Raw genomic sequence first — 44,554 nt, forward strand, 5'->3', positions numbered from 1 at the left:
AGGCGCCCCAGGCGCGCGACTTCACGAACCAGCGCGTGCGCAAAGGCGGCGAGATCGACGAAGCCGAGCGCTCGAAGAATCGCAACAAGTCCAGGGTGCGCGCCCGCGTGGAGCACGTCTTCGCGGTGGTCAAGCGGCTATGGGGCTTCACCAAGGTGCGCTACCGCGGCTTGGCCAAGAACGCCACACGCTCGTTCGTCGCCCTGGGCCTGGCCAACATCTACCTGGCGCGCCAGCGCCTCATGGCATGAGTGCGCCCGCAACACCGGCCATGCGCGGGCGTGGGCCAGAAATGGTCGCAATCCGGCTCGCAATCGAGCCGCTGCGGCCTTCCCATCTCGGAGTTCCCGATCAACGCGACCGCGCCTCGCTGAAATCGACCGCTTGTTCAGCTTTGCCTTAGACGGTCTTTTTGGCCATAGAACTGTATGAATATCAGTTGTTTTCGGCCTATTTCCGCCCTCATCAGGTTCGATTCCTGTCGAGGGGACCAGGTGATGGCTCGGCCTCATCCATCCCGGAATCCCGTGCTATAATGCGTGGTTACCGAAACGCAAATCCAAAATAAGTATTTCGGTTGCCTGCGCAGGCAAAGCCGAATCTCACGGCGGCACGTCGAACATGAACTACCACGACGAGAAAAACAACAGGTAGCTCCCGCATGTGAATGTGCCGTAACGTGGGCCGCGTAAGAGCCCACGACCATCTTCCCGAAGCCCGCTGCACGCGGGCTTTCTTGCGTCTGGGCCTGGCCATCGTGTTCCGGGCGATCAGCCCACGGCGCGCAGGTCGAACTCCCGCAGCATCACCGGCGGGCGCGAGCCGCCGGCCATGCGGCGGTGCACGGCGGCTTCGATGTCCGCTGCCTGGGCGCGGTAGGTCTCCAGCGGGTCTTCGCCCTGCGCTTCGGGGCGGTAGTGGTAATGCAGGGCTTCCCTGCCGATGCTCGCGCCCACCAGTTGGCCATCGACGCGCACCCACAACCGCACGGTCCCGGAATCCTCATGGAACAGCGCGCAAGGATGGGCGGATACGGGTTCTTCGCTGGGAGCTGCGACGGCCCGCGCGTCCTGTGGCGACGGCGGATCGGGCGGCGTCCGTGTTCCGGTGATGGGGTTCATGGGGCCTGGATCCATAAAGTGATAGGGTGCATGGCGATACTCCTTTCCAAACACGGTGCGCCCATGCGGGACGCCTGTCTGTGCGCTGTCGCACCGATCCGATCCGCCGACCTGGAGACGCACATGGCCCCCACCTCCGACCCGCGTCAGAACCGCCTGCTCGGTGCGCTCCCCGAAGCCGAGTTGGCCCGCTGGCTGCCGCACCTGGAGGCGGTGGACATGCCGCTGGGCACGGTGCTCTGCGAGCCCGGCGCCAGGCTGGCTCACGCGTACTTTCCGGTGACGTCGGCAGTGTCCCTGCTCTGCGTGATGGAGGACGGCGCCTCGGCCGAAACCGCCGTGGTCGGGCGCGAAGGCATGCTGGGCGTTGCGCTGTACCTGGGGGGTGAATCGACTCCCAGCCGTGCCGTGGTGCAGGGCGCGGGCCATGGCTTTCGGCTGCGGTCCCGTCTGCTGCTCGACGCCTTCCATCAGGCCGGCCCGGCGCAGGCATTGCTGCTGCGCTACGCCCAGGCCCTGCTCACGCACATGGCGCAGATAGCCGTGTGCAACCGCCACCATTCCCTGGAGCAGCAGTTGTGCCGCTGGCTGCTGCAGCGCATGGATTGCCAGTCCTCCACGGAGATCACCATGACGCAGGAGCTGATCGCCAGCATGCTGGGCGTGCGCCGCGAAGGCGTCACGCAGGCCGCCGGCCGCCTGCAGGAGCTCGGCCTCATCCGCTACCACCGCGGGCACATCGCCCTCATCGACCGCGAGCGGCTGCAGCGCCATGCCTGCGAGTGCTACTGTGTGCTCCGAAAGGAATACGACAGGCTGCTGCCCCCCCGCCCGCAGGGGCCTCGGGCAGGCCGGCAGGCCGCGGCTGCGCGCTCCCTGAATGCGGCGTAGGACCGGAGCGCGGACACATGTCGTCCGTGCGGTAGCGCACAGACGGGACAGTAGGCCGCCGCTAGTTTTGCTCGCAAACCGTGACTGGGTCCGGCCGTGGATCGGTAGCCAGTCGAGTCAAGGAAACGCATGCCTCTCTTCACGCTGGAGCACAGCAAGTCCGCGTACCGTGCAGACTTCGCACTTTATGCAGGCGCCTCCACCGCGCTCTCGCTTTACCTCATCTTCGAGGCTCCCCATGCCCTGCGGCTGGAGCTTGCCGCCCTGGCCATGGCGGGGCTGGCAGGCTGGACCCTCGTGGAGTACGGGCTGCACAGGTTCGTACTGCATGGGCTGCCGCCTTTCAGCACCTGGCATGCCGAGCACCACCGCCGGCCGACCGCGCTCATCTGCACGCCCACGGTGCTCAGCGGCTCGCTGATCGTCCTGCTGGTGTTCCTGCCCGCGCTGCTGCTGAGCGATCTGTGGCGCGCCAGCGCCGTGACCTGCGGCATGCTGATCGGCTACCTCGGCTACACGATCACCCACCATGCCATCCACCACTGGCGCAGCGACAGTGCCTGGCTCCGCAAGCGCCGGATCTGGCACGCCCTGCACCACACGCCCAACGGCCCCGCCGGCCACTTTGGCGTGACCAGCGCCTTCTGGGACTACCTGCTGGGCAGCCGTCAGCGTGCGGAGGGCAGGCTCCGCTGGCCGGGCTCGGGCAAGTCCTAGGGTTCAGGGTACTGCTTGGGCAGCAGCACCCGGAAGACGGTTCCCTTCGCAGGATCGGATTCGACTTCCACGCTGGCGTCGAGCAGTTCCGCCAGCCGCTTGACGATGGACAGGCCGATCCCCTCGCCCGGCTCATGGCGCGTCAGGTCCCGTTCCGGGCGGGCCACGGGATCGGGCTCTGCGTGGGGCGTCTGCCCCTTGCGGGCCGCGTCATCGGATTTGCGCGACAGCTCGGTCGCCTCTTCGAGCGCTCCGGCCAGCGATGCGTCGTTTCCCGCCTGCAGGCCGGGCCCGGTGTCCTGCACGCAGAGCATCCAGCGCCTGCTGTCGTCCTCGGCACTGTCGCTCCAGCGCACGGTGACGCCACCGCGCCGGGTGTACTTGATGGCGTTGAGCACCAGGTTCTGCGCCAGCCGGCGCGTCTTGGTGGCGTCGGCCTGCACCCGCAGCGGCACCGGGCCGTCGAAGCGCAGGTACAGCGCCTGCTGCTCCGCATAGGGCTGCAGGTCTTCGCAGAACTCGCGCAGCAGCGTGCCGACGTCGGTATCCAACGCGTACCGCCGCTCCTTGCCGGCCTGCAGGCGGGCCAGTTGCATCACGTCGTCCAGCAGATGGCGCAGCGCGGCCACGTTGCGGTCCAGGATGCGCACGAAGTTGCTGCGCACCGGATCCGGGATGGCCGGCCGGTTGAGTCCCGCCGTGACGTTGGCCACCACGCCCAGGTTGCCGCGCAGGTCGTGCGCCACCTGGTGCCACAGCTCGCCGCGCTGCTTCTCCAGCTCCCGCACCCGGTCCATGGCAAGCTGCAGGTCGGCCATGTGGCCGGCGGCCTCCAGTTGCTGCAGGCGGAAGAACTGCGCCGTGCTTTCGCCGATGCCCACGCTGCAGAGCGCGGCCCAGTCGCCGCGCGCGGCGGCCATCACCTCGTGGCTCACCTCGGGATGCAGGCGCTGGTAGTCGTCGAGCTCGGCCACCATGCTTTCGTTGAGGCGCCCCAGTTCGCGCGACACCTCCAGCAGGTCGTAGCCCTGCTGCCAGCGGTGCAGGCCATGCGCGGCCGCCTGCTGCCCCTCCTCCGCCGCACGCGGCATGGCCGAGGGCCCGCCGGGCGGCGGGTCGAGCCGGGCCTCGAACGAGGCCAGCAGGGCGGGGATGTGGTCGTTGAGCTGTGCCCGGGGCAGCGAGGCGCCCGTGGTCAGGACCGGGTCTTGGTGCACCGCGCCGCGCCAGGCCTTGAGGATTTCCTCGCGCCGCGCGCGCAAATGCCTGCCTAGCGCGGCAAGTTCTGTATCCGAGATCGGCATGGAGTCCCTTTCCGGGAGTGCGCCCGGCATGTCATGCCGCCATTTTCGCGCGCTGGCGCAGACGCATCCCGTTACCGCCTGCCGACGCCCTAGAGCCCGAGAAAGTGGCGCAGCTCCGGCGCATCGCGCAGGGCGCCGGCATCGCCGCTGAGCACCGCGCGGCCCTTCTGCAGCACCAGCAGCCGGTCGGACTGCGCGGCGACGCGGCGGTAGTCGCGGTCCACCACGAGTGTGGCCAGGCCGGTGGCGCGGATCTGGGCGATCACGCGCCAGATCTCGTCCACGATCAGCGGCGCCAGGCCCTCGGTGGCCTCGTCGAGCACGATGGCCTCGGGGTTGGTCATGAGGGCGCGGCCGATGGAGAGCATCTGCTGCTCGCCGCCCGACAACTGGCCGCCGAGATGGCCCAGGCGCTCGGTCAGGCGCGGGAAGGTGGCCAGGATGCGCTCCCAGGTCCAGGCGCGCCGGCCATCGCGGCCGGGGCGCGCGGCCATCAGCAGGTTCTCGCGCACGGTGAGGTTGGGGAAGATGCCGCGGCCTTCGGGCACGTAGGCGATGCCGAGCCGGGCCGCCTCGTGCGGCCTGCCGCGCGAGAGGTCCCGGCCCTGCACCGTGATGGCGCCGCTGCGCTGCCGCACGTGGCCCAGCAAGGTGCGGATCAGGGTCGACTTGCCCATGCCGTTCTTGCCCAGCAGCCCGAGCGTCTCGCCGCAGTGCAGCGAGAAGTCGATGCCATGCAGGATGTGGCTGCTGCCGTACCAGGCGTGGAGATCGCGCGCTTCGATCAGGCTGCTCATGCATGGCCCCCGAGATAGGCCGCCTGCACCTGGGCGTCGGCACGCACCGCTTCGGGCGCGCCCGAGGCGATGACGCCGCCATCGACCATCACCGTGATGCGGTCGGCCACGGCGAACACCGCTTCCATGTCATGTTCCACCAGCAGCAGCGCATGCCCGGCGCGCAGGCTGCGCAGCAGCTCGAGCATGCGCGCCGACTCCTCCGGCCCCATGCCGGCCAGCGGCTCGTCCAGCAGCAGCACCGTGGGCGCGGTGGCCAAGCACATGGCCACCTCCAGCTGGCGCTTCTGCCCGTGCGACAGGTTGGCGGCCACGCGGCCGGCCAGCGCGGCCAGGCCGGCGCGCTCCAGCGCCTGGTCGGCGCGCTCGGTGCTGAAGCGGCAGCGCGCGGCGGGCTGCCAGAGTTTCCACGCCTGCTGCGCCTGCATCTGCGCGGCCAGGCGGCAGTTCTCGCGCACCGACAGCGGCAGGAAGATGTTGTTGCGCTGGTAGCTGCGGCCCAGGCCGGCGCGGGCGCGGCGCGGCTGCGACCAGTCGGTCACGTCGGCGCCCTCGAGCTGCACGCTGCCGGCGCTCAGCGCGATCTCGCCCGACAGCAGGTTGACCAGGGTGGACTTGCCGGCGCCGTTGGTGCCGATCAGCGCGTGGATCTCGCCGCGCCGCAGGTCCAGCGACACGTCGCGCACGGCGGCCAGGGCGCCGAAGCGGCGGGTGACGCCCGCGGCGCGCAGCGCAAACGGGGCGGCGCTCACGATGTGCGCTCCCGCGCGGCGGGAAGAGCCGCCGGCCGGGCCTGCCAGCGACCGCGCAGCCACGCGAAGCCGCCCGCGATGCCCTGCGGCAGCACGGCCACGGCGATGATGATGAAGCCGCCCATCAGCAGTTGCCAGTGCTTGGTCATGCCCTGGAACCACTCGGCCAGCAGCACGAAGGACAGCGCGCCCAGCACCGCCCCCGGCAGGCTGCCGATGCCGCCCAGGATCACCATCAGCAGCGCATTGCCCGACTGGTGCCAGCCCAGGATCTCGGGGTTGACGTAGCCGTGCTGCACCGCGTAGAGGAAGCCCGCCACGCCCGACAGCGCGCCGGCCAGCGTGAAGCTGGCCAGCTTGTAGGCCGTGGTGTTGCAGCCGGCCGCGCGCATGCGCTGCTCGTTGTGGCGGATGCCCACCAGCGCATGGCCGAGCCGCGCGCGCAGCACCAGCGCCAGCAGGCCCACGGTGGCGGCCATGAGCAGCAGCGCGAACCAGTAGAAGTGCGCGGTCTGCTCCAGGTCCAGCAGGCGGTGGCCGAACAGCGTGAATTCCGGCTTGATGTAGAGGTAGGTGCCGTCGCTGCCGCCGCCCAGGTCGGTGTCGTGGAACACGAAGTAGACCATCTGCGCGAAGGCGAGCGTGACCATGATGAAGTAGATGCCGCGCGTGCGCATCACCAGCAGGCCGATGACGAAGGCCAGCAGCGCCGCAGCGCCGACCGAGGCCGCCAGCAGCCACCAGCCGTTGCCGGCCTGCGACTGCGGCGCCAGCAGCGCCACGGTGTAGGCCGCGAAACCGAAGAAGGCCGCATGGCCCAGGCTGACCAGCCCGGTGTAGCCCACCAGCAGTTGCAGGCTCAGCGCGAAGATCGCCATGATCAGCACCTTGGCGCCCAGCTCCTGGTGGAAGGCCGAGCCGATGGGTGCCGGCAGCACCGGCAGCAGCGCCAGCAGTGCGAAGGCCGCGAGCCAGGCCCAGACGGCGATCGGAACGAGCTTGCGCATCGCTAGGTTCCCTGGCGGAACAGGCCCTGCGGCTTGCAGAGCAGGATCGCGGCCATCAGCACGTAGACCAGCACGCCGGCCGCCTGCTGCCACAGCACCTTGCCGAAGGTGTCGACGAAGCCGATCAGCAGCGCCGCCACCAGCGCGCCCTTGACCGAACCGATGCCGCCGATCACCACCACCACGAAGCAGACGATCAGCACCGAGCTGCCCATGCCCGGATAGACCGACGCCACGGGCGCGGCGATCATGCCGGCGAGCACGGCCAGCGCCATGCCCACGGCGAACACCACGCGGTAGAGCAGCGCGATGTCGATGCCCAGCGACTGCACCATCTCGCGGTTGGTCGAACCCGCGCGCACCATCATGCCCAGCCGGGTGTGGCGGATCAGCGCGTACATGCCCGCGGCCACCGCCAGGCAGACCGCCGACATGAAGAGCCGGTACACCGGGTAGGCCATGCCGTTGCCGATGGCGATGCTGCCGTCGAGCCAGGCCGGCACCGCCACGCCGTGCACGTCGTCGCCGACCAGGATGCTGCGCAGTTCCTCGAACACCAGGATCAGGCCGTAGGTCATGAGCACCTGCGACAGGTGCTCACGCTCGTACAGGAAGCTGAAGAAGCACCACTCCAGCAGGTAGCCCAGCACCACCGCCAGCACCACGCCCAGCAGCAGCGCCAGCGCGAAGTTGCCGACCAGGCTGCTGAGCGTGAAGGCCATGTAGGCCCCGATCATGTAGAAGCTGCCGTGCGCCAGGTTGATGACGCCCATGATCCCGAAGATCAGCGTCAGCCCGCTGGCCACCAGGAACAGCAGCAGCCCGTACTGCACGCTGTTGAGGCATTGGATGAGAAAGGTCGTCAGGTCCATGGCGCGGCGGCTTGTAAAGCCATTTTTCAGGTCAAAAAGGGCTGCAGCCCAGGTATCACCTTGGCCATATGCTATTAATAAAATAGCAAAAGAACACGCGAGCCGATGCGCCTCACATGCGGCAGCCGCGCGCCGGGTCGTCCAGGCTCCTGGCCGCCACGCTCACCAGTTGGTTGCTCTTGCCCACCACCTTGCGCAGGTAGATGTCCTGCACCGGGTTGTGCGCCCTGGACATGGTGAAGGGGCCGCGCGGGCTGTCGATGCGGGCCTGCTCCATGCCCTTGACCACCGCGTCGCGCTTGGAGATGTCGCCGCCCGCGGCCTTCAGGCCCGCGGCCAGCAGTTGCGCCGCGTCATAGCCCTGCACCGCATACACGTCGGGCTGCAGCTTGTAGGCCTTGGCATAGGCGGTGCGGAAGCTCTGGTCCTTGGGCACCTTCAGGTCGTCCGCGTAGTGCAGCGTGGTGAGCAGGCCGCTGGCGGCGTCGCCCTGCGCCTCCAGCGTGCCGTCGGTGAGGAAGCCCGCGCCGTACAGCGGGATCTTCTCCTTCAGGCCCGCGGCGGCGTAGTCCTTCACGAACTTGACCGCGCCGCCGCCGGCGAAGAAGACGTAGACCGCGTCCGGCTTCAGCGCCGCGATCTCGGTCAGCAGCGCCTGGAACTCGACGTTGGGGAAGGGCAGGTTCAGTTCCTTGAGCACCTTGCCGCCCTTGCCCTCGAAGCCTTCCTTGAAGGCCTTGACCGACTCGTCGCCGGCGGCGTACTTCCAGGCGAGCGTGACCGCCGTCTTGTGCTTGAGCTGCTCGGCCGCGACCAGCCCCATGGCATAGGCCGGCTGCCAGTTGCTGAACGAGCTGCGGAAGATGTTGGGCGCGCACAGCGGGCCGGTGACCGCGTCGGCGCCGGCGTTGGGCACGATCAGCAGCGCATTGTTGTCCTTGGCCACCTTGGCCATGCCCATGGCCACGCCCGAGTGCACGGTGCCCACCAGCACGTCGACCTGGTCGCGCTTGACCAGCTTGTTGGCGTTTTCCGGGGCCTTGGCCGGGTCGGACTCGTCGTCCACCTTGAAGTACTCGACCGAGCGGCCGGCGAGCTTGCCGCCGTTCTCCTCGACGTAGAGCCGGAAGCCGTTCTCGATGGCCACGCCCAGGGCGGCGAAGGTGCCGGTGTAGGGCAGCATCAGGCCGACCTTGACCGGCCCCGGCGCCTGGGCCTGGGCGCCGGCGGTGAACAGGGCCGCCGCGGCGGCGCAGGCGAGCGTGAGGGAACGCAGGGGAGTGGAATGCATGCTTGTCTCCTTCATGTGCTTGTGGTGAGAACCCCGGGAAAACCCACGTGGCGGCGCAGGAAGCCCGCGACCGCCGCCTTCAGCGCGGCGGGCTGGTCGCGGTGCGGCGAGTGGCCGCAATCCTCCAGCACCAGCAGCTCGGTCTGCCGCACCGCCGCGGCAATGCCTTGTATCTGCCACAGGGTACCGTATTCGTCCTCGCGGCCCTGCACCGCCAGCACCGGGCAGGCGATGGCGGGCAGCGCCGCCTCGATGTTCCACGCGCGGAAGGCCGGGTCCAGCCAGACGTCGTTCCAGCCCCAGAAGGCCGAGTCGGGGTCGGCGTGGTAGCGCGCGAGCTTGCTGCGCAGGTCGGTGGTGACGTAGCCGTCGCGCGCCTGCTCGATGCTGCGGATGGAGACGTCCTCCACCCCGATGTGCGGCGCCGCCACCACGATGCCGGCCACCCGGTCCGGGAACGCCGCCGCGTGCAGCAGCGCGATCGAGCCGCCGTCGCTGTGGCCATAGAACCAGGGCCGGTCGGCCGCCGTGTCGTGGCCGATGGCGGCGAAGAAGGCGGGCAGGAACGCATGCGCCTGCCGGTGCATGAAATCGACCGGCCAGCGCTCGTGGTGCGGGCGCGGACTGGACTGGCCGTAGCCCCAGCGCGACAGCATCAGGCCGCGGCAGCCGGCCGCGTCACACAGTTGCGCGGGGAAGTCCTTCCACATGGTGATCGAGCCCAGGCCCTCATGCAGGAAGACCAGCAGCGGCCGCCCACGCCGCCCGGGGGCCAGATGCTGGTACTCGATGCGGGTATCGCGGCCGTCCCAGCGGACCTGGACGAACTGCGGCGCCGTCATACGCTCGCTCCCGAGCGGCTGGCCGCGGCAATGGCCCCGGCCGCCGCGATCCGCCCGCGCTCCTGCTCGCGCAGGCGAAAGCGCTGGATCTTGCCGGTCGCGGTCTTGGGCAGCTCGTCCACGAAGGCGATTTGGCGCGGGTACTTTTGCGGCGCCAGGCGCGTCTTGACGAAGGCCTTGAGCTCGGCCTCCATCGCCTCGCCGGCCCCATGGCCGGCCTTGAGCACGACGAAGGCCTTGGTCCTGGCCAGGCCCTGGGCGTCCTCCACGCCGATCACCGCGGCCTCCAGCACCGCCGGGTGCTGCACCAGCGTGCCTTCGACCTCGAAGGGCGAGACGTACTGGCCGCTGACTCTCAGCATGTCGTCGCTGCGGCCGGCGTAGGTGTAGGTGCCGTTGGCGTTGCGCTGGTACTTGTCGCCGCTCTTGGTCCAGGCGCCCTGGAAGGTCTCGCGAGACTTCTCGCGGTTGTTCCAGTACATCAGCGCGGCGCTGGGCCCGCGGATGTAGAGGTCGCCGATCTCGCCGTCGGCCACCGGCCGGCCGTCCTCGCCGCGCAGCTCCAGCTCATAGCCCTCGACCGGGCGGCCGGTGGTGCCGTAGTGCACGTCGCCCGGCCGGTTGGACAGGAAGATGTGCAGCATCTCGGTGGAGCCGATGCCGTCGATGATTTCGCAGCCGAAGTGCGCGGTGAAGCGCTCGCCGATCTCGCGCGGCAGCGCCTCGCCAGCGGAGGAGCACATGCGCAGCGCCACCGCGTCGCGCGCCGGCAGCGCGGGCGAGGCCAGCATGCCGGCATAGCCGGTGGGCGCGCCGCAGAACACCGTGGGCCGCAGCCGCGTCAGGCGCTCGAAGCAGGCCTCGGGCGTGGGCCGGCCCGCCATCAGCACCGTGGTGGCGCCGACCGACAGCGGAAAGCTCAGCGCATTGCCCAGGCCGTAGGCAAAGAACAGCTTGGCGGCCGAAAACACCGTGTCGCCCTCGTGCAGGCCCAGCACCGGCTTGGCGTACAGCTCCACCGTCCAGTACAGGTTGCCGTGCGTGTGCACCGTACCCTTGGGCCGGCCGGTGGAGCCCGAGGAATAGAGCCAGAAGGCGGGCTCGTCGGCCAGGGTGCGCGCGGCATCGGCCGCCGGCGCGTGCGCGGCCAGCAGCGCATCGAGCGCCTGCGCGCCTTCGGGCAGCGCGCCGGCCGGGCGCGAGACCAGCAGGTGGCGCAGCTCATGGGGTTGCAGCGCCATGGCCTGGCGCAGCACCGGCAGCAGCGCATCGGACACCAGCGCGGCGCGGGCGCGGCTGTCGGTCAGCATGTAGGCGTAGTCGGCTGCGCCGAGCAGGGTGTTGACGGCCACCGGCAGCACGCCCGCGTGCAGCGCGCCGAGGAAGGCCACCGGCCAGTCGCAGCAGTCGTGCATCAGCAGCAGCACGCGGTCCTCGCGCTGCAGGCCCAGGGCGCGCAGCGCGGCGGCCATGCGGCGCACGCGCTCGTCGAGCTGGCCATAGCCGAGCGTGCCGTGCTCGTCGATGTAGGCGGCCTTGGCGCCGCGCGCGGCGTTGAGCGCCAGCAGGTGGCCGGCGAAATTGAAGACGGCGGGGGGCGGAGCGATGTCGCTCATGGCTGGCTTCGGAGGCGCGCCACGTGCGGTTCGCGCAGCGTCTTCGGGCCGTCCCGCGGTCCGCCGGCGACGGCCTGGGTTATCGTCGGCACGCATGAATCGAATGGCGCTTTCATCGTCTCCGCCTTCATCGGGTGGTGGCGCCGTCGGGGCACCTGTTAGAATTTTCATGCACTATTTTGCATGCATGGCCGGACGATACGGCGCGGGACTTTCCAGTGTCAACAAAAATACAGCACGACTGGGGTAAATACGGGGAGTGCCCGCCGGCACCGGGAGCGCGCCATGGCTGAGCCCGCGCCGGACCCGGGCAAGCCGCCCTTTCTGGTGGCGCTGGGCGAGCGCATCCGCAACCTGCGGGCGCGGCGCGGCCTGACGCGCAAGGCCATGGCGCAGGCCGCCGGCATCTCGGAGCGGCACTTCGCCAACCTGGAACTGGGCACCGGCAACGCCTCCATCCTGGTGCTGCAGCAGGTGGCGCAGGCGCTGCAATGCTCGCTGGCCGAGATCCTGGGCGACGCCACCACCAGCTCGCCCGAATGGCTGCTGATCCGCGAGCTGCTGGACGGCCGCAGCGACGCCGACCTGCACCGCGCGCGGCTGCGCCTGGCCGAGCTGTTCGGCTCGGGCGGCGATGGCCGGGCGCGGCTGTCGCGCATCGCGCTGGTGGGGCTGCGCGGCGCGGGCAAGTCCACGCTGGGCCGCATGCTGGCCGAGGACCTGGACTACCCCTTCATCGAGCTGAGCCGCGAGATCGAGAAGGTCGCCGGCTGCAGCATCGTCGAGATCCACTCGCTCTACGGCACCAACGCCTACCGCCGCTACGAGCGCCGCGCGCTCGAGGAGACGGTGCAGATCTACCCCGAGGCGGTGATCGCCACGCCCGGCGGGCTGGTGTCGGACGCCGCCACCTTCAATCTGCTGCTGTCGCACTGCTACACCGTGTGGCTGCAGGCCGAGCCCGAGGATCACATGAAGCGCGTGGTGGCGCAGGGCGACTTCCGCCCTATGTCCGGCAGCAAGGAAGCCATGGATGACCTGAAGCGCATCCTGGCCGGCCGCGCCGCGTTCTACGGCAAGGCCGACCTGCAGTACCGCACCAGCGGCCATTCGCTCGAAGAAGCCTTTACCGGCCTGCGCAGTGCGGTGCGCAACGCGGTGGGTTTGCCCGACTGGGCGGTCTGAGACCGGTTTTTCAAGCCTTTCAGGCCTGAAGCCCAGGTAGTACCTGGGCTTATAGCTATAATATTTATAGCAAACAGCGCTTGATGCCGGAAGGCGCAGCGATACGCGCTTGCACTCCTTTACCGCATCCCCAGGGTTTCCCCCAGGACCCGGTCCGCACTCGTGCACTATATTTCACATAAAGCGATTGACGTGAAGTAATTTGCATAACGCCGCCAGGAGTTCCGCCATGAATGCCCCGACCTCTTCCGCACACCTGGCCGCGCCGCCCGGGGCGGCCGCGCGCATCGACTACCGCACCGAGCCCGGCCAGTACCGGCACTGGAGGCTCGCGGTGGAGGGCAGCACCGCCACGCTCACCATGGACATCGCCGAGGACGGCGGCCTCATGCCCGGCTACAGGCTCAAGCTCAATTCCTACGACCTGGGCGTGGACGTGGAACTGCATGACGCGGTCAACCGCATCCGCTTCGAGCATCCGCAGGTGAAGGTGGTGGTGATCACCAGCGGCAAGGAGCGCATCTTCTGCTCGGGCGCCAACATCTTCATGCTGGGCCTCTCGACCCACGCGTGGAAGGTGAACTTCTGCAAGTTCACCAACGAGACGCGCAACGGCCTGGAAGACTCCAGCCGCCACGACGGGCTGAAGTTCCTCGCCGCCGTGAACGGCGCCTGCGCCGGCGGCGGCTACGAGCTGGCGCTGGCCTGCGACGAGATCTTGCTGGTGGACGACCGCTCCAGCGCGGTCAGCCTGCCCGAGGTGCCGCTGCTGGGCGTGCTGCCGGGCACCGGCGGCCTGACCCGGGTCACCGACAAGCGCCACGTGCGCCACGACCTGGCCGACGTCTTCTGCACCAGCGTGGAAGGCGTGCGCGGCCAGCGCGCGCTGGACTGGCGCCTGGTCGATGCCATCGCCAAGCCGGCCAGGTTCGCGCAGACGGTGCAGCAGCGCGCCGCCGCGCTGGCCGCCAGGAGCGACCGGCCCGCCGACGCCACAGGCATCGCCCTGCCCCGCATCGACCGCACGGAAGGCGCCGACAGCCTGCGCTACGCCCATGTCGGCGTGGAGATCGACCGCGCCAGGCGCACCGCCACGCTGACCGTGCACGCACCCGCCGACGCCGGCCCGGGCGACGTCGCCGGCATCGAAGCCGCGGGCGCCGCCTGGTGGCCGCTGGCCATGGCGCGCGAACTGGACGACGCCATCCTGCACCTGCGCACCAACGAGCTGGACATCGGCACCTGGCTGCTCAAGACCCGGGGCAGCGCCGCCGCCGTGCTGGCGCAGGACCAGGTGCTGCTGCGGCAGCGCGGCCACTGGCTGGTGCGCGCCACCATCGGCCTGCTGCGGCGCACCTTTGCGCGGCTGGACGTGTCCTCGCGCAGCCTGTTCGCGCTGATCGACGAAGGCTCCTGCTTCGCCGGCCTGCTGGCCGAGCTGGCCTTTGCCGCCGACCGCGCCTACATCCTGGCGCTGCCCGATGCGCCCGAGCGCGCGCCGGCGATCACGCTGGACGACGTCAACTTCGGCCTGCTGCCGCTGGTGACCGAGCAGTCGCGCCTGGCGCGCCGCTTCTACGAGGAAAGCGCGCCGCTGGAGGCCGCGCGCGCCGCCATTGGCCGCGCGCTGCCGGGCGACGAGGCGGTGGCGCTGGGCCTGGCCACGGCCGCGCCGGACGATATCGACTGGGACGACGAGATCCGCATCGCCATCGAGGAGCGCGCGGCCATGTCGCCCGACGCGCTGACCGGCCTGGAGGCCAACCTGCGCTTCGCCGGCAAGGAGAACATGGCCACGCGCATCTTCGGCCGGCTCAGCGCCTGGCAGAACTGGATCTTCAACCGCCCCAACGCCGTGGGCGAGCACGGCGCGCTCAAGGTCTATGGCAAGGGCGAGAAGGCCGCCTTTGATCTGAACCGCGTTTGACCCGAACCCCCAAGGAGACCGCCATGTCCGCCCTGCCCTCGACGATGAACTACAGCGACAAGATCCCCAACAACGTGAACCTGTCGGAGGACCGCACGCTGCAGCGCGCGCTCGAACAGTGGCAGCCCAACTTCCTCCACTGGTGGGACGACGTCGGCCCCGAGGGCTCCACCGACCACGAGGTCTACCTGCGCACCGCCGTCAGCGTCGATCCGCAGGGCTGGGCCCAGTTCGGCCACGTGAAGATGCGCGACTACCGCTGGGGCATCTTCCTGAACCCGGCCGACCCCGAGCGCAAGGTGCACTTCGGCGACCACCTGGGCGAGCGCGCCTGGCAGGACGTGCCCGGCGAGCACCGCGCCAACCTGCGCCGCATCATCGTCACCCAGGGCGACACCGAGCCGGCCTCGGTGGAGCAGCAGCGCCACCTGGGCCTGACCGCGCCTTCGATGTACGACCTGCGCAACCTGTTCCAGGTCAACGTGGAGGAAGGCCGCCACCTGTGGGCCATGGTCTACCTGCTGCACAAGCACTTCGGCCGCGACGGCCGCGAGGAGGCCGAGGCGCTGCTGCAGCGCACCTCGGGCGACCAGGACAACCCGCGCATCCTCGGCGCTTTCAACGAGAAGACGCCCGACTGGCTGGCCTTCTTCATGTTCACCTACTTCACCGACCGCGACGGCAAGTTCCAGCTCGCCGCGCTGTCCGAGAGCGCGTTCGACCCGCTGGCGCGCACCACCAAGTTCATGCTGACCGAGGAGGCGCACCACATGTTCGTGGGCGAGTCCGGCGTGTCGCGCGTCATCGCCCGCACCTGCCAGGTGATGAACGAACTCAAGACCGACGACCCGCAGAAGGTCCGTGCCGCCGGCGCGATCGACCTGGCCACCATCCAGCGCTACCTCAACTTCCACTACAGCGTGACCATCGACCTGTTCGGCGCCGACCAGTCGAGCAATGCCGCCATCTTCTACAGCTCGGGCCTGAAGGGCCGCTACGAGGAAGGCAGGCGCGAGGACGACCACCTGCTCAAGGGCCAGACCTACCGCGTGCTGGAGGTGCAGGACGGCCAGCTGGTCGAGAAGGAAGTGCCCATGCTCAACGCGCTCAACGAGGTGCTGCGCGACGACTTCATCAAGGACTCCGTCGCCGGCGTGAACCGCTGGAACAAGGTGATCGAGAAGGCCGGCATCCCCACCCGCCTCAGCGTGCCGCACAAGGCCTTCAACCGGCAAATCGGCGCGCTCGCCGGCCTCAAGATGTCGCCCGAGGGCCGCGTGCTCAACGCCATGGAATGGGCCGCCCGGCGCGACGAGTGGCTGCCGGGCGCGGAGGACTTCGCCTTCGTGGCATCGCTGATGGGCCGCGTGGTCGAGCCGGGCAGGTTCGCCGGCTGGATCGCGCCGCCGGTCATGGGCATCAACCGCCAGCCGATCGACTTCGAGTACGTCAGGTTCGGTTGAGGACACGGGAGCATTCATGGCAGCCGTCCTGGAGGAACACGGCATCCTCAACCAGCACCTGATAGACCCCGAGATCTGCATCCGCTGCAACACCTGCGAGGCCACCTGCCCGGTGAACGCGATCACGCACGACGACAACAACTACGTGGTGCGCGCCGACGTCTGCAATGGCTGCATGGCCTGCATATCGCCCTGCCCCACCGGCTCCATCGACAACTGGCGCCGGGTGCCGGCAGGCAAGGCCTACAGCATCGAGGAGCAGTTCGGCTGGGACGTGCTGCCGGCGCCCCTGCCTGAGGAAACACTGCCGGCCGCGCCGGGCGTGGCGGAACCCGTTGCCGCCGCCGCGCCGCCGCCGGCCGAGCCCGTGTTGCGCTCCGCCGAATGGGGCGCCGCCGTGCCGCCCTGGTCGGCCGCGCGCGCCTTCACCAACCTGTACGGCCCGAAGAACGCGGTCAGCGCCACCGTGGTCGGCAACTACAACTGCACCGAGGCCGGCTTCGAGAGCGAAACCCACCACATCGTGCTGGACTTCGGCAGCATGCCCTTCCCGGTGCTGGAAGGCCAGTCGATCGGCGTCATCCCGCCCGGCAGCGATGCGCTGGGCAAGCCGCACGTGGCGCGCCAGTATTCGGTCGCCAGCCCGCGCAACGGCGAGCGCCCGGGCTACAACAACCTGGCGCTCACCGTCAAGCGCGTCACGCAGGACCACCAGGGCCACGCCGTGCGCGGCATCGCCTCCAACTACCTGTGCGACGCCAGGGTCGGCGACACGGTGCGCGTGATCGGCCCCTTCGGCCATTCGTTCCTGATGCCCAACCACCCCCGCTCGCACATCGTCATGGTCTGCACCGGCACCGGCAGCGCGCCGATGCGCGCCATGACCGAATGGCGCCGGCGCCTGCGCGCCTCGGGCAAGTTCGAGGGCGGCAAGCTGATGCTGTTCTTCGGCGCGCGCAGCCAGCAGGAGCTGCCCTACTTCGGCCCGCTGCAGAACCTGCCCAAGGACTTCATCGACATCCACCTGGCCTACTCGCGCACGCCGGGCATGCCCAGGCGCTACGTGCAGGACCTGATGCACGAGCGCGCCGCCGACCTGGCCGCGCTGCTGCGCGACGGCAACACGCACATCTACGTCTGCGGCTTGAAGAGCATGGAAGAAGGCGTGGTGCTGGCCCTGCGCAACGTGGCCGAGGGCGCCGGCCTGCACTGGGAAACGCTGGGCGCCACGCTCAAGCGCGAGGGCCGCCTGCACCTGGAGACCTACTGATCGGCCGCACGCCGCCGGGCCGCATCCGGGCCGGGCGGGCCTCAGCGCGCGCCGGCAAAGAGGAGATAGAACATGAAGCCGGCCATGATGCAGAACACCACGATGGCGATCAGCCGCGCCACGTGCGGCACGATGAGCCAAGCGCCCAGCAGCGCGGCCAGCCTGCCCAGCAGGCCGGCATTGGCCCCGGGCTGAGGGGCCGGACCACGCCCGGTGATTGGACAGCCGCAGGCCGGACAGGCCACGGCCTGCGTCGATACCTGGCGGCCGCATTCCGGGCAGGGGATCAGGGCCATGTCGATGTTCCTTGGCAAAGCATGTCAGTTATCCATGGCGCTCACGCGTCACCCGTAGCGCATGAAACCGGCAGAGGCACCGCAGGCCGCGCAGCAGGCCAAGTGCAGACATCCGCGGAACCGGTTGCGCCGGTCCGCCGGATGTGTCCCCTTGAGGGGGAAGGCGAAGACGCGAAGCGCGCAGCCTGGGATAGTTTCATTCCACCGCAATGCGCGCCACCCGCAGCGTGTAAAACCCAAAGGACCAAAAGGCCGCGGAGCAGGCCATCCGCAAACATCCGCGGAACCGGCTTTGCCGGGCCGCAGGATGTGCCCCCTGCAAGGGGGAAGGCGAAGACGCGAAGCGCGTAGCCTGGGGGTGCTTTCATTTCATCGCTTCCCGCCAACCACGGCGGGATCGATGACGATCTCCACCCGCCGGTTGCGCTGCCGGCCCGCGGGGTCGTCGCGGCCATCCGGCTGCGCGTTGGGCGCCACCGGCCGGCGCTTGCCGAAGCCCGCCCAGCGTGCCGCCGCCGCGCTGCTGGAGCGCCTGCGCCACCGCCTGCGCCCGGCGCAGCGGGAGCGCGTCGTTGTAGCTGTCGCTGCCCTTCCCGTCGGTATGCCCATTGATCTGCACCGGCGCGCCGGGATAGCTGCGCAGCAGTTCGGCGGCCTGATCGAGCGTGGCCCGGTCGAAATCGAAGAGCACGTCGGCCGGCAGGTTCACCACGATCGCCTGCTGCTCGGTCTGGCGCGCCTGCAGGCTGGCGATGAGTTCGCGCGTGCGCTGCAGGCGCTCGGGCGGAATCTCGGCCTCGCGGAACACTGCGGCCGGGCCTTGCACCGACTGGAAGCTGGATGTCGCCGGCGCGGACCGCGGGCTGCCGCCCACGCCGGCCGGCCGCAGTTCGGTGGACGGCGCGTGGGCAGCAGGCCCGAAGGTGGTCGGCACATCCTTGAGGCTGCCGGCCACGCGCCGCACCGCATAGGGCTCGGCCCAGGCCGCCTGCGCCAGCAAGAGCGACAGCGCCAGCAGGGCCGCGCAGCGGCCGCTCATGTGCCGGTGCCACCCGCCACCGCCAGCGGCAACTTGATGGACAGGCCCGGGCCGATCGAGTTGTCCGACTCGCTGCCGTCATTGAGCACCAGCGTCAGCTCGGTGGTGCCCGGCGGTACGCTGCCGAGGAACAACAGCTTGCCTTCGGTTGTTCACCTCGTTCACCACAGAAGACAGACGCCGCCCAGGCCGCCGGCCTGCGCCGCACGCTGGCCGCCCTGGGGGAGTGCTACCGCAACGCCAAGGCTGGCGACGACGTGCTGCTGATGGAGGGGCTCTCGGCCCTGGTATCCCCGGCGCGAGATGGCTGGTACGCGGAGAAGATGGAGCCGGCCCGGCTGCAACTGCGTTGCCAGCCGCTCCAGGGATATCGCGCTGCGCGCGCGGGCCCGCCCTAGAATGCCGGGTTCAGCCTCTGGATGAACACCATGAACCGCTGCCCGCGCTTTTCCCTTTTCCTGATGGATGCCTTGCGGCGCCTCGCATGGGCGGCACTGCCGCTCGCGCTGCTGGCCGTGGCGGCCGGCCCGGCCCAGGCCGAGCCCAGGAAATTTCCGCCAACGCTGCTGCGCGGCACGCTGCTCGTGACCTATCCGCCCGCCGTGCTGATGAACGGCCGCGAAGACCGGCTGGCGCCGGGCGCCATCATCCGCAACACGCAGGGCAGCGGCGTGCTGTCGGGCACGCTCGCGGGCCAGAAGCTGGTGGTCAACTACCGCCGCGACAACCTGGGCCAGATTCTCGAAGTCTGGCTGCTGACCGAAGAAGAGGCCGCCCTGCCGGCGCCCGGCCAGCGCTCGGTGTTCCAGTCGATTTTCGGCTCCTGAAAGCCCTCCCGCCGCAGGCGCAACCGGCTGGCGCCCGCCGCAGCCACGACATCCACGGCCCCCGGCCGCACGACCCATGAGCAAGAAAGTCTTCATCAAAACCTTCGGCTGCCAGATGAACGAGTACGACTCGGACAAGATGGCCGACGTGCTGGGCGCAGCCCAGGACTACGAGCCCACGCAGGACGTGGAGGAAGCAGACCTGATCCTGTTCAACACCTGCTCGGTGCGCGAGAAGGCGCAGGAGAAGGTGTTCAGCGACCTGGGCCGCATCAAGCACCTGAAGGCGCGCGGCGTGAAGATCGGCGTCGGCGGCTGCGTCGCCAGCCAGGAAGGGGCGGCCATCATCGCGCGCGCGCCCTATGTGGACGTGGTGTTCGGCCCGCAGACCCTGCACCGCCTGCCCGAACTGCTGCGCCAGCGCGAATCGCAGAACCGCCCGCAGGTGGACATCAGCTTTCCCGAGATCGAGAAGTTTGACCACCTGCCGCCGGCCCGCGTCGAGGGGCCGAGCGCCTTCGTCTCCATCATGGAGGGCTGCTCCAAATATTGCAGCTACTGCGTGGTGCCCTACACCCGGGGCGAGGAAGTGAGCCGGCCGTTCGACGACGTGCTGGTGGAGATCGCCGGCCTGGCCGACCAGGGCGTGCGCGAGGTCACGCTGCTGGGCCAGAACGTGAATGCCTACCGCGGCCCCATGGGCGGCACCAAAGAGATCGCCGACTTTGCCCTGCTGATCGAGTACGTGGCCGAAATCCCCGGCATCGAGCGCATCCGCTACACCACCAGCCACCCGAACGAATTCACGCAGCGTCTGATCGAGGCCTACGCCAAGGTGCCGCAACTGGTGAGCCACCTGCACCTGCCGGTGCAGCACGGCAGCGACCGCATCCTCATGGCCATGAAGCGCGGCTACACCGCCATGGAATACAAGAGCACCATCCGCAAGCTGCGCGCCATCCGTCCCGGTCTGGCCCTGAGCAGCGACTTCATCGTGGGCTTTCCCGGCGAGACCGAGGACGACTTCCAGAAGATGATGAAGCTGATCCACGACGTGGGCTACGACACCAGCTTCAGCTTCGTCTTCAGCCCGCGCCCCGGCACGCCCGCGGCCAACCTGGCCGACGACACCCCGCACGAGGTCAAGCTCCGGCGCCTGCAGCACCTGCAGGCCGTGATCGAGGACAACGTGCGCGCCATCAGCAAGAGCCGCGTCGGCACGGTGCAGCGCCTGCTGGTCGAAGGCCCCTCGCGCAAGTCCACGCCCGAGGCCCCTGAGCTCATGGGCCGCACGGAATGCAACCGGGTGGTGAACTTCCAGGGCCCGGCGCGGCTGATCGGCCAGATGGTGGACGTGAGCATCACCGAGACGCTGGGCCACTCGCTGCGCGGCGCGGTGCGCGGCGGCGAGGCGGCGCTCGCCGCATGAGCAGTGTCTCCTCCACCGGCGCGGCCGCGCGCGCGCAGCGCCGCGCGCCGGTGCGCGGCTCCTTCCAGCAACTGCTGCTGGTGGCCTTCCTGCTGATCGCGGCGCTGCTGGGCGGCATCTCGCTGCGGGCGGTGTTCACCTTCGACGGCCTGATGGCGCAGAGCCGGGGCTTCTCGGCGCGGGCCATGCAGCTCAACGCGGTGGTGCAGAACCTGGCCGACCGCAGCTCCACCATGGAGCGTGCCGGACGCCAGTCGCTGATCCTCAACGACGCGATGCTGCGCAAGCGCTTCGACGAGGCCGCGCGCGAGGGCGCGGACCTGCTGGCGCAGCTCGAACCTGGAGACGTTCCGCCGGAATTGGCCGCGCGCTGGCGCAATCAACTGGCATCGATCACCGGGCTGTTCGCCGGCCCGCCGGAAACCGCGCTCGACCGGGAGCGCGCCATGGCGGCCGAGTTCCGGGAACTCGAGGTGGTCAATGGCGCCGTGGCGCAGGAAGTGCAGCGCGCGATCGAGGGGCGCAACCGCATCCTCACGGCGCGCCTGGACGAGAGCCGCGAGCGGCTCACGCGCATGGTCATGGGCGCCATCGGCCTGTCGGTGCTGCTGGCGGTGGGCTTCGGCCTGTGGCTGGCACGGCCCTTCATGCGGCTGGAGCGCGCGATCGTGCGGCTGGGCGAGAACCAGCTGGACGAGCCGATCGACATCCGCGGCCCTGCCGACGTGCGCCGCGTCGGCCAGCAGCTCGAGTGGCTGCGCCTGCGGCTGACCGAGCTGGATGCGGACAAGGCCCGCTTCCTGCGCCATGTCTCGCACGAACTCAAGACCCCCCTGGCCGCGCTGCGCGAAGGGGTGGCCCTGCTCGAAGACGGCGTGGCCGGCGAGCTGACCGACAACCAGCGTGAAGTGGCCCGCATCCTGCAGCAGAACACCGTCGTGCTCCAGGGGCAGATCGAAGCCCTGCTGCGCTTCAATGCGGCCGCGTTCGAGGCGCGCCAGCTGCAGCGGCAGAAGGTCGACCTGCTGCAACTGCTGGAGGAGCAGGTCGATGCCCAGCGCCTGCAGTGGCAGGCCCAGGCCCTGTCGGTGCGGATCGAGGGTGCGCCGGTATCGGCCCAGGTCGATGCCGGCAAGCTCGCCACGGTGGTGGGCAACCTGCTGTCCAACGCGATACGCTTCTCGCCCCGGCGCGGCACCATCGTGCTGCGCCTGGCGCTCCAGGGCAGCCAGGTGCAGATCGAGGTCCAGGACCAGGGCCCCGGCGTGGCCGAGGCCGACCGTGCACGCATCTTCGAACCCTTCTACCGAGGCGAGCGCCAGCCCAGCGATGCCGCGCGCGGCACCGGCATCGGCCTGTCCATCGTGCAGGAGTACATTGCAGCGCACGGCGGCACGATCGCGCTTCTGCCCGACAGCGCCGGCGCTCATTTCCGTATCGAATTACCCCATGTCCCCTGAACGTTTCCCTCTGCGCCGGCGGGTGTCCGCCGTCGCCCTGGGTGCCGCGGCGCTGCTGGCCGCCTGCACCACGCCCATGCCGCGCCCGGCTCCGCAACCCGTGCCCGAGCCCACCGTGCAGGTGCCGATCTGCACGCCGTCGGAGTCCGAATCGGAAGCCCGCGCCGCCGCGCAGGAGGCGCGTACCGAGGCCCCCGGCGCCAGCACCACGCCCCCGCCGCCCGAGGGCAACGTGGCCCTGCTCGCCTACGCCGACCGGGTGCGCGCCATGGCGCCGGCCGAGCTGGCCCAGGAACTCTCCCGCCTGAACGATCTGCAGGACGCGCGGCGCGCGCCGTTCCAGGACATGCAACTGGTGGTGGTGCTGGGTCAGACGCGCGCACCGCAGGACACGCTGCGCGCGCAGGCGCTGCTGCAGCGCCTGCTCGCGCAGCAGAACGACGAGGCGCGCCGCCTGCAGCCGCTGGCCCGCCTGATCCTGGCCCGCTATGGCGAGCAGCGCCGGCTTGAGGAGATGATCGACCGGCAGAGCCAGCAGCTGCGCGACAACCAGCGCCGCATCGACCTGCTCAACGAGCGCCTGGAAGCGGTGCGCGCCATCGAGCGCAGCCTGACCCGGCCCGGCGCGGCCGGCAGCGCGGCGCCACCGCGGGCCGCGCCCTGATGCCACGCCCATGAGCCGCTCCGCTTCCCCCTCGTCCGCCAGCGGACCTCGCATCCTCGTGGTGGACGATGACGCCGACATGCTGCGCCTGCTGTCCATGCGGCTCAATGCCGCGGGCTACCGCGTGACGGCGGTCAGCTCGGCAGAATCCGCGCTGACCCAGCTCGAGTTCGAGCACCCGCAACTGGTGCTGTCGGACGTGCGCCTGCCCGGCAAGGACGGGCTGGCACTGTTCGACACCATTCAGGCGCGCCACCCGTCCCTGCCGGTCATCCTGCTCACGGCCCACGGCACCATTCCGGACGCGGTGGAGGCCACTGCGCGCGGGGTCTTCAGCTACCTGACCAAGCCCTTCGACGGCAAGGAACTGCTCGACAAGATCGGGCAGGCGCTCACGCTCAGCGCCCCCCCGGTGCAGACGGCGCAGACGGACGAGGCCTGGCGCTCGGAGATCATCAGCCGCTCCAGCCGCATGGCCGAGGTCCTGGCCGAGGCGCGCATGATCGCGCAGTCCGACGCCTCGGTCCTGCTGCGGGGCGACAGCGGCTCGGGCAAGGAGCTGCTGGCGCGCGCCATCCACCGCGCCAGCCCGCGCGCGAAGAAGCCGTTCGTGGCGGTGAACTGCGGCGCCATTCCCGAGGCATTGCTGGAGTCCGAGCTGTTCGGCCACATGAAGGGGGCCTTCACCGACGCCACCAGCAACCACAAGGGACTGTTCCAGGCGGCCGACGGCGGCAGCCTGCTGCTCGACGAGATCGGCGACATGCCGCCGGCGCTGCAGGTCAAGCTGCTGCGCGTGCTGCAGGAGCGCGCCGTGCGGCCGGTGGGGTCGAGCCAGTCCATTCCCGTGGACGTGCGCATCCTGTCGGCCACCCACCGCGACCTGGACGCCGCCATGCAGGCCGGGCAGTTCCGCGAGGATCTCTACTACCGCCTGAACGTCGTGACGCTGACGCTGCCCACGCTCGGGGAACGGCGCGAGGACATCGCCCTGCTGGCCAACCACTTCCTGCATAAGCTCGCGGGCAAGTACGGCAAGCGCCTGTCGGGCTTCGCGCCGGAGGCGCTCAAGGCGCTCACCACCGCCCCCTGGCCGGGCAATGTGCGCCAGCTCTACAACGTGGTCGAGCAGGTCTGCGCGCTGTCCACCACACCGCTGGTCCCCCTGGCGCTGGTGCAGCGGGCGCTGCGCGCGCCCTCCATCGAGGTCTTGAGCTACGCCGACGCCAAACAGCGCTTCGAGCGCGACTACCTGGTCGGCCTGCTGAAACTGACCGACGGCAACGTCGCCGACGCCGCGCGGCTGGCCGACCGCAACCGCACCGAGTTCTACCGGCTGCTGCAGAAGCACGCGCTCACCCCGGGCCATTTCAAGGGCGACGGCCCGCCCCCCGCCGCGTGAGCTGTCGCTGAAGTACGACGCCGCCAAGCCATTGATTTCAAAGGATATTCTGCATGCCGCACTGCAACCTGTCGCTGCAAGGCGACAGATCGACGGGGTTTTCCCGCCCAGGCCGCCAGAAACTTCCCAGACAACTTCAAGAAATCAATATAACTCATTGATTTTTAAGTAGAAAAATAACCTGGCATGGGGTTTGCACTAATAGGCCATGTGCAGCACCCCGAGCCACCTCCACCTCGTGTCCGAGGGGTCTTGCGGGTCCGCTGCTTTCACGAGCAAGGCATCGACCAGAGAGTGACACCCATGGACCCCCTATCGACCGTCGAGACCCGGCGCGTGGCGGCATTGCCCGTCGCGGCGCCCCCGAGCCCCTCGCGCCGCAGCACGCTGCGCGAGGAGCGGCATCCCAACTCCGTCACCGCGCCGCCGGTCCACCGCGGCGCCATGGTGCCGGCCCCCTGGCGCGGCTTCTGGAACAGCGTCGGGACCGCCCTGCTGATGACGCTGACCGGCCGCTCGCATGAAGTGCAGACGCCGCTGGAGGCCGAACGCATGGCGCCCGAGGCATGGCAGATCGCCGCCTCGCGCCGCCGCGGCATCTTCCTGCTGATCACGGTGCTGACCACGGCCATCGCCACCGCCCTGTTCGCGGGCGTGCAGCCGCATTACGACAACGCCTGGCTGCAGTACGGCCAGATCGCGCTGTTCGCGCTGCTGTCGGCCTGGATCGTGACCGGCTTCACCACGGCGCTGATGGGCTTCTGGGTCAGCCTGCGCGGCGACCGCCACACCATTTCCGCCCTCGAAGTGCGCGACCACGCCATGAACCCCGAGGCGCGCACCGCGATCATCATGCCGATCTGCAACGAGGACGTCGCCACCGTGTTCGCCGGCCTGCGCGCCACCTGCGAATCCGTGGCCGCCACCGGCAACGCCCGCGTGTTCGACGTGTTCGTGCTCTCCGACAGCTACGAGCCCGGGATCGCCGCCGCCGAGCGCGCCGCCTGGGAAGACCTGCGCGCCGCGCTGGCCGCCAACCCGGAGCAGCCGCAGGTCGAGGTCTACTACCGCCTGCGCACCCGCCGCAGCCACCGCAAGGCCGGCAACGTGGCCGACTTCTGCCGCCGCTGGGGCAAGGACTACCGCTACATGGTGGTGCTCGACGCCGACAGCGTGATGAGCGGGGACTGCCTCTCCAACATGGTCAAGCTGATGGAGGCGCACCCCAAGGCCGGCATCCTCCAGACCGCCACCCAGTCCATCGGGCACGTCACCCTGCACGCGCGTTCGCAGCAGTTCGCCTCGCGCATGACCGGACGCCTGTTCACGCTGGGCATGCAGTTCTGGCAACTGGGCGAATCGCACTACTGGGGCCACAACGCGATCATTCGCGTCGCCCCGTTCATGGAACACTGCGCGCTGGCCCCGATCAAGGGCACCGGCGGCATGTCCGGCGGCATCATGTCGCACGATTTCGTCGAGGCCGCGCTGATGCGCCGCGCCGGCTACCAGGTGTGGCTGGTGTCCGACCTGGTCGGCAGCTATGAGCAGCAGCCGCCGGACCTGCTGTCCGAGCTGCAGCGCGACCGCCGCTGGTGCCAGGGCAACCTGCAGAACGCCCGCCTGATGGCCGAGCCCGGCCTGCACCCGGTGCACCGCGCCATGTTCGTGACCGGCGCCCTGTCCTATGTGTCGGCCCCGCTGTGGCTGGCCTTCCTGACCCTGGGCACCGCCCTGTGGCTGTCGGGCAGCCATGCCGCCGCCAGCACCGGCGTGCTGCCGTCCGAACTGATGGGCCTGTGGGCCTTCACCGTGAGCGTGCTGTTCCTGCCGCGCGTGCTGGGCATCGCGGCCGTGCTGATCAAGAAGGAGCAACGCTTCTTCGGCGGCACCTGGGCGCTGCTCAAGAGCTCGCTGCTGGAGAGCGCGCTGGCCCTGCTGCAGTCGCCGGTGCGCATGCTGGCCCATTCGCTGTTCGTGCTGGTGGCGATCACCGGCCTCAAGCTGGAGTGGAAGTCGCCCCCGCGCGAAGCCGTGGCCCTGAGCTGGCGCACCGCGGCGTCCAGCCTGGCGCCGATGACCGGGGTCATCGCGCTGCTGGCCGCGGGTGTGGCGGCCATCGACGCCGGCGCCCTGGTGTGGCTGCTGCCGGTGGGCCTGCCGCTGCTGCTGGCGATCCCGACCAGCGTGCTGACCAGCCAGACCGAGCTGGGCAGCGCCATGCGCAGCCGCGGCTTCCTGCTGATCCCGGAAGAGCGCTGGTCGCCCGCCGTGCTGCGCCGCGCCCGGCTGCACGCCAACCGGCTGGCGCGGCCCCGCATCACCGGCCCGCTGGCCGCCGCGGCCTGAACGAGCGCAAGGTCCACTCCACGAAAAAAGGCCGACAGCGATGTCGGCCTTTTTTCTGCTTGCTACAAAATATATAGCTAGAAGCCCTGATGAATCCTGGGCTTCAGGCACTTTTCATTCAAAAATCCTCAGAATGGCAGCTTGGGGCCGCCGCCGAAGCCCTTCATGCCCCCCATGCGCTTCATCATCTTCATGAGGCCGCCGCCCTTCATCTTCTTCATCATGGTCTGCATCTGCTCGAACTCGTTGAGCAGCCGGTTCACTTCCTGCACCTGAACGCCCGCGCCGGCCGCGATGCGGCGCTTGCGGGTGGCCTTGAGCAGGTCGGGCTTGCGGCGCTCCAGCGGGGTCATGCTCTGGATGATGCCTTCCTTGCGGCGGATGTCGCGCTCGGCCTTGTCCATGTCGATCTGGCCGGCCTTGGCCGAGAGCTGGCTCGGCAGCTTGTCCATCAGGCTGGAGAGGCCGCCCATCTGCTTCATCTGCTGCAACTGGCTCAGGAAGTCGTTCAGGTCGAAGCCGTCGCCGCTCTTGACCTTGGCGGCCAACTTCTGCGCGGCCTCCATGTCGACGCCGGCGGTGACCTGCTCGACCAGCGCCACGATGTCGCCCATGCCCAGGATGCGGCCGGCGTGGCGCTCGGCGTCGAACACCTCCAGCCCGTCGATCTTCTCGCTCACCCCCGCGAACTTGATCGGCGCGCCGGTGATCTGCCGCACCGACAGCGCCGCGCCGCCGCGCGAGTCGCCGTCGAGCTTGGTCAGCACGATGCCGGTCAGCGGCAGCGCCTCCTTGAAGGCCTTGGCCGTGTTGATCGCATCCTGGCCCTGCATGGCGTCGACGACGAACAGCGTCTCCACCGGCTTGAGGAAGCCGTGCAGCGCCTGGATCTCGCGCATCAGCACTTCGTCGATCGCCAGGCGGCCGGCGGTGTCCACCAGCAGCACGTCGAAGAAATGGCGCTTGGCGTAGTCCAGCGCCGCCTGGGCGATCTCCAGGGGCTTCTGCTCGGGCGTACTCGGGAACCACTCGGCGCCGGCCTGCCCGGTCACGGTCTTGAGCTGCTCGATGGCGGCCGGGCGGTAGACGTCGCCCGAGACGGTCAGCACCTTCTTCCTGCGCTTTTCGATCAGGTGCTTGGCCAGCTTGGCGGTGGTGGTGGTCTTGCCCGCGCCCTGCAGGCCGGCCATCAGGATCACCGCCGGCGGCTGCGCCGCCAGGTTGATGTCGGCGACGCCCTCGCCCATCGTGGCCGCAAGCTCGCGGTTGACGATGCCCACCAGCGCCTGGCCCGGCTTGAGCGACCCCATCACCTCCTGGCCCAGCGCCTTTTCCTTGACGCGGGCGATGAAGTCGCGCACCACCGGCAGCGCCACGTCCGCTTCGAGCAGCGCCATGCGCACCTCGCGCAGCATGTCCTGCACGTTGGATTCGGTGATGCGGGCCTGGCCCCGCATTTCCTTGACGAGTCGGGAGAGTTTGTCGGTCAGTGCGGAGGCCATGGTCGGAGTTTCGTCGCGTGACGTAGGGGGAAATCGGGGCCGCGAGAGCGTATGCGGCCGGCGGGGCGGTGCGCAGGGCGGCGCGGCCACAGGCAGGGGACTAAACTTGCGCCATGATTTTACCCAGCGCGTCTCCGGTCAGCCTCGTGCTGGGACTTGCGGCCGCCGTCGCCTACGCCCTGCCAGCCCTTTTCTCGCAGGGCATGCGGCCATCCGCCAGCCGGATCGCGCTGATCGCGGCTTGGCTGCTGCATGCCGCGGTGCTGACCTGGACCCTGCTGGCGGAGCCGCCGCGCTTCGGCTTTGCTCCGGCCCTGTCGATCACCGCTTGGCTGGTGCTGACCGTCTACGCGGTGGAAAGCCGCCTGTTCCCCCAGATGCGCGCCCGCTGGGCCCTGGCGGGCCTGGCGGCGCTCGCCGTGCTGCTGGCGCTCGTCTTCCCCGGCACGCCGCTGCACGTGCAGAGTTCGCCCTGGCTGCCGCTGCATCTGGCGCTGGGCATCGCCTCCTACGGCCTGTTCGCCGCGGCCCTGGTCCACGCCTGGCTCATGACCCGCGCCCAGAAGCGGATGCGCCTGGCCGTCGACCCGCAGAGCGGCATGCCGCTGCTGGCGCTGGAGCGCCTGACCTTCCGCTTCGTCACGGCGGGCTTCGTGCTGCTCACCGCTACGCTGGCCGCCGGCCTGTACTTCGGCGAGACGCTGTACGGGCGCGCCTGGCGCTGGGACCACAAGGCCGTGTTCTCGGTACTGTCCTGGCTGACCTTCGCCGTGCTGCTGCTGGGCCGCGCGCGCTTCGGCTGGCGCGGGCGCACGGCGCTGCGCTGGCTCTACATCGGCTCGGCGCTGCTGCTGCTGGCCTACGTCGGCTCGAGCTTCGTGCTGGAAGTGGTGCTGGGACGCAGCGTATGAAGCTGCTCGTGGTGCTGGTGGCCGTGGCGCTGCTGCTGTGGCTGCTGCGCAGCGGCCAGGAGCGCCGGCAGGCCAGGCCGCCGGCCAAGGGCGCCCCGCGTCCGCCGCGCACGGCGCAGCCCGAAGACATGGTGCGCTGCGACGCCTGCGGGCTGCACCTGCCGCGCAGCGACGCGCTGGCCACGCCCCATGGCATCTTCTGCTGCGCGGAGCACCAGCGCGCCGGGCGTGCGCCCCGCCCGTGAGACGATGGCCCCCACCAGCGCCCGGTTCGACGCTCCCGACACCAGTTTCGCCCGCATCTGGCGCGGCTTTGCCACGGCCCGGCTGCTGGTGGCCGTGGCCCTGCTGCTGCTGCAGGCGCTGATCCAGGCGCTCGGGCAAGCCCACAGCACGCCCTTCCTGCTGCTCTGCCTGGCCTACCTGGCCGCCACGCTGGCCATACGCCTGGGCGTGGCGCGCCCGCATGCCGGCACGCTGCAGCTCGGCCGGCGGTGGCTGCCGACCATCGGGGTGGATCTGCTGGCCTACTCCGCGATGCAGGTACTGCAGTCCGGCGGCATGGACTACACGCCGCTGCTGGGCCTGCCGGTCCTGATGGCCGCCGTGCTCGGCTCGCGCAGCACGGCCCTGGGCACCGCCGCCGGCGTCACGCTGCTGCTGCTGGCGGACGCCACCTGGCTCTGGCTGGTCGCCTCGCCCGGCGCCACGCCGCGCCTGCTGCAGGCGGGCCTCACCGGGATCGGCTACTTCGTCGTCGCCTTCCTGGTGCAGCCCCTGGCCGCGCGCCTGACGCGCGAGCAGGAGGCGGCCCGGCGCAGCCAGATGGCCGCGGCGGTCCAGGCGCAGGTCAACGAACTGGTGATCGAGACCCTGACCGACGGCGTGCTGGTGATCGATGGCGCGGACTGGGTCCGCGCGGCCAACCCGGCCGCGCGCGTGCTGCTGAACGCGGGCCGGGCCGTGCCGCCGTTCTCGCTGGCGTCGAACGCCGCCTGGCTGCCGCTGGTCGAACTCTCGCGCCGCACGGTGGCGGACGGCAGCCGCCAGGCGGCCGACGTCGCCCTGCAGCACCCCGCGCACGCGCCGTGCCGCCTGCACGTACGCACCCGCCTCACGCCGCTGCGCGAGCAGCGCGCCGAGACGCTGTGCGTCATGTTCCTGCAGGACCTGCGCGACACCGAGGCGCGCCTGCATACCGACCGGCTGGCGGCCATGGGCCGCATGTCGGCTGCCGTCGCCCACGAAATCCGCAATCCGCTGGCGGCCATTGCCCAGGCCAACGCCCTGCTGGACGAAGACCTGCACGACCCTGCCCACAAGCGGCTCACGCTGCTGGTGCGGCAGAACGCGCAGCGCCTGGCCAAGATCGCCGAGGAGGTGCTCGAAGTCTCGCGGGCGCAGGGCCAGCTCGACTTCACCGGCAGCATCGCCATCCCGCTCGACGACACCGTGCGCACCGTCTGCAGCGACTGGCACCGGCACGGCGGCAGGGGCTGCGGCCTTCAGGTCCTGCCGGAGGCCGGCGACGGCGTGCACGTGGAATTCGACCCCGACCATCTGCGCCGCATCCTGGTCAACCTGCTGGACAACGCCCTGCGCTACGTAGGGCCCGGCCCCGACGCGCTGCAGGTCCGCACCTGGACCGCTGCCGGCGGGCAGGCCCTGCTGGAGGTCTGGAGCGATGGCGCCCCGCTGGAGCCGCAGGTGGAGCAGCGCCTGTTCGAGCCCTTCTTCTCCTCGGAGAGCCGCTCCAGCGGCCTGGGCCTCTATATATGCCGCGAACTGTGCGAGCGCCACGGCGCCGGTATCGCCTACCGCCGGATGCAGCGCCCCGGCGCTGCCGGGCCGGTGGACGGCAATGCCTTCACCATCGCGTTCCGCCACCCCCATCCGGCCGCGGCCGATTCGCACTTTGACACAATAGTCGTGTGAGCTTCATTCCCCGTCCTGCCGCGGCCGACAGCACCATCCTGGTGGTTGACGACGAGCCCGACCTGCGCACGCTCTACGAACTGACGCTGCTGCGCGAGGGCTATCGCGTGGAGGCCGCCGCCAGCCTGCTGGAGGCGCGCGAGCAATTGCAGCGCCGCCGCTTCGATGCCGTGATCTCGGACATGCGCCTGCCCGACGGCTCCGGGCTGGAGGTGCTGCAACTGCTGCGCACGCTGCAGCGCCCCGAGCGCTGCGTGGTCATCACCGCCTACGGCTCCGCCGAGAACGCGGTCGAAGCCCTCAAGTCCGGCGCCTTCGACTACCTCACCAAGCCCGTCGATCTGAAGCAGTTCCGGGCCGTGGTGGCGGCGGCGGTGCAGACCCATGGCGCCAACGGCACGCCAGCGGCCGCGCGCGGCACACCCACCGAGGCCGCCGGCCCCACCGGCGGCGCCGAAGCGGCGCTGGCGCGGCTGGTCGGTGAATCCGATTCGATGCAGCGGGTCAAGCAACGCATCGTGAAGGTGGCGCGCAGCATGGCACCGGTGCTGGTGCGCGGCGAGTCGGGCACCGGCAAGGAACTGGTGGCGCGTGCGCTGCATGCCTGCAGCCACCGCGCAGCCGGCCCCATGGTGGCCGTCAACTGCGGCGCCATCCCGGAGAACCTTCTGGAGGCGGAGTTCTTTGGCGCCCGCAAGGGCTCCTATACCGGCTCGCTGCAGGACCGGGAGGGGTACTTCCAGGCGGCGCACGGCGGCACCCTGTTTCTCGACGAGATCGGCGACCTGCCGCTGGCCATGCAGTCCAAGCTGCTGCGCGCGATCCAGGAACGCAGCGTGCGCCCGATCGGCTCCACCCAGGAAGATCCGGTGGACGTGCGCATCGTCAGCGCCACCCACCGCGATCTGGCATCGGACGTGCGCGAAGGCCGTTTCCGGCAGGATCTCTTCTACCGCCTGAACGTGATCGAGATCGTGGTCCCGCCCCTGCGCGAGCGCCGCGGCGACCTGCCCGCCCTCTGCGCGGCCCTGCTCTCGCGCATCGCCGAGGAATCCGGGCTGCCCGTGCCTGCGCTGTCACCGGCAGCCCAGGCGCAACTGGCGCAACTCCCGCTCGGCGGCAACGTCCGCGAACTGGAGAACCTCCTGCACCGGGCCGTGGCCCTGAGCGAGGGCGAAGTCCTCCAGATCGATGCCGAACACACGCAGGACGCGAGCGCCCTGGCCAGCGCCGGCGGGCCCGCCGTTGCTGCCAGCGGTGCGGCCGCGGCCGAGCACTTGCCGCCGGCGCCGGTGCCGCAGGACCTGCAGGCCTACCTGGATGCGCGGGAGCGCGAGATCCTGGTGCGTGCACTGCACGAGAACGGCTTCAACCGCACCGCGACGGCGGCCCGGCTGGGCATCAGCCTGCGGCAGATCCGCTACCGCATCGCCAGGCTCAACATCGTCGCCCCGCGCGATGCCCAGGACGACGATGGCAGCGACGCCGATGCCCGTTGATCCCGCCGCGCCCTGGGATGGCGGCTGGTGGCGTGGCGCGCGGGCACTGCCCTCGCCCAACGTCAGCCCGCGCCCCGAGGCGGCGCGGGTGGACCTGATCGTGGTGCACTCGATCAGCCTGCCGCCCGGCGCGTATGGAGGCGACGAGGTGTTCCGGCTGTTCACCAACACCCTGGACTGGGACGCGCACCCCTACTTCGGCACGATCCGCGGCCTGGAGGTATCGAGCCATTTCTTCATCCGCCGCGACGGCACCCTGTGGCAGTTCGTGGATTGCGACCTGAAGGCCTGGCATGCGGGCCGCTCCTTCTACCGCGGCCGCATGGAGTGCAACGACGATTCGGTCGGCGTGGAACTGGAAGGACTCGAGGGAGACCTGTTCGAGCCCGCCCAGTACCGCACCCTGGCGGCCCTGTGTGAGGCACTGCGCGGGCGCCATCCGATCGCCCACGTGGCCGGCCATTCGCACGTGGCCCCTGGCCGCAAGCAGGACCCCGGTCCCGGCTTCGATTGGGCCCGGCTGCAACATCTGCTGTGCTGGCCCCCGTCATTTTTTCCGGCCGCCGCCGCAGACAATCCCCGGCCGCCGCCTGCCGCGTCCGCACCGGAGGCCGAGCGCCCCTGAACCCGCAACGCAGCCGGCACGCGCGCCGGCGCGGCAAAAGCGTCGAAGTGCCGCGCCGACGCTGGCTGCGGCGCGCCGTCTTCAGCATCGGTGCGACCTGCCACGGCATGCCACGCCAGAGCGCCGAGCGCAATTTCCAGAACCCTTCGAACCACAAGACCTTTTACGAGCGATTACACTCAAGAACGCTACCTGTAGCGTGTTGAAAACCCTGCACACCCCATATATAGTGTGTAGCGGCCATTCTCTGACCCGCCGGTTTTTCTGTTGGAGGCCTTGGCCTCCTCTCTTTTTTTGCCCCCATTCAACCGCAAGAGGACGCCATGCAGTCTGCTGCCCTGAATACTCCTGTTCCCTCCATCGCCCGCCATCCCCTCGCCGCCGACGCCCAGCCCGCGGCCCCCAGCATCACGCCCTCGACGCTGGCCCACTATCAGATCATCCGCCGCAACGGCGCGGTCGTTCCCTTCGAGCCTCAGAAGATCGCAGTGGCCATGATGAAGGCCTTCCTGGCGGTGCATGGCGCCCAGGGTGCCGCATCCGCCAGCGTGCGCGAAACCGTGGACGGCCTGACCCAGACGGTGGTGCGTGCGCTGCTGCGTTCGCGTCCGGGCGGTGGCACCTTCCACATCGAGGACGTGCAGGACCAGGTCGAACTCGGCCTGATGCGCGGCGGCCACCACGAGGTGGCGCGCGCCTACGTGCTCTACCGCGAGCGCCACGCGCAGGAACGCGCCCGCCAGCAGGCAGAGGCCACGCCGGCCACGCCCCTGCTGCACGTCACCGATGGCGAGCAGCGCTTCGTGCTCGACACCAGCCGCCTGCGCACCCTGATCGAGGCCGCCTGCGAAGGCCTGGGCGCAGACGTCAAGGCCGAGCCCATCGTCGCCGAGACCATGCGCAACCTCTACGACGGCGTGCCGGTCGACGAGGTCTACAAGGCGTCCATTCTGGCCGCCCGCACCCTGATCGAGAAGGACCCGGACTACACCTACGCCACTGCGCGCCTGCTGCTGCATACCATCGCCAAGGAAGTCCTGGGCAAGGACGTGACCCAGGGCGAGATGGCCGCCGAGTACCTGTCTTACTTCCCCGCCTTCATCCAGAAGGGCGTCGACAACGAGCTCCTGGATCCGGAACTGCTCACCTACGACCTGCCGCGCTTGGCCCGCGCCCTGAAGGCCGAACGCGACCTGCGCTTCGACTACCTGGGCCTGCAGACGCTGTTCGACCGCTACTTCCTGCACGTGCGCAAGACCCGCATCGAGCTGCCGCAGGCCTTCTTCATGCGTGTATCCATGGGCCTGGCACTCAAGGAAAAGGACCGCGAGGCGCGCGCCATCGAGTTCTACGAGGTGCTGTCCTCGTTCGACTTCATGTCCTCCACGCCCACGCTGTTCAACAGCGGCACGCTGCGTTCGCAGCTCTCGTCCTGCTACCTGACCACCGTGCCCGACGACCTGGACGGCATCTACGAGTCCATCAAGGAAAACGCCCTGCTGTCCAAGTTCGCGGGCGGCCTGGGCAACGACTGGACCCGCGTGCGCGCACTGGGCAGCCACATCAAGGGCACCAACGGCGAGTCGCAGGGGGTGGTGCCGTTCCTGAAAGTGGTCAACGACACGGCCGTGGCGGTGAACCAGGGCGGCAAGCGCAAGGGCGCGGTCTGCACCTATCTCGAGTCCTGGCACCTCGACCTGGAAGAATTCCTGGAACTGCGCAAGAACACCGGCGATGACCGCCGCCGCACCCACGACATGAACACGGCCAACTGGATTCCGGACCTGTTCATGCGCCGCGTCATGGAAAAGGGCACCTGGACCCTGTTCTCGCCGTCCAACGTGCCGGACCTGCATGACAAGTTCGGCATCGAGTTCGAGCAGGCCTACGTGGCCTACGAGGAAAAGGCCGCCCGCGGCGCGATCAAGCCCGCCCGGACCGTGCAGGCCACCGACCTGTGGCGCAAGATGCTCACCATGCTGTTCGAAACCGGCCATCCCTGGATCACCTTCAAGGATGCCTGCAACGTGCGCTCGCCGCAGCAGCATGCCGGTGTGGTGCACTCCTCCAACCTCTGCACCGAAATCACGCTCAACACCAGCGACACGGAAACGGCCGTCTGCAACCTGGGTTCGATCAACCTTCTGCAGCACCTCAAGGCCGGCGCGCGCGGCGCCGACGGCGTCTCGACCCAGGTTCTTGACCACGACAAGCTGAAGAAGACGATCAAGACCGCGATGCGCATGCTCGACAACGTGATCGACATCAACTACTACGCGGTGGAGAAGGCGCGCAACTCCAACCTGCGCCACCGTCCGGTGGGCCTGGGCCTGATGGCGTTCCAGGACAGCCTCTACGAACTGCGCATCCCCTACGCCTCCCAGGAAGCGGTGGAATTCGCCGACAAGTCCATGGAGGCGATCTGCTACTACGCCTACTGGGCATCGTCCGAACTGGCCCGCGAGCGCGGCCAGTACGAAAGCTACAAGGGCTCGCTGTGGGACCGCGGCATCCTGCCGCTGGACACGCTGGACATGCTGGAGAAGGCGCGCGGCGGCTACGTGGAGGTGGACCGCTCCTCGACCCTGGACTGGGATGCCCTGCGCAAGAAGATCGCGGCCGACGGCATGCGCAACTCCAACTGCGTGGCCATCGCCCCGACCGCCACCATCTCCAACATCGTCGGGGTGGACGCCTCGATCGAGCCCTGCTTCGGCAACCTCTCGGTCAAGTCCAACCTGTCCGGCGAATTCACCGTCATCAACAGCTACCTCGTGCGCGACCTCAAGCGCCTGGGCCTGTGGGACGACGTGATGGTGATGGACCTGAAGCACTTCGACGGCTCGCTGCGCCCGATCGACCGCGTGCCGCAGGACATCAAGGCGCTCTACGCGACCGCCTTCGAAGTCGAGACCACCTGGCTGGTCGAGGCCGCCGCGCGCCGCCAGAAGTGGATCGACCAGGCCCAGTCGCTCAACATCTACATGTCCGGCGCGTCCGGCAAGAAGCTGGACGACACCTACAAGTTGGCATGGCTGCGCGGCCTGAAGACCACCTACTACCTGCGCACCATCAGCGCGACGCACGCCGAGAAATCGACCGTGCAATCCGGCCGGCTCAACGCCGTGTCATCGGGCGAACCGGCCGCATCCGCCGCGGCACCGAGCGCGCTCGAAGCGGCTGCGGCACAGGCGCGTGCGCAGGCCGATGCGATACCCGCAACGGACATCAAGTTCTGCGCCATCGACGACCCGACCTGCGAAGCCTGCCAGTAAGACACCATGAGAAAGCAAAGAGAAAAGACCCGGCGCCCGCGCCTATGCGATCCCACACCGCATACCGCGATGCAGCCGAGCAACACGCGGGGCAACGCGAAGTGCGTGGACCTGTGACAGGACCTTTTCATTTCGCATGCCTGCTTTCATAATCCGAATACTGGAACACCTATGCTGACCTGGGACGAAGAAGTCAAGCCATCAACGCCGGCACCGCAATCGAGCGGACTGCACGGCACGCGCGATGCCGCCGCACCCGCTGCGGCACTCGCAGCCAACGCCGTGCCGTCGGGCTCGGCACCGGCAACGCATCGCCGCGTCAATGCGGCCGACAAGCGCATCATCAACGCCAAGACCGACGTCAACCAGCTCGTCCCCTTCAAGTACAAGTGGGCCTGGGAGAAGTACCTGGCCACCTGCGCCAACCACTGGATGCCGCAGGAAGTGAACATGACGCGCGACATCGCGTTGTGGAAGGACCCGAACGGCCTGACCGAGGACGAGCGCCGCATCGTCAAGCGCAATCTGGGCTTCTTCGTGACCGCCGACTCTCTGGCGGCCAACAACATCGTGCTGGGCACCTACCGCCACATCACGGCGCCCGAATGCCGCCAGTTCCTGCTGCGCCAGGCCTTCGAGGAAGCCATCCACACGCACGCGTACCAGTACATCGTCGAATCGCTCGGCCTGGACGAAGGCGAGATCTTCAACGCCTACAACGAGGTCACCTCGATCCGCGAGAAGGACGAATTCCTGATCCCCTTCATCGAGGCGATCATGGACCCGAACTTCCGCACCGGCACGCCCGAGAACGACCAGACGCTGCTCAAGTCGCTGATCGTGTTCGCCTGCCTGATGGAAGGCCTGTTCTTCTACGTCGGCTTCACGCAGATCCTGGCGCTCGGCCGCCAGAACAAGATGACCGGCGCGGCCGAGCAGTACCAGTACATCCTGCGCGACGAGTCGATGCACTGCAATTTCGGCATCGACCTGATCAACCAGCTCAAGCTCGAGAACCCGCACCTCTGGACCGCGGAATTCAAGGCCGAGATCAAGGCCCTGTTCCAGAAGGCCGTCGAGCTCGAATACAAGTACGCCGAGGACACCATGCCGCGCGGCGTGCTCGGCATGAACGCCTCCATGTTCAAGGGCTACCTGCGCTACATCGCCAACCGGCGCGCGACGCAGATCGGCCTGGAGGCCCTGTTTCCCAACGAAGAGAACCCGTTCCCCTGGATGAGCGAGATGATCGACCTCAAGAAGGAACGCAATTTCTTCGAGACCCGCGTCATCGAGTACCAGTCGGGGGGCGCACTGTCCTGGGACTAGAGGTTCTGACCCCGACACAACATGTATTCCGATCCGCGCCTGCCCGGCAGCACACCTCAGAGTGTGTGGGCAGGCGTTCCCGCGTTCATGGCGGTGGGCCAAGCGCCCAGCACCATGGATCATTTCATGCCGCCACGATGCGCGTGAAGTGCTCTTTGTAATGTGACCAAGGAGAAAATGATGGCAACTGCGAAGAAACCAGCCGCCAAGAAGGCTGCCCCCGCGAAGAAGGCCGCACCGGCCAAGAAGGCTGCTGCACCGGCGAAGAAGGTAGCCGCCAAGAAGGCCGCTCCGGCGAAGAAGGCTGCGCCTGCGAAGAAGGCCGCCGCTCCGGCGAAGAAGATGGCCGCCAAGAAGGCTGCTGCACCGGCGAAGAAGGTAGCCGCCAAGAAGGCCGCTCCGGCGAAGAAGGCTGCACCTGCGAAGAAGGCGGCCGCTCCGGCGAAGAAGATGGCCGCCAAGAAGGCTGCGCCTGCAAAGAAGGCCGCCGCACCGGCGAAGAAGGTAGCCGCCAAGAAGGCTGCGGCGCCTGACAAGAAGGCGGTAGCGAAGAAGGCGGCGCCCGCCGCCAAGAAGGCGGCCGCCGCTCCGGCTCCGAAGAAGGCTGCAAAGAAGCCTGCGGCCAAAAAGACCAAGCCTGCCGCCCCGGCCTCCACCGGTGCTGCGTCCGCGACGGCTCCTGCCGCGCAGACCACGCTGAACCCGCAGGCAGCATGGCCCTTCCCGACGGGCAGCAAGCCCTAAGGCAACGCTGAACAAGTCCCCGCGATGGCGCACGCCGTGGTGTGGGATGGGATGCAAGGCGCACACCGCAGCCATGGCCGCCGCCATGGCGAGGATTTGCAACGCCGCAGACAGCCCGCAGCAGGGATGCGCGACACGCGAGGGACTTGTTAAGCGTTGCCCTAAGTCAGCACGGCTCCGTGCTCGAGCCCGATGCCGAAAGGCATCGGGCTTTTCTTCTGCCGGTCTTCCCTCCGACGAGCCCCTCCTCTTCACCATGGCGATCCTCAACATCGGCTCCATCAACATCGACCACCGCTACCGGGTCGAGCGCTTCGTGCAGCCGGGCGAAACACTGCCCTGCCGCGACTATGCACGCGGGCTGGGCGGCAAGGGCATGAACCAGTCGATTGCCTTGCACCGGGCCGGCGCGCAGGTCTGCCACCTGGGCGCGATCGGCCACGACGACACCTGGGTGCGGGCAGCCATCGCCGACACCGGCGTCGCGCTCGATGCCCTGGTGGCCAGCCCGGCGGACACCGGGCACGCGATCATCCAGGTCGACGCCGCGGGCGAGAACTGCATCCTGCTGCACCCCGGGGCCAACCACGCCCTGAGCGCCGCGCATGTCAGCGCCGCCCTGGCGCGGCATCCGCAGCACGGCTGGGTGCTGACCCAGAACGAGACCAGCGTGGTGGCCGATGCGATCCAGCTGGCATGTGCCGCCGGGCGGAAGGTGGCCTTCAACCCGGCGCCGTGCGAGCCCTCGCTGGCCGGGCTGCCGCTGGAGCGTCTGGCGCTGCTGCTGGTGAACGAAGTCGAGGCCCGGCAGCTCAGCGGCCGCGCCGGCATCGGCGACGCTTTCGCCGCCCTGCGGCAACGCTGCCCGCAGACCCTGGTGGTCATGACGCTGGGCGCCGACGGACTCTGGGCGGCACTCGGCGATGCGCAATGGCGGCTGCCGGCCCATCCCGCCCACGTCGTGGACACCACGGCTGCGGGCGACGCGGTCACCGGCTACCTGCTGGCGGGCCTGGACGGCGGCATGGATCCATTGGCGGCACTGGACCTGGCACTGAAGGCGGCCGCCATCACGGTCTCGCGGCACGGCGCGGCGGCCTCGATTCCGCTGCGCGGCGAACTACTCCAGAAATTCTCACCATGACAGGCATGACCATGCACAAGCACTCTCTCATCATCGATACCGATCCGGGCGTGGACGACGCGCTGGCCCTGCTCGTGGCGGCGTACAGCCCCGAGATCGAGATCGTCGGCCTGACCACCATCTTCGGCAACGTCAGCGTCGAGCAGGCGACCAGGAACGCCGGCTACCTGGTGTCCCTGATGCCCCGCAAGGTCCCCGTGGCCCAGGGCGCGAGCACGCCGCTGGTGCAGCCGCTGCACCCCTATCCGGACTTCGTGCACGGCCACAACGGCTTTGGCGACATCGCGCTGGACTACCCGGCCGACTTCGCGCCGATCGGGCAGAGCGCCGCGCAGTTCATCGTCGACCAGATCAATGCGCGTCCGGGCGAGATCACGCTGGTACCGCTGGGCCCGCTGACCAACATCGCCCTGGCGCTGCGCCTGTGTCCCGCGATCGCGCACAAGGTCAAGCAGGTGGTGCTGATGGGCGGGGCCATCCGGCGTGGCGGCAACGTGTCGCCCTCGGCCGAGGCCAACATCTGGAACGACCCGCACGCCGCCCAGGCCGTGTTCAGCGCGCCATGGCCGATCGTGATGGTCGGCCTGGACGTGACGCACCAGACCATCATGCCGGAGGCGCGCATGCAGGCCCTGCGCGGCGTGTCGCCCAAGGTCGGCAGCTTCGTCGCCGACATCACGGCCTTCTACGCGAACTTCTACCGCAACACCGCCGGCTTCGACGGCTTCTCGGTGCATGACCCGGCAACCGTGGTGCAGATCCTGCGCCCGGAGCTGTTCGGCACCCAGCGCGGCCAGGTCGAGGTGGTGACCGAGGGCATCGCCTGCGGCACGACGCTGTTCGGCCCGGCCGGCTTTCCCTATGCCGAGCCCGGCTGGGGCCAGCGAGAGAACGTCGAGGTCTGCCTGAGCGTGGACGGCGCGGCGGTGCTGCAGGTGATCGAGGACGCCCTGCGCACCGCGCCCTGACGCTGCAAGCCGCGGCGCGCTCCAGAATATTGGGCAAAAATGCCTGTAGCCCAGGATATGCCTGGGCTTTTTGCTATATATTTTATAGCAAACCTCAGTACCCGATGAACTCCAGCAGGGTGAACAGCTGCAGCCCGCCGCCGCGCAGGCGCTGCGCCGGCCAGTCGGGCACGGTGCGGATGCGGCGTCGGAGGTCGTTTCGGATGTCGCGGTGGGCTAGGGATAGAACGCCAGCAGGCTGTAGCCCGCGACCCGGGCGCTGCCCGGGAGTTCCTTCAGTTGCACGGGCAGCACGCCGCTCCAGACACCGCGCGTGGGCAGCACCGCGGGGGCGCGCAGTTCGTCGGGCATCAGCACGCGCCGCACCAGGGGCTGGCCGTCGGCGTCGGAGAGCGTGAGTTCCAGTGCCGGCATGGCCAGCGGCGTGTGAGCCGTGTTGCGCAGTTCGAGGCTCAGCTGGTAGAGGTCTCCGCGCACCTTGTTGAAGGCCGAGCCCTCGATCTCCACCGCGTCGATCTGCCGCCGCGGCCCGACGGTGCAGGACAGCGGAGCGCACAGCGCGGCCAGCGCCGGGCGCAGCGAGGGCGCCATGGCCGCGATGCGCTCGCGCTCCTGCAGGCCGACCTGGGCCAGCAGGAGCAGCGCCAGGCCCGCGCACACCAGCAGCGACGCGAGCACCACCGCGGGCCGGCGCCAGAAGGCGCGCCGCTCGGCGTCGCGCACGAAGCCCAGTTGCTGCAGGGCGGCCTCATCCTCTTCGGGCTCGGCCGCGGCCTCCGCGGTGCCGGCCAGCGGCGCCGCCGGCACGGCGAAGGCCGGCTCGTACAGCATGCTCTGCGGCATGTCGGTGTCGGCCGTCTGCAGCAGCAGGGCCGAGGGCACGTCCTCGCGCAGCACCTGCATGGGCGGCGGGGCGTCCTCGGGCTGCGGCGCCACGGCCTCATCGGCAGCGGGCGGGGCGGCCGGCGCATCGTCCTGCCGGTCCAGGCTTTCGCCGGCTTCGGGCTCCCCCTCCCCCTCCACCGGGGCGCCGGCCGCCGTGCGGCGCAGCAGGGTGCTGGCGACCGATCGGCGCACCCAGACCGCGGGCTGCTGCGCCGCGTCTTCGGCCTGCGCGAGCGGCCCGGGCGCGGGCGCATCGGTCTCGACATAGGAGCCGTCGGCCGCGGCGCGGGCCAGGTCCTCGCGCGACTGCAGGTGGCGCGAGGCATCGAAGATGTCGGTGCAGTGGCCGCAGCGCACCCAGCCCTCGGAGATCCTGAGCTGGTCGGGCACGATCTTGAACATCGTGCCGCAGGCCGGGCAGCGTGTGATGAGGCTCATGCGCTGGCCATTGTAGGGATGGCCGGCCTGCCGGCCGCTCAGGCCGGGGGGCGGCGCGCCGTCATCAGAATCCAGCCGTCCTGGGTATCTGCCACCTCCAGCGCCAGGCAGGGCGCGTAGGCCTGCTGCAGCTCCCCGGCCTGGCGCTCCAGGATGCCGGCCAGCACCAGCGCGCCACCGGGCGCGACGTGGGCGCACAGCAGGGGCGCCAGCACCTTGAGCGGCGTAGCGAGAATGTTGGCCAGCACCGTGTCATAGACGCCGCGCGCCTGCTCCGGCAGGCCGGCCTGCAATGCGGCGCCGTTGGCCACGGCGTTCTGCAGCGTGGACTGCACGGCGGCCTCGTCGATGTCCACCGCGTCGATCTCCGCCGCGCCGTACTTGGCCGCGCCAATGGCCAGGATGCCCGAGCCGCAGCCGTAGTCGAGCACGCGCCCGAGCGGTGCCGGCTGCCGGGCGATCCAGCGCAGGCACATGCGGGTGGTCGGGTGCGTGCCGGTGCCGAAGGCCAGGCCCGGGTCCAGGCGGATGACGTGCACCGCCTGCGCCGGCGGCTCGTGCCAGGTCGGCACGATCCAGAAATGCGGCGTGATCTCGACCGGCGCGAACTGCGACTGGGTCAGGCGCACCCAGTCCTGCTCGGCCACCTCGGCCACTTCCAGCACCTGGCAGCCGGCGAAGAAATCCTGGGCCGACAGCAGCGCTGCCGCCTCGCGCGCCGCGGCCTCGGACGGGAACAGCGCCAGCACGCGCGAGCGCTGCCAGCCCTCCTTGGGCGGCGGCATGCCAGGCTCGCCGAACAGGGCCTGCTCGGCATCGGTCTGGGCGTCGGCGTCCTCCACGCTGACGGACAACGCATCGAGCGCGTCCAGCGCATCGCTGATGGACTCGACGCGATCCTCGGGCGCCAGCAGGCGTAGTTCAAACATAGATCAATTTCCACCGCGCCGTGGCGCATCCCAATCCAAGAACACCGCGGAACCGGCTTTGCCGGGCCGCAGGTGTTGCCTCCGGCAGGGGGTTGGCGGCTACGCGAAGCGAGCAAGCCTGGGGGCGAGCTTCAACGCTTATGCTGCGCCAGCCACTCTTCCAGGTAGTGGATGTTGGTGCCGCCCTCCTGGAAGCGCGCGTCCACCATCAGCTCGCGGTGCAGCGGAATGTTGGTGCTGATGCCTTCGATCACCGTCTCCAGCAGCGCGGTGCGCATGCGGCCGAGCGCCTCCTCGCGGGTGTCGCCGTGCACGATGATCTTGCCGATCATCGAGTCGTAGTTGGGCGGCACGAAGTAGTTGGTATAGGCGTGCGAATCCACCCGCACGCCCGGGCCGCCCGGCGGGTGCCAGGTGGTGATGCGTCCGGGAGAAGGCGTGAACTTGTACGGGTCTTCGGCGTTGATGCGGCACTCGATCGCATGGCCGCGCAACTGGATCTGGCGCTGCGTGAACGGCAGCTTCTCGCCCGCGGCCACCATGATCTGCGTCTTGACGATGTCGACGCCGGTGATCAGCTCGGTCACCGGGTGCTCCACCTGCACGCGGGTGTTCATCTCGATGAAATAGAACTCGCCGTTCTCGTACAGGAACTCGAAGGTGCCCGCGCCGCGGTAGCCGATCTTCTTGCAGGCCGCCACGCAGCGCTCGCCGATGCGCTCGATCAGCTTGCGCGGAATGCCCGGCGCCGGCGCCTCTTCGATCACTTTCTGGTGGCGGCGCTGCATGGAGCAGTCGCGCTCGCCCAGGTAGACCGCGTTGCGGTGCTTGTCGGCGAGGATCTGGATCTCGATGTGGCGCGGGTTCTGGAGGTACTTCTCCATGTACACGGCCGGGTTGCCGAAGGCGGCGCCGGCCTCGGCCTTGGTCATCTGCACCGCGTTGATCACGGCCGCCTCGGTGTGGACCACGCGCATGCCGCGCCCGCCGCCGCCGCCCGCGGCCTTGATGATGACCGGGTAGCCGATGGACTTGGCGATGCGCTTGATGATGATCGGGTCATCCGGCAGCTCGCCCTCGGAGCCGGGCACGCAGGGCACGCCCGCCTTCATCATCGCCTGCTTGGCCGACACCTTGTCGCCCATGATGCGGATCGACTCGGGCGTGGGGCCGATGAACTGGAACCCGCTCTTCTCGACGCGCTCGGCGAAGTCGGCGTTCTCGCTGAGGAAGCCGTAGCCGGGGTGGATCGCCTCGGCGTCCGTCACTTCCGCGGCGGAAATGATGGCCGGCATGTTGAGGTAGCTCAGCGGCGAGGGCGCGGGGCCGATGCACACCGCTTCTTCCGCCAGCTTGACGTACTTGGCGTCGCGGTCCGCCTCGGAATAGACCATGACGGCGGTGACGCCCATCTCGCGGCAGGCGCGCTGGACACGGAGGGCGATCTCGCCCCGGTTGGCGACCAGGATTTTCTTGAACATGGAGTGCCGCCCAGCCTCAGGCAATCACGAACAGCGGCTGGCCGTATTCGACCGCCTGCCCGTTCTCGGCCAGGATCTGGGTGATCGTGCCGCTCTTGTCCGCCTCGATCTCGTTGAGGATCTTCATGGCCTCGATGATGCAGATGGTGTCGCCTTCCTTGACCTGGCTCTGTCTCTTATACACATCTGACGCTGCCGACGAAGAGAACCTAGTGTAGGTGTCGGGGGGGGGCGGGTGGGTGAGAGGGGGGGGGGGGGGGGGGGGGGGGGGGGGGGGGGGGGGGGGGGGGGGGGGGGGGGGGGGGGGGGGGGGGGGGGGGGGGGGGGGGGGGGGGGGGGGGGGGGGGGGGGGGGGGGGGGGGGGGGGG

Annotated in this window: 40 protein-coding genes; 23 read left to right on the plus strand and 17 right to left on the minus strand. The window is 69.4% G+C overall.

Going from position 1 to position 44,554, the window contains the following annotated elements:
* A partial coding sequence (locus tag JHD63_RS07905; protein WP_198970205.1) for a transposase occupies positions 1-251 on the plus strand: 251 nt, incomplete at its 5' end.
* Between the two features lie 519 nt (positions 252-770).
* Here JHD63_RS07905 and JHD63_RS07910 read toward each other — a convergent pair.
* Positions 771-1,121: a DUF1488 family protein gene (locus JHD63_RS07910; RefSeq protein WP_198970206.1), complete on the minus strand. Its 351-nt coding sequence runs from the start codon at positions 1,119-1,121 to the stop codon at positions 771-773.
* Between the two features lie 123 nt (positions 1,122-1,244).
* Between JHD63_RS07910 and JHD63_RS07915 the strand changes: the two genes are divergently transcribed.
* Together JHD63_RS07915 and JHD63_RS07920 are read left to right on the plus strand one after the other, a co-directional pair.
* Entirely contained in the window at positions 1,245-2,012 is a 768-nt protein-coding gene (locus JHD63_RS07915) for a Crp/Fnr family transcriptional regulator (protein WP_198970207.1), read from the plus strand.
* Between the two features lie 129 nt (positions 2,013-2,141).
* Positions 2,142-2,729, plus strand: coding sequence for a sterol desaturase family protein (locus tag JHD63_RS07920; protein WP_198970208.1), 588 nt, complete (start codon positions 2,142-2,144; stop codon positions 2,727-2,729).
* Here the strand turns inward: JHD63_RS07920 and JHD63_RS07925 are convergent.
* From JHD63_RS07925 to JHD63_RS07960, 8 genes are all read right to left on the minus strand, one after another.
* On the minus strand, positions 2,726-4,033 hold the full coding sequence (locus JHD63_RS07925) for a sensor histidine kinase (protein ID WP_198970209.1): 1,308 nt from the start codon (positions 4,031-4,033) through the stop codon (positions 2,726-2,728). The two genes, JHD63_RS07920 and JHD63_RS07925, sit on opposite strands and share 4 nt — an antisense overlap.
* A gap of 89 nt (positions 4,034-4,122) precedes the next feature.
* Positions 4,123-4,830: an ABC transporter ATP-binding protein gene (locus tag JHD63_RS07930; RefSeq protein WP_198970210.1), complete on the minus strand. Its 708-nt coding sequence runs from the start codon at positions 4,828-4,830 to the stop codon at positions 4,123-4,125.
* Positions 4,827-5,585 carry an ABC transporter ATP-binding protein gene (locus JHD63_RS07935; RefSeq protein WP_198970241.1) on the minus strand — a complete coding sequence of 253 codons (759 nt, stop codon included), beginning with the start codon at positions 5,583-5,585 and terminating at the stop codon, positions 4,827-4,829. Before JHD63_RS07935 ends, JHD63_RS07930 begins: the two co-directional genes overlap by 4 nt.
* A complete protein-coding gene (locus tag JHD63_RS07940) occupies positions 5,579-6,589 on the minus strand; it encodes a branched-chain amino acid ABC transporter permease (protein ID WP_198970211.1) in 1,011 nt (336 codons plus the stop codon). The genes JHD63_RS07935 and JHD63_RS07940 overlap by 7 nt, the downstream gene beginning before the upstream one ends.
* A gap of 2 nt (positions 6,590-6,591) precedes the next feature.
* Positions 6,592-7,461 carry a branched-chain amino acid ABC transporter permease gene (locus JHD63_RS07945; protein ID WP_198970212.1) on the minus strand — a complete coding sequence of 290 codons (870 nt, stop codon included), beginning with the start codon at positions 7,459-7,461 and terminating at the stop codon, positions 6,592-6,594.
* A 112-nt stretch (positions 7,462-7,573) separates the two neighbouring features.
* Entirely contained in the window at positions 7,574-8,752 is a 1,179-nt protein-coding gene (locus JHD63_RS07950) for an ABC transporter substrate-binding protein (protein WP_198970213.1), read from the minus strand.
* 11 nt (positions 8,753-8,763) lie between these two features.
* A complete protein-coding gene (locus tag JHD63_RS07955) occupies positions 8,764-9,594 on the minus strand; it encodes an alpha/beta fold hydrolase (protein ID WP_198970214.1) in 831 nt (276 codons plus the stop codon).
* Positions 9,591-11,210: a benzoate-CoA ligase family protein gene (locus JHD63_RS07960; protein ID WP_198970215.1), complete on the minus strand. Its 1,620-nt coding sequence runs from the start codon at positions 11,208-11,210 to the stop codon at positions 9,591-9,593. The genes JHD63_RS07955 and JHD63_RS07960 overlap by 4 nt, the downstream gene beginning before the upstream one ends.
* Before the next feature lie 183 nt (positions 11,211-11,393).
* Here JHD63_RS07960 and JHD63_RS07965 point away from each other — a divergent pair, with 183 nt between their 5' ends.
* From JHD63_RS07965 to boxA, 4 genes are all read left to right on the plus strand, one after another.
* A complete protein-coding gene (locus JHD63_RS07965) occupies positions 11,394-12,395 on the plus strand; it encodes a helix-turn-helix transcriptional regulator (protein WP_198970216.1) in 1,002 nt (333 codons plus the stop codon).
* Positions 12,396-12,624: 229 nt separating this feature from the next.
* Entirely contained in the window at positions 12,625-14,322 is a 1,698-nt protein-coding gene (boxC, locus tag JHD63_RS07970; protein ID WP_198970217.1) for a 2,3-epoxybenzoyl-CoA dihydrolase, read from the plus strand.
* A 23-nt stretch (positions 14,323-14,345) separates the two neighbouring features.
* Positions 14,346-15,785, plus strand: coding sequence for a benzoyl-CoA 2,3-epoxidase subunit BoxB (boxB, locus tag JHD63_RS07975; RefSeq protein ID WP_198970218.1), 1,440 nt, complete (start codon positions 14,346-14,348; stop codon positions 15,783-15,785).
* Between the two features lie 16 nt (positions 15,786-15,801).
* A complete protein-coding gene (gene boxA, locus JHD63_RS07980; RefSeq protein WP_198970219.1) occupies positions 15,802-17,055 on the plus strand; it encodes a benzoyl-CoA 2,3-epoxidase subunit BoxA in 1,254 nt (417 codons plus the stop codon).
* 41 nt (positions 17,056-17,096) lie between these two features.
* On the opposite strand, the gene JHD63_RS07985 is transcribed toward boxA, so the two are convergent.
* The 3 genes from JHD63_RS07985 to JHD63_RS07995 form a co-directional block, all read right to left on the minus strand.
* On the minus strand, positions 17,097-17,351 hold the full coding sequence (locus JHD63_RS07985) for a zinc ribbon domain-containing protein (protein WP_198970220.1): 255 nt from the start codon (positions 17,349-17,351) through the stop codon (positions 17,097-17,099).
* 364 nt (positions 17,352-17,715) lie between these two features.
* The gene (locus JHD63_RS07990; RefSeq protein WP_198970221.1) at positions 17,716-18,390 is read right to left on the minus strand and encodes an OmpA family protein; all 675 of its coding nucleotides are present in this window, start codon (positions 18,388-18,390) and stop codon (positions 17,716-17,718) included.
* Positions 18,387-18,524, minus strand: a complete 138-nt coding sequence (locus JHD63_RS07995; protein ID WP_198970222.1) for a hypothetical protein — start codon at positions 18,522-18,524, stop codon at positions 18,387-18,389. Before JHD63_RS07995 ends, JHD63_RS07990 begins: the two co-directional genes overlap by 4 nt.
* A gap of 294 nt (positions 18,525-18,818) precedes the next feature.
* On the opposite strand from JHD63_RS07995, the gene JHD63_RS08000 reads away from it, so the two are divergent.
* From JHD63_RS08000 to mdoH, 6 genes are all read left to right on the plus strand, one after another.
* Positions 18,819-19,217, plus strand: coding sequence for a hypothetical protein (locus tag JHD63_RS08000; RefSeq protein ID WP_233167793.1), 399 nt, complete (start codon positions 18,819-18,821; stop codon positions 19,215-19,217).
* A gap of 76 nt (positions 19,218-19,293) precedes the next feature.
* Entirely contained in the window at positions 19,294-20,646 is a 1,353-nt protein-coding gene (gene miaB, locus JHD63_RS08005; protein WP_198970223.1) for a tRNA (N6-isopentenyl adenosine(37)-C2)-methylthiotransferase MiaB, read from the plus strand.
* Entirely contained in the window at positions 20,643-22,106 is a 1,464-nt protein-coding gene (locus tag JHD63_RS08010; RefSeq protein ID WP_198970224.1) for a sensor histidine kinase, read from the plus strand. Before miaB ends, JHD63_RS08010 begins: the two co-directional genes overlap by 4 nt.
* Positions 22,096-22,770, plus strand: coding sequence for a hypothetical protein (locus JHD63_RS08015; RefSeq protein ID WP_198970225.1), 675 nt, complete (start codon positions 22,096-22,098; stop codon positions 22,768-22,770). The genes JHD63_RS08010 and JHD63_RS08015 overlap by 11 nt, the downstream gene beginning before the upstream one ends.
* A 10-nt stretch (positions 22,771-22,780) precedes the next feature.
* Entirely contained in the window at positions 22,781-24,172 is a 1,392-nt protein-coding gene (locus tag JHD63_RS08020) for a sigma 54-interacting transcriptional regulator (protein ID WP_198970226.1), read from the plus strand.
* A gap of 303 nt (positions 24,173-24,475) precedes the next feature.
* Entirely contained in the window at positions 24,476-26,521 is a 2,046-nt protein-coding gene (gene mdoH, locus JHD63_RS08025) for a glucans biosynthesis glucosyltransferase MdoH (RefSeq protein ID WP_198970227.1), read from the plus strand.
* 128 nt (positions 26,522-26,649) lie between these two features.
* On the opposite strand, the gene ffh is transcribed toward mdoH, so the two are convergent.
* The gene (gene ffh, locus JHD63_RS08030) at positions 26,650-28,023 is read right to left on the minus strand and encodes a signal recognition particle protein (protein ID WP_198970228.1); all 1,374 of its coding nucleotides are present in this window, start codon (positions 28,021-28,023) and stop codon (positions 26,650-26,652) included.
* Positions 28,024-28,136: 113 nt separating this feature from the next.
* Here ffh and JHD63_RS08035 point away from each other — a divergent pair, with 113 nt between their 5' ends.
* The 10 genes from JHD63_RS08035 to JHD63_RS08080 all read left to right on the plus strand — a co-directional run bounded on the left by JHD63_RS08035 (position 28,137) and on the right by JHD63_RS08080 (position 40,453).
* On the plus strand, positions 28,137-28,934 hold the full coding sequence (locus tag JHD63_RS08035; RefSeq protein ID WP_198970229.1) for a cytochrome C assembly family protein: 798 nt from the start codon (positions 28,137-28,139) through the stop codon (positions 28,932-28,934).
* Positions 28,931-29,179 carry a PP0621 family protein gene (locus JHD63_RS08040; protein ID WP_198970230.1) on the plus strand — a complete coding sequence of 83 codons (249 nt, stop codon included), beginning with the start codon at positions 28,931-28,933 and terminating at the stop codon, positions 29,177-29,179. The genes JHD63_RS08035 and JHD63_RS08040 overlap by 4 nt, the downstream gene beginning before the upstream one ends.
* 4 nt (positions 29,180-29,183) lie before the next feature.
* The gene (locus JHD63_RS08045; protein WP_198970231.1) at positions 29,184-30,869 is read left to right on the plus strand and encodes a sensor histidine kinase; all 1,686 of its coding nucleotides are present in this window, start codon (positions 29,184-29,186) and stop codon (positions 30,867-30,869) included.
* A gap of 5 nt (positions 30,870-30,874) precedes the next feature.
* Positions 30,875-32,368 carry a sigma-54-dependent transcriptional regulator gene (locus tag JHD63_RS08050; protein WP_198970243.1) on the plus strand — a complete coding sequence of 498 codons (1,494 nt, stop codon included), beginning with the start codon at positions 30,875-30,877 and terminating at the stop codon, positions 32,366-32,368.
* Positions 32,358-32,993: a 1,6-anhydro-N-acetylmuramyl-L-alanine amidase AmpD gene (gene ampD, locus JHD63_RS08055; protein ID WP_233167795.1), complete on the plus strand. Its 636-nt coding sequence runs from the start codon at positions 32,358-32,360 to the stop codon at positions 32,991-32,993. Before JHD63_RS08050 ends, ampD begins: the two co-directional genes overlap by 11 nt.
* A 323-nt stretch (positions 32,994-33,316) precedes the next feature.
* Positions 33,317-36,268 carry a ribonucleoside-diphosphate reductase subunit alpha gene (locus tag JHD63_RS08060; RefSeq protein ID WP_198970233.1) on the plus strand — a complete coding sequence of 984 codons (2,952 nt, stop codon included), beginning with the start codon at positions 33,317-33,319 and terminating at the stop codon, positions 36,266-36,268.
* Positions 36,269-36,439: 171 nt separating this feature from the next.
* The gene (locus JHD63_RS08065) at positions 36,440-37,597 is read left to right on the plus strand and encodes a ribonucleotide-diphosphate reductase subunit beta (protein WP_198970234.1); all 1,158 of its coding nucleotides are present in this window, start codon (positions 36,440-36,442) and stop codon (positions 37,595-37,597) included.
* A gap of 180 nt (positions 37,598-37,777) precedes the next feature.
* Entirely contained in the window at positions 37,778-38,341 is a 564-nt protein-coding gene (locus tag JHD63_RS08070) for a histone H1-like DNA-binding protein (RefSeq protein ID WP_198970235.1), read from the plus strand.
* 256 nt (positions 38,342-38,597) lie between these two features.
* Entirely contained in the window at positions 38,598-39,485 is an 888-nt protein-coding gene (locus tag JHD63_RS08075; protein WP_198970236.1) for a ribokinase, read from the plus strand.
* 11 nt (positions 39,486-39,496) lie between these two features.
* Positions 39,497-40,453, plus strand: coding sequence for a nucleoside hydrolase (locus JHD63_RS08080; RefSeq protein WP_198970237.1), 957 nt, complete (start codon positions 39,497-39,499; stop codon positions 40,451-40,453).
* 216 nt (positions 40,454-40,669) lie between these two features.
* On the opposite strand, the gene JHD63_RS08085 is transcribed toward JHD63_RS08080, so the two are convergent.
* The 4 genes from JHD63_RS08085 to JHD63_RS23930 all read right to left on the minus strand — a co-directional run.
* Positions 40,670-41,776, minus strand: coding sequence for a DUF3426 domain-containing protein (locus JHD63_RS08085; protein ID WP_198970238.1), 1,107 nt, complete (start codon positions 41,774-41,776; stop codon positions 40,670-40,672).
* A 38-nt stretch (positions 41,777-41,814) separates the two neighbouring features.
* The gene (gene prmA / locus JHD63_RS08090; RefSeq protein WP_198970239.1) at positions 41,815-42,705 is read right to left on the minus strand and encodes a 50S ribosomal protein L11 methyltransferase; all 891 of its coding nucleotides are present in this window, start codon (positions 42,703-42,705) and stop codon (positions 41,815-41,817) included.
* Between the two features lie 131 nt (positions 42,706-42,836).
* Positions 42,837-44,186: an acetyl-CoA carboxylase biotin carboxylase subunit gene (accC, locus tag JHD63_RS08095; protein ID WP_198970240.1), complete on the minus strand. Its 1,350-nt coding sequence runs from the start codon at positions 44,184-44,186 to the stop codon at positions 42,837-42,839.
* Positions 44,187-44,202: 16 nt separating this feature from the next.
* Positions 44,203-44,554: acetyl-CoA carboxylase biotin carboxyl carrier protein (locus tag JHD63_RS23930; protein ID WP_233167797.1), on the minus strand; the 352-nt coding region annotated here is incomplete at its 5' end.

This window comes from Xylophilus sp. ASV27 (assembly GCF_016428875.1).
In the GTDB taxonomy this organism is placed as follows: Bacteria; Pseudomonadota; Gammaproteobacteria; order Burkholderiales; family Burkholderiaceae_C; genus Xylophilus.

Bases quoted from the DNA above. Each gene is read 5' to 3' on its own strand.
- JHD63_RS07910 (WP_198970206.1), bottom strand. From the start codon at position 1,121: ATGAACCCCATCACCGGAACACGGACGCCGCCCGATCCGCCGTCGCCA.
- JHD63_RS07915 (WP_198970207.1), top strand. From the start codon at position 1,245: ATGGCCCCCACCTCCGACCCGCGTCAGAACCGCCTGCTCGGTGCGCTC.
- JHD63_RS07920 (WP_198970208.1), top strand. From the start codon at position 2,142: ATGCCTCTCTTCACGCTGGAGCACAGCAAGTCCGCGTACCGTGCAGAC.
- JHD63_RS07925 (WP_198970209.1), bottom strand. From the start codon at position 4,033: ATGCCGATCTCGGATACAGAACTTGCCGCGCTAGGCAGGCATTTGCGC.
- JHD63_RS07930 (WP_198970210.1), bottom strand. From the start codon at position 4,830: ATGAGCAGCCTGATCGAAGCGCGCGATCTCCACGCCTGGTACGGCAGC.
- JHD63_RS07940 (WP_198970211.1), bottom strand. From the start codon at position 6,589: ATGCGCAAGCTCGTTCCGATCGCCGTCTGGGCCTGGCTCGCGGCCTTC.
- JHD63_RS07945 (WP_198970212.1), bottom strand. From the start codon at position 7,461: ATGGACCTGACGACCTTTCTCATCCAATGCCTCAACAGCGTGCAGTAC.
- JHD63_RS07950 (WP_198970213.1), bottom strand. From the start codon at position 8,752: ATGCATTCCACTCCCCTGCGTTCCCTCACGCTCGCCTGCGCCGCCGCG.
- JHD63_RS07955 (WP_198970214.1), bottom strand. From the start codon at position 9,594: ATGACGGCGCCGCAGTTCGTCCAGGTCCGCTGGGACGGCCGCGATACC.
- JHD63_RS07960 (WP_198970215.1), bottom strand. From the start codon at position 11,210: ATGAGCGACATCGCTCCGCCCCCCGCCGTCTTCAATTTCGCCGGCCAC.
- JHD63_RS07965 (WP_198970216.1), top strand. From the start codon at position 11,394: ATGCATGGCCGGACGATACGGCGCGGGACTTTCCAGTGTCAACAAAAA.
- boxC (WP_198970217.1), top strand. From the start codon at position 12,625: ATGAATGCCCCGACCTCTTCCGCACACCTGGCCGCGCCGCCCGGGGCG.
- boxB (WP_198970218.1), top strand. From the start codon at position 14,346: ATGTCCGCCCTGCCCTCGACGATGAACTACAGCGACAAGATCCCCAAC.
- boxA (WP_198970219.1), top strand. From the start codon at position 15,802: ATGGCAGCCGTCCTGGAGGAACACGGCATCCTCAACCAGCACCTGATA.
- JHD63_RS07985 (WP_198970220.1), bottom strand. From the start codon at position 17,351: ATGGCCCTGATCCCCTGCCCGGAATGCGGCCGCCAGGTATCGACGCAG.
- JHD63_RS07990 (WP_198970221.1), bottom strand. From the start codon at position 18,390: ATGAGCGGCCGCTGCGCGGCCCTGCTGGCGCTGTCGCTCTTGCTGGCG.
- JHD63_RS08000 (WP_233167793.1), top strand. From the start codon at position 18,819: ATGAACCGCTGCCCGCGCTTTTCCCTTTTCCTGATGGATGCCTTGCGG.
- miaB (WP_198970223.1), top strand. From the start codon at position 19,294: ATGAGCAAGAAAGTCTTCATCAAAACCTTCGGCTGCCAGATGAACGAG.
- JHD63_RS08010 (WP_198970224.1), top strand. From the start codon at position 20,643: ATGAGCAGTGTCTCCTCCACCGGCGCGGCCGCGCGCGCGCAGCGCCGC.
- JHD63_RS08015 (WP_198970225.1), top strand. From the start codon at position 22,096: ATGTCCCCTGAACGTTTCCCTCTGCGCCGGCGGGTGTCCGCCGTCGCC.
- JHD63_RS08020 (WP_198970226.1), top strand. From the start codon at position 22,781: ATGAGCCGCTCCGCTTCCCCCTCGTCCGCCAGCGGACCTCGCATCCTC.
- mdoH (WP_198970227.1), top strand. From the start codon at position 24,476: ATGGACCCCCTATCGACCGTCGAGACCCGGCGCGTGGCGGCATTGCCC.
- ffh (WP_198970228.1), bottom strand. From the start codon at position 28,023: ATGGCCTCCGCACTGACCGACAAACTCTCCCGACTCGTCAAGGAAATG.
- JHD63_RS08035 (WP_198970229.1), top strand. From the start codon at position 28,137: ATGATTTTACCCAGCGCGTCTCCGGTCAGCCTCGTGCTGGGACTTGCG.
- JHD63_RS08040 (WP_198970230.1), top strand. From the start codon at position 28,931: ATGAAGCTGCTCGTGGTGCTGGTGGCCGTGGCGCTGCTGCTGTGGCTG.
- JHD63_RS08045 (WP_198970231.1), top strand. From the start codon at position 29,184: ATGGCCCCCACCAGCGCCCGGTTCGACGCTCCCGACACCAGTTTCGCC.
- ampD (WP_233167795.1), top strand. From the start codon at position 32,358: ATGCCCGTTGATCCCGCCGCGCCCTGGGATGGCGGCTGGTGGCGTGGC.
- JHD63_RS08060 (WP_198970233.1), top strand. From the start codon at position 33,317: ATGCAGTCTGCTGCCCTGAATACTCCTGTTCCCTCCATCGCCCGCCAT.
- JHD63_RS08065 (WP_198970234.1), top strand. From the start codon at position 36,440: ATGCTGACCTGGGACGAAGAAGTCAAGCCATCAACGCCGGCACCGCAA.
- JHD63_RS08070 (WP_198970235.1), top strand. From the start codon at position 37,778: ATGGCAACTGCGAAGAAACCAGCCGCCAAGAAGGCTGCCCCCGCGAAG.
- JHD63_RS08075 (WP_198970236.1), top strand. From the start codon at position 38,598: ATGGCGATCCTCAACATCGGCTCCATCAACATCGACCACCGCTACCGG.
- JHD63_RS08080 (WP_198970237.1), top strand. From the start codon at position 39,497: ATGCACAAGCACTCTCTCATCATCGATACCGATCCGGGCGTGGACGAC.
- JHD63_RS08085 (WP_198970238.1), bottom strand. From the start codon at position 41,776: ATGAGCCTCATCACACGCTGCCCGGCCTGCGGCACGATGTTCAAGATC.
- prmA (WP_198970239.1), bottom strand. From the start codon at position 42,705: ATGTTTGAACTACGCCTGCTGGCGCCCGAGGATCGCGTCGAGTCCATC.
- accC (WP_198970240.1), bottom strand. From the start codon at position 44,186: ATGTTCAAGAAAATCCTGGTCGCCAACCGGGGCGAGATCGCCCTCCGT.